Here is a 57009-nt window from a genome sequence, read left to right as displayed (position 1 = left end):
AGAAGGAGGCGGCGCTCGCGAAGCTGTACTCCTCCGAGATCGCGGTGGACAACGCCCGCGAGGCCACCCAGATCCACGGCGGGTACGGCTTCATGAACGAGTACCCGGTGGCCCGCATGTGGCGGGACGCCAAGATCCTGGAGATCGGCGAGGGCACCAGCGAGGTGCAGCGGATGCTGATCGCGCGGGAGCTGGGGTTCTGAGTTCTGATCCCTTTGGGGGCGGTCGAACAGATCCCGTAGGGGGTGCGAGCGCCCCCTGTGGGCCACAACGGGGTGGGCTCCGGCGGAATTCCGGGGCCCACCTCCGTTGTGGCGCACCTGGCACAGATGGCGCATGTAGCGCACGTAGCGCCCCACACTTCGTGCCGCGCACCGTTACGCGGCGTGCCGCGCACCGTTACGTCCTGGCCCGCACCGTTACGCCATGCCGCGCGCCTTCAACCCGCCGGCCAAGGGACTTCCGGTGAGCGGTAGTAGTGGATGCCCAGCGCGTCCCAGCGGGGGCCCTGGGCGGCCAGCCGGAGCTTGTAGGAGCCCCAGTCGTGGCTCGCGCGCGGGGACCAGCCGAGCTCGGCGATGCCGGGCAGCCGCGGGAAGGCCATGTACTCGATGTGGGCGGAGGTGGAGAGGGTCTCGGACCACAGCGGCGCCTCGACGCCCCGGATCGCCTCGCCGGGCGCGCCCTGGAGGTAGCTCCCCGGGTCCCAGTCGTACGCCCGCCGGACGCCCACGTAGCCGGCCCAGTTCAGGCCGAGCGGGGTGTCCTTGTCGTACTTCATGTCGAGGTAGGCGCGGTCGGCGGGCGAGAGGATCAGCCCGGTGCCGTTCCGGGCCGCGTCGGTGACCTGCTGCCGCTCGGCCGCGCCGGTGGCGTCGTAGCCCCAGTACTGGGCGAGGGCGCCCTTCGCCGGGTGCGCGCCGGTCAGCTGGTGCCAGCCGATCACGGTCTTGCCGTACTTGGCGACCACCGGCTGCACCTTGTCCATGAAGGCGACGTAGTCCGCGTGGCCGGTGGAGTGCGCCTCGTCGCCGCCGATGTGGAGGTACGGGCCCGGGGTGAGCCGGGCGATCTCGCGCACGACGTCGTCGACGAAGTCGTAGGTCACCTTCTTGGGGACGCACAGCGAGCTGAAACCGACGTGGGTGCCGGTGTAGAGGGGCGGCGCGACGCCGTTGCAGTTGAGGTCGGCGTAGGAGGCCAGCGCGGCGTTGGTGTGGCCCGGCATGTCGATCTCGGGGACGACGGTCAGGTAGCGGTCGGCGGCGTAGCTCACGATCTCGCGGTAGTCGTCCTGGCTGTAGTAGCCGCCCTTGCCGCCGCCGACCTGGGTGGAGCCGCCGTAGGTCGCCAGCCGCGGCCAGGAGCGGATGGCGATCCGCCAGCCCTGGTCGTCGGAGAGGTGCAGATGCAGCTTGTTGATCTTGTACATCGCCAGCTGGTCGATGTAGCGCTTCACCTGGTCGACGGTGAAGAAGTGCCGGGACACGTCGAGCATCGCGCCGCGGTAGCCGTAGCGCGGGGTGTCGGCGATGGTGCCGCCGCCGATCCGCCAGCCACCGCCGGGGGGCACGCCGGCCCCGGCCCGCTCGCGGTGCTCCCCGGCGGCCGGCGGCAGCAGCTGGCGGAGCGTCTGGACGCCGTGGAAGAGGCCGGCGGGCCGGCGGGCGCCGATGGTCACCGCGCGGCCGTCCACGCGCAGCCGGTAGCCCTCCGCGCCGAGATCCGCGGTGCCCCGGCCGCCGAGCCGCAGCACGATGCCGTCGCCGCCCTTGGTGGTGACCGGCAGGGCGTAGCCGGTGGAGGGGCGCAGCAGGCCCGCCAGATAGCCGGCGATCCGCCGTGCGTCGCCGGAGCCGCCGGGCACCCGGATGCGGGTGCCGGCGCCGATCGTGTACGGGGTGCCGCCCTCGTGCACCGCCGCCGGGGCGGGCACGACGTGGTCGAGGGGGACGGTGGGGGTGGCGGCCCGGGCGGTGGGCGGCGGTGCGGCGGCGGTCCCCAGTGCCGCCGCCACGGTCAGCAGCAGCGAGCCCAGTAGTCTGCGTCGTCTCATCGACGGTCCCTTCGGCGAGCGTCGGGCATGTCATGGCATGGAGCGACCGAGCGGTGACCATGCGTACCGCGAGCCTGGAACGGGGTCAAGGTGTAGACCACTTTCCCGCACCCAAACCGGGTACCTGCCCGATATCGGGCAGATTTCTTGCGAATCCTGGCGGCTCCCCGCAGTATCTACGGGTGCTCGAACGCCGGAACCGCGCGGATGCGCCACACGAAGACCTGGTGGACCACCTGGTGCGCAGCACACCGCTGCAGCGCGGTGAGGCCACCCGGGTGGTGCTGGACGTGCTGGCGTACTTCGACGAGACGACGGAGGAGTTCGTCCGCCGGCGCCATCGGGAGCTGCAGTCCCAGGGGCTGCGGAACGAGGAGATCTTCGAACGGATCCGCCACGAGATGCCGCACCGCGCCGTGGCCCCGCCCGATCTCTCCGCCCGCCAGCTGCGCCGCCTCGTCTACGGCTGACCGGTCCACGGCCGGCGCCCGGCGGACACCGGGCACACCACAACCGACACACGTCTTTCTCGGAGGGTCACTGTATGTGCGGGATCGTCGGATATATCGGCAAACGTGATGTTGCTCCGCTGCTCCTGGAGGGCCTGGCCCGCCTGGAGTACCGCGGTTACGACTCGGCCGGCATCGCCCTCCACGCGAGCGGCACCGGCAAGTCCGCGGGTCTGAAGACCGCCAAGGCCAAGGGCCGGGTCCGGGACCTGGAGGCCCGGCTGCCGAAGCGGTTCGCCGGCACCACCGGCATCGCGCACACCCGCTGGGCCACCCACGGCGCGCCCACCGACGACAACGCCCACCCGCACCTGGACACCGAGGGCAAGGTCGCCGTCGTCCACAACGGCATCATCGACAACGCCGCCGAGCTGCGCACCCGGCTGACCGCCGACGGCGTCACCTTCGCCTCCGAGACCGACACCGAGGTCCTCGCGCACCTCATCGGCCGCTCCCAGGCCGAGACGCTGGAGGAGAAGGTCCGCGAGGCGCTGCGGCACATCGAGGGCACCTACGGCATCGCCGTGCTGCACTCCGACTTCACCGACCGGATCGTGGTCGCCCGCAACGGCTCCCCGGTCGTGCTCGGCATCGGCGAGCACGAGATGTTCGTCTCGTCCGACGTCGCCGCGCTGGTCTCGCACACCCGCCAGGTCGTCACGCTCGACGACGGCGAGATGGCCACCCTGAAGGCCGACGACTACCGCACGTACACCACCGAGGGCTCACGGACCACCAGCGCCCCGGAGACGGTCGAGTACGCGGCCGAGTCGTACGACATGGGCGCCCACGACACCTACATGCACAAGGAGATCTCCGAGCAGGCGGACGCGGTGGACCGCGCGCTGCGCGGCCGGATCGACGACCGGTTCTCCACCGTGCACCTCGGCGGCCTCAACCTCGACGCCCGGGAGGCCCGCACCATCCGCCGGGTCAAGATCCTCGGCTGCGGCACCTCGTACCACGCCGGCCAGATCGGCGCGCAGATGATCGAGGAGCTGGCCCGCATCCCCTCGGACGCCGAGCCGGCCTCCGAGTTCCGCTACCGCGACCCGGTCGTGGACCCCGACACGCTCTACGTCGCGGTCTCCCAGTCCGGTGAGACCTACGACGTGCTGGCGGCCGTCCAGGAGCTCAAGCGCAAGGGCGCGCGGGTGCTCGGCCTGGTGAACGTGGTCGGCTCGGCGATCGCCCGGGAGACCGACGGCGGCATCTACGTCCACGCCGGCCCGGAGGTCTGCGTGGTGTCCACCAAGTGCTTCACCAACATGGTGGTCTCCTTCGCGCTGCTCGCCCTGCACCTCGGCCGCATCCGCGACCTGTCCGTCGCGGACGGCAAGCGGATCATCGACGGCCTGCGCAAGCTGCCCGGCCAGATCGACGAGATCCTCAAGGGCGAGGACGAGATCAAGAAGCTGGCGGCGCGCTACGCGGACGCCAAGTCGATGATGTTCATCGGCCGGGTCCGCGGCTACCCGGTGGCCCGTGAGGCGTCCCTGAAGCTCAAGGAGGTCTCCTACATCCACGCCGAGGCGTACCCGGCCTCCGAGCTCAAGCACGGCCCGCTGGCCCTCATCGAGCCCGCCATGCCGACCGTCGCGATCGTCCCGGACGACGACCTGCTGGAGAAGAACCGCGCCGCCCTGGAGGAGATCAAGGCCCGCAGCGGCCGCATCCTGGCCGTCGCGCACCAGGACCAGGAGAAGGCCGACGACACCATCATCGTGCCGAAGAACGAGCCCGAGCTGGACCCGATCCTGATGGGTATCCCGCTCCAACTGCTCGCCTACCACACGGCGTTGGCCCTCGGCCGGGACATCGACAAGCCCCGCAACCTCGCCAAGTCCGTCACGGTCGAGTAGTCACCGCCCGTTCCACCGAAGCGACAATTGCACAACCCCCGCGGCGAGCAACCACCTCCGCGGGAGCGGCGCCGACTTGGGCGCACAAAGCGACCGCGTCGCGCGCGTGCCACCATTACGCGCGCGACGCCGCCGCCTCCCCTGTGCCGGCGTCGCCCAAAACGCCGGCGGGATGCCACCGCCTGGGAACCGTCACCTCCCGGCCGGCAGCACGCAGTTGCCGTGCGCGCGGCCGCCGGGCCCGTGTGCGGCGCGCCCACGTGACCGTTTTCTACCCTTCTTTGGCGCACAATCCACCTCTTTCGCTGCACAAGAGATGAGAAGGACGCCGACCGGGGCCGTTCTTGACGCGTCCTCAACTGGGCGCGGGAGAACGGGAGAAGAAGCGATCCGTCAGGGGATCACGATGACCGGGCGCTGCGCCCGGCGGGCCAGCCGTCCCGCGACCGAGCCGAAGATCCGGCCGACGATGCCGTGCGTCGAGCCGACCACGATCGCGTCGGCCTCGTACTCCCGGCCGACCTCCTCCAGCTCGTGGCAGATGTCCCCGCCGCGCTCGACCAGGATCCAGGGCACCTCGGAGAGGTGGTCCGCGCAGGCCAGCTCCAGCCCGAGCACCTCGGTGCGGTGGTCCGGTACGTCGACGAAGACCGGGGGCTCGCAGCCCGCCCAGACCGTCGTCGGGAGCCGGTTGGCGACGTGGACGATGATCAATCCGGCGCTGTGCCGCCGCGCGATACCGATTGCATACGCCAACGCGCGTTCGCTCGACATGGAGCCGTCGAAGCCGACCACGACGCCGTGCCGGAATGCCGGATCGCAGGAGTGGCGCGTCTTTTCCGCCGCTTCCAGGTCCGCCATCGGATCGGCGACCTGCTTGCGGTCCGCGGGTTCGGGGATTTCGTGACCGGCCATTGGTGTCTCGGCGAGGACGTCCTCTTGCGGAGGGGCGAACGGGGAACGGCGATTGACTTGATCCGGCAGTTGACTGAGCTGGCTCGATCGAGGCTCGGGAGCCATAGTTCAAAGAGGAACGATACGACTGGGAATCATCTTCCCAAGCCGATACCCCAAGAGTACGGCGCCACTCCCCCGCTGCCCAGAGCCCGCCGCGGGCACCGGGTGCCCGGACGAGGTGGACGGGGGCCTCGAACGTTCCCCGGAGCATGCCGGAGCGTGGCGCGGATGGCAATGCCCCGTCCTGCCCCCGTACGTACCCCTCGCGGTGACCCAAGATCGTCGGTGACGTTGTAGTAGCAGCCCGCCCGAGGGGAGCACGAGGTGCCGTTGCCGCCCGACAGATCACCCGACCCAGTGAGCGACGTCGTGCGCTGGGGCGCGTTCAGCTGCGCCCTGGTCCCCTTCGTACTGATCATCAGCGGCGCCTCGTGGGCCGGCGCGGCCGGCACCGCCGCCGGTCTGGCCGCGGTGACCTGTGCCTGCCGCGCGCTGCTGCGGCGGTCCGAACGGACCGCGGCCGGACTCCGCAGGCGCGCCGCCGGACGACAACGGGACAGAAGCGGACGTTCTGGGGCGCGGGCGCGCAGGGGCGGGCGGCACGTCGAACGGCGTACGCCGGTCGACTGAGGCGTCCGCAAGTCCGCGCACGACCGTTTTCAGCCAACTTCCGGACGGGGCCCCCGCCTTGCCCCCGGCACCCCCCAACCCCGGTGTGAGCAGGGCGGAAAGGACCGCTGGGCATGGTTGTGTCCTCCTGCGAACGGGCAGAGCCGAGACGCGTACTTCCCTTGCAGGGCCGACGAGTGGAACGCTTCGTGATCGAATGCTTCGCGCCAAGTTGCCATATCGACATACCAGCGGGTGGTGAACTTGGCACTCCATCCTCACGGGACACAGTAGATTCGATCTTGGTAGTGACGGCGGGGGAACTGTGCAGTACCGAGAGGGCGAGACGACCGAGGGGGGCTTAAGTGCCATGAGCCAGGACTCCGCTGCCGTACCAGATGCCGCACGCAAGCTCGCCGCCCGACGGCGCCGCGAAATAGTCGCGGTGCTCCTCTTCAGCGGCGGCCCTATTTTCGAGAGCTCCATTCCGCTCTCGGTCTTCGGCATCGACCGACAGGACGCCGGGGTTCCGAGGTACCGGCTGCTTGTGTGCGCTGGCGAAGATGCGCCTTTGCGCACGACCGGGGGGCTGGAGCTGTCCGCCCCCTACGGGCTGGAGGCGATCTCCCGTGCCGGGACGGTCGTCGTACCGGCCTGGCGTTCCATCACCCAGGCCCCGCCGCCCGCCGCGCTCGACGCGCTGCGCCGGGCGCACGAAGAAGGGGCCAGGATCGTCGGGCTGTGCACGGGGGCGTTCGTCCTCGCCGCGGCCGGACTGCTCGACGGCCGACCGGCCACGACCCACTGGATGTACGCGCCGACGCTCGCCAAGCGTTATCCGTCCGTCCACGTGGACCCGCGGGAGCTGTTCGTCGATGACGGCGACGTGCTGACCTCCGCGGGCACCGCTGCCGGCATCGACCTGTGCCTGCACATCGTGCGCACCGACCACGGCGCGGACGCCGCGAACGCACTGGCCCGCCGGCTGGTGGTGCCGCCCCGGCGCACCGCCTCCGACCTCGGCCACCAGCGCTACCTGGACAGGTCATTACCGGAGGAGATCGGCGCCGACCCGCTCGCCGAGGTCGTCGCCTGGGCGCTGGAGCACCTCCACGAACAGTTCGACGTGGAGACGCTCGCCGCGCGCGCGTACATGAGCCGGCGCACCTTCGACCGGCGGTTCCGTTCCCTCACCGGGAGCGCGCCGCTGCAGTGGCTGATCACCCAGCGGGTGCTGCAGGCCCAGCGGCTGCTGGAGACCTCCGACTATTCGGTGGACGAGGTCGCCGGCCGCTGCGGGTTCCGGTCGCCGGTCGCACTGCGCGGCCACTTCCGGCGCCAGCTGGGGGCCTCGCCGGCCGCCTACCGCGCGGCCTACCGCGCACGCCGGCCGCAGAACGGTGCGCCCGAGCCCGCGCTCAGACCCGAGCGGGCCGAGCGGGCCGAGCGGCCGGAGCGCGAGCGGGCGGCGCTGGGGGCGGGCGCGGGGTTCTCCGCGACCGCGCTGGCCGGTCACGGCCTGGCGGAGGCGGCCGAGGCGGCCAAACCGACCTCGGACGCGTACGCCCCCCGGATGCCGGAGACCGCGGTCGGCCGGGCTGCGGGCCGCCCCGTGCTCCCCGGACAGCGCGAGCGCCCCGTAGGGTGAGATGTATGAACGATCGCATGGTGTGGATCGACTGCGAGATGACCGGTCTCTCGCTGGCGAACGACGCGCTCATCGAGGTGGCCGCACTGGTCACCGACTCGGAGCTGAATGTGCTGGGCGACGGGGTGGATGTGGTGATCCGCCCCCCGGCCGAGGCGCTGCGCACCATGCCGGAGGTGGTGCGCCAGATGCACACCGCCTCCGGGCTGCTGGCGGAGCTGGACGGCGGAACGACGCTGGAGGCGGCCGAGGCGCAGGTGCTGGCGTACATCAGGCAGCACGTGCCGGAGCCGGGGAAGGCGCCGCTGTGCGGCAATTCCGTCGGCACCGACCGTGGCTTCCTGCTGCGCGACATGCCGGCGCTGGAGAGCCATCTCCACTACCGGATCGTCGATGTGTCGTCCGTGAAGGAGCTGGCCCGGCGCTGGTTCCCGCGGGCCTACTTCAACAGTCCGGACAAGAACGGCAACCACCGGGCGCTGGCGGACATCCGTGAATCCATCGCGGAGCTGCGCTACTACCGGGAGGCGGTCTTCGTGCCGCAGCCCGGTCCCGACTCGGACACCGCGAAGGCCATCGCCGCCAAGCACGTGCTGCCGGCCGAGCCGGCACCGGCGTCCGCGCCGCCGGTCACGCCGGAGTCCGCGCCGCCGGTGACGCCGCAGTCCGCGCCGTCGTCGTGACACACCCCGGGCCGTCTTCCGGGTCGTCGCCGCAGCCGCGGTGACCCGGAAGACACGCCCACGCTCCCCCGGCCGGAAACCTGGGCGCGAGCACCCCTCCGGACCCTGTACACTTTTTCTCAGCCGGTGGGGAAAAAGAACCACACAGCACCGGTCATGGTGGGTATAGCTCAGCTGGTAGAGCACCTGGTTGTGGTCCAGGATGTCGCGGGTTCAAGTCCCGTTACTCACCCCACTGAAAGGCCCCCGACCTCTGGTCGGGGGCCTTCGTGTTGCCCGGGGCCGAAGCGGCGGGCCGCTCAGTAGCCGACGGTGAAGCGCTCGCCGATGTGCCGGGGCCGCTCGATCTCGTCGACGAGGGCGACCGCGTAGTCCTCGGCGGAGATCCGGCTGTCACCCCCGGCGTCGGTGATCAGGTCGTCGGTGGCGGTGCGGTAGGTGCCGGTGCGCTCGCCGGGCGCGATGGTGGCGGCCGGGCTGAGGTTGGTCCAGCGCACGTCGGAGACCGAGCGGTAGAGGTCCAGCGCGTCGCCGTGCGCGTGCATGATCTGGAGCAGGAACTCCGGCAGGCCCTCGGCGTCCCAGACCTGCTTGCCGTCCGGCGTGCGGAGCGAGCCGGCGCCGCCGACCGCGATCAACCGGGGCGCCGCCGCGCCGAGGGTGCGCAGGCCGGCGACGAGGGACTCGGCGGCGGGTTCGATCGTGGCGAGGTGGCCCGGGCCGTCGCCGCCGCCGACCGCGCTGACCACGACGTCCTTGCCCTCGGCGACCGCGGCGACGGAGGCCGGGTCGAGGACGTCCCCGGTGGTCACTGTCAGGGCCGGGTGGCTCGTGGTGAGCTTCGCCGGATCGCGGACGACCGCGGTGACCTGGTGGCCGCGGCGCAGCGCCTCGTCGAGGACGCGGCTGCCGATCGTGCCGGTGGCGCCGTAGAGAGCGATCGTGGACATGGTGGATCTCCCAGCTGTGCGGTGGACCGGGGGTGGGCCGGTCGTACGGGGGCCGGTGCGGCCGGTGGGTCCGCGGTACGGACTTGACGTTTTCCGTCAGCGTCTCGCTGACCTCTCCTACGCTAGGGCCATCAGCGGGGGATTCCGGGGTAGCGAAGGGACCGGGCATGGTCAGAAAGCGACAGGGGGGCGGGGAGCCGGTTCCGGAGATCCGGGAGGTGGCGTTCTCCGCGCCGGCCGGGCGGCCGTCGGGCGTGGAGGTGCTGACCCTCGCCGAGCTGCGGGAGCGGGCGGACGCCTGCCGGCTGTCCACCCCGCACCGGCCCGGCTTCCACCACCTGCTGCTGCTCGACCGCGGCCGGCTGGTGCACAGCGTCGACTTCCGCGAGCACGTACTGGCCCCGGGTGATCTGCTGTGGTCCCGCCCCGGGCAGGTGCAGCACTTCGGCGATCTCACGGGCGCGGAGGGGCGGCTGGTGCTCTTCGAGGCGGGCTTCCTGGACCCGGCGACCGCGGCCGCGGCCCGGATCGAGGACTGGTACGGGCCGCCCGTACGGCATCCGCGGGGCGCGGCGGCGCGCAGGGTGACCGAGGCGGTGAGCCAGCTGCACCAGGAGTTCGGGGAGCTGGGCGGGCTGCCGCTGGAGGTCCATCTGGAGGTGCTGCGGCATCTGCTGGCCGTACTGGTGCTGCGGGCCGCGCACCCGGACGGGGCGGCCGGGGACGCGGGGAGCTGCCCGGCGGGCGAGACGTATCTGCGGTTCCGGGACGCGGTGGAGCGGGGGTTCACCCGCAGCCGCCGGGTCGCCGACTACGCCCGGGCGCTGGGGTACGCACCGCGCACCCTGTCCCGGGCCACCGAGGCCACCGCCGGGGTCGGGGCGAAGGAGTTCATCGACCGTCGGGTGGTGCTGGAGGCCAAGCGGCTGCTGGCGCACGGCGACCGGTCCGCGGCCCGGATCGCGGACCGGCTGGGCTTCGCCGACGCCACGAACTTCAGCAAGTTCTTCCAGCGCCGGACGGGCTGCACCCCGATCGCCTTCCGGGACGCGGTACGGGGCGGGGCGCAGCGGGTGGGGGGAGGCCCGCTGCGCCCCGTGTGAGAGGTGTCTCCTCCGTCAGCCCGGCGGGATCAAGGAGACACCCCCGAAGGGCGGCGGTCCGGGTCTGTCGGGGGGGCCGGACCGCCGGTGGGGGTCAGCCGGTGTAGGCGCCGAAGGCCTTGGTGAAGTCCAGCGGGCGCTGTGCGATGGAGCTGCAGGTCGGCTGGGCGGAGTTCGATCCGCCGCCCTCGCAGGCCTTGTCGCGGGTCGCGGACCACATCGACAGCCAGGCCAGGTGCTTGCTCTTGGCGAACGTCACCAGCTGGGTGGCGTCGTCGGTCTTGAAGACCTCGCTCTGGACGTCGTTGACGCCGATCATCGGGGTCACCGCGACGGTCTTCCAGGCGGCCGCGTCGCCGAGGCCGAGGGCCTTCTTGAGCTGGCCCTGGGTGGCGGTGGCGGCCTGGGTGGCGTAGGTGCCCATGTCGCCGTTGTAGGAGGAGCCGTAGTCCATCGCCATGATGTTGACGGCGGAGATCTTCACGCCGTTCTTCTTGGCGTCGGCGACCAGGTTCACGCCGTCCTGGGTCAGGCCCTCGGGCATGACCGGCAGGGTGAAGGAGACGTCCAGGCCCGGGTGGCTCTTCTGGAGGCGGGCGACGGCCTGGGCGCGGCGGGTGTTGGCGGCCGTGTCGGCCAGCGCGCCGCCCTCGATGTCGAAGTCGACCCGGGTGAGCTTGAACCGGTCGATGACCTTGCCGTACGCGGCGGCCAGCTGGTCGGCGGAGGTGCAGGCGACGCCGAGCTCGGAGCCGTTGGCGCCGCCGAAGGAGACCCGGACGTCGCCGCCGGCCTTGCGCAGCGCGGGTATCTGCTTCGCCACCGGGTCGCCGCCGAGGTCCACCGAGCCGCCCCACTTCGGCGTACACCCGCCGCCGGAGGTGATGAAGGCCAGGTTGAAGTTCTTCACGCCGGTCTTCTGCGCGGTGCCGGCCAGGTCGTAGGCGGGCGTCAGGGAGGTGTCGACGTACGGGGCGAAGCCGGCCGCGGCCTTGCTGCCGGTGGGGCGCGGGGCCTTGGCGGCGAGCGCTGCGCCGGCGACGGCGAACGCGCCGCCGGCCGCGACCGCGGCGGCCGTGCCGGTGAGGATCAGCTGGGTGGTGCGGCTCTTGCGCCGGCGGTGTGCGGAGGAACTCATCGGGTCCTGCCTGTCGTCACGTGGGGGGTGTGGCTGGGGGTGCACCGGGGGAAGTCGGTGTGCCCCGCACGCTAGCGACAGCGAAACGGACAAATGCCGGGATCCGTACGGACGTTGGGGGAATTATGGCGGCCTTAAGGAAGCGGAAGGCGGTGGTTAAGACCACCGGCCTATGCCCCGTGACGGGCGCTCAGGAACCGGCGCGGGCGGCACGCCGGCCGCCGGTGCGCAGCGTGCGGCGCAGCCGGTGGCCGCGGCGGGTGCCCTGCGGGCCACGCCGGCCGTCCAGGGCGAGCCAGACGCGCACCTCGGTGCCGCCGAGGACGGAGCGGCCGATGCGGACGTCGCCGCCGGTGGACTCGGCCAGCCGGCGCACGATGTCCAGGCCGAGACCGGTGGAGCCTTCGCCTCCGCCGCCGTGGCCGCGGCGCAGTGCCGCCTCGGGGTCGGCGATGCCCGGTCCGGCGTCGGAGACCAGCACGATCACCGCGTCCTCGGCGTTGTGGACGTCGACGGCGAAGGCAGTGCCCTCGGGGGTGTGCCGGAAGACGTTGCCGAGCATCGCGTCGAGAGCGGCGGCGAGTTCGGGGCGGGCGACCGGGACGCGGACCGGGCGGTCGGCGCCGGCGACGCGGGCGGTGCGTCCCTCGTCCTCGGCGAGCGCGGACCAGAAGGCCATCCGCTCGCGGATCACCTCGGCGGCGTCGCAGCCGGCCGCGGCCGCCGCCTGCTGGGTGTGCGCCTTCTGTTCGCGGGCGGTGCGGATGATCTGGTCGACCTCGCGCTCCAGTTGGGCGACGGCGGAGCGGGTCTGTTCGGCGGCCGGGGTGTCGCCGAGGGAGGCGGCGTTGAGCCGGAGGACGGTGAGCGGGGTGCGCAGCCGGTGCGAGAGGTCGGCGGCCAACTCGCGCTCGTTGGCGAGGAGTTGGACGACCTGGTCGGCCATGGAGTTGAAGGCGGTGGCCGCGGCCCGCAGTTCCTTGGGGCCGTCCTCCTGGACGCGGACGCCGAGCTGGCCGTGGCCGAGGTCGTGGGCGGCGCCGGCGAGGCGTTCGGCGGGGCGCACCATCCGGGTGCCGAGCCGGTCGGCGACCGCGACCGAGCCGATGATCAGCGCCAGTCCGACGCCGGCCAGCACGACCCAGGAGGTGGTGACGCCGTTGGTGAGTGCGTCGTCCGGGACGAACACCTCGACGACGGCGATGCCGGAGGCCACGGCGGTGGGCTGGAGCAGCGAAGTGCCGCCGGGGACCGGGGAGATGGAGGCCCGGCCGAGTTTGGCGGCGGCGGCCACGTCGGCGGGGGCGGCGCGCCGGGTGCCTATTTCGGCGGGGGTGCCGTTCTTGCCGCCGGCCGGGACGTGGACCCCGATGCGGCCGCCGGCACCGGTCTCGGCGCTGGCCACGGCCCGTTCCAGCTGGGTGCGGTCGGTGGTGATGGCGAGCACCGGGCCGATCGTGGCGGCCTGCCGCTCGGCGCTCCCGTAGGCGCGGTCGCTGGCCATCTCCTTGACGACGAGTCCGAGGGGCACGGCGAACGCGACCACGACCATCGTGGTGACCGCCAGCGCCACCTTGACCAGGGCCCACCTCACAGCGCGCGGCCCGTCATCGTGGTGGCTCCAGCTTCACGCCGACACCGCGCAGGGTGTGCAGATAGCGGGGCTTGGCCGCGGTTTCGCCCAGTTTGCGGCGGAGCCAGGAGAGATGGACGTCGATGGTCTGGTCGTCGCCGTAGGACTGCTGCCAGACCTCGGCGAGCAGTTCCTTGCGGGGGACGACGACGCCGGGCCGCCCGGCGAGGAACGCCAGCAGGTCGAACTCCCGGCGGGTGAGGTCCAGTGCGGCGCCGTCGAGTTCGGCCTGGCGGCGCAGCGGGTCGATGGACAGCCCGCCGACCCGGATCACTCGTGAGGGGGGTTCCGCGCCGGCCGAACCCGCACGGGAGCGGCGCAGTACGGCGGCCATCCGCGCCGAGAGGTGCTCGACGGAGAACGGTTTGGTGAGGTAGTCGTCGGCGCCGTCGTTCAACAGCCGCACGATGTCGGCCTCGTCGTCCCGGGCGGTGGCGATGATCACCGGGACGTCGGTGATGCCGCGCAGCATCTTCAGCGCCTCACCGCCGTCCAGGTCGGGCAGGCCCAGGTCGAGGATGACCACGTCGAAACCGACGTGCGCCACCTCGCGCAGCGCCTCCAGGGCGGTGCCGACGCTGCGTACCGTATGGGCCGCCTCGGTCAGATGCCGGATCAGGGCCGAGCGTACGAACTGGTCGTCCTCGACCACGAGCACACGTGCCATGGGCGGCACCGTACGCCATCGGGGGGACGGTTCCTCACCGGAGTTGACGCCGGGGCGGTGGGTTCCGCCCGCTCCCGCGGGCTGCGACGGGGGTGGCCGGTGGTGCAGTATGAGCCGAATGCAACGAGGACTGGTTCACGCGGCGGCCTGGACGCTGGCGACCGGCGCCGCGGTCACGCTGTCGTGGTTCGGCGTGCACACCGTGCTGTCCGGCACCGCGTACGACGCGCCGCGCGCGCTGCCCCTTTCCGACCAGGTGGCCTCCTCGGGGGCGCAGGCCGACGGCGGCGGAACGCCCCGCGCCTCCTCCACGCACCGCCCCAAACCGTCCGCCCCGGCCCCCCGGCCGTCCGCCACCGGCCCCTCGTCGGCTCCCCCGCACACCGGCAACACCCGCGCGCAGCGCCCGCCCACCACGGCGCCGGGCGGCCCGTACGGAGCCTCCGACGGCCGGGTCAAGAGCTACGCCACCTCGGGCGGCCGGGTGGTCTTCGATCTGGGCGGCTCCGCGGCCGAGTTGGTGTCGGCGACGCCGAACTCGGGCTGGGAGATGCAGGTGTGGAAGCAGCAGGGGTGGATCCGGGTGGACTTCACGGGCGGCGGTGGGCACACCTCGGTGATCTGCACCTGGAACGGCCATCCGCCGACCGTGGAGACCAGCAACTACGCGACGTGAGCCGGGCCGGCGGGCACCGCCCGCCGGCCCCGCTCAGGTGAAGGTGCCGGCCGGTGGGGCCGGGGACGCGACGGCCGTGGCGTCGGTGACCGGGGCCGCGCCGCCGGTGAAGTCGGCCAGCGCCCTGCCGTGTTCCACCCGTCCGGTCTGCGGGTCGGTGGCCGCGCGGCGGGTCAGCTCGGCGACCGGGAGGGCGGTGCCGGCGGCCAGCAGGACGGCGTTGCCGAAGCGCTTGCCGCGCAGCACCGCGGGGTCGGCGATCAGGCAGAGCTCGGGGAAGACCGTGTGGACGGTGGCGATCTGGCCGCGCAGGAACGAAAGCGGCGGGCCGTCGGCGAGGTTGGCCGCGTAACGGCCGCCGGGGCCGAGCGCGCGGCGGACGTCGGCGACGAACTCGGTGCTGGTCAGGTGCGCGGGGGTGCGGGCCCCGCGGAAGACGTCGGCGATGACCAGGTCGGCCCAGCCGTCCGGGACCTTCGCCAGGCCCGCGCGGGCGTCGCCGCCGCGGATCCGTATCCGCCAGGTGCGGTCCCACGGCAGGTGCCGGCGGACGAACTCCACCAGCGGGGTGTCGATCTCCACGGCCTGCTGGGTGGAGCGCGGCCGGGTCGCGGCGACGTAGCGGGCGAGGGTCAGCGCGCCGCCGCCCAGGTGGACGACGCGCAGCGGCTGTCCGGGCGGTCCGGCGAGATCGGCGATGTGGCCGAGCCGCCGCTGGTACGAGAAGTCCAGGCGCCGTGGGTCGTCGAGGTCCACGTGGGACTGCGGGGCGCCGTCGAGGAGCAGGGTCCAGCCGCGCGGCCGGTCCCGGTCGGGCCGCAGCTCGGCGAGCCCGCCGTCCACCGTCTCGGTGACGGTCTCCACGCCGCCGCGCCCGCGCCTGCTCTTCGCCATGCGCTCAAGTATCGCCGGTGCCCCCGAGGACTCCGACGCAGGTCGGGCGAGGCGGGGTGGAGAGGAGGGAGTGGCGGACCACCCGAGACCGAAGTCAGGGGAGGTCCGCCGACTGCACCACGACCCGGGCCGGCCCGAGGTCCGTACGGGCCGGCGGACGGGTCACCTGTCAGTTACCAATGTTGGCGCACTTGTTCCCGAACGCGGGGTTCAGCAGCGCGAGGATGTTGACGCTGTTGCCGCAGATGTTGATCGGGATGTTGATCGGAACCTGGACATTGTTACCGCTCAGAATGCCCGGGGAGTGCGCCGCGACGCCATATGCGTTGGCACCACCGTGGTGGCCGTAGACGAAGCCACGGTGTTCGTAACGATCGAAGTGACGACCGTGGTGGTGGCGGTGGTGGCCGTGACGGCCGTTGTGGCCGTTGTGGCCGTCCCCGCTGGCGGATGCGAGCCCTGCGCTGCTGAGCACCAGCGCGCAGCTGGTCGTGGCCATTGCGGCGGTCGTGATAAACCGCTTCATCCCATTCTCCTTTCAGTTCGCGAATGGGGCACCGGTCACAACGAACGAAATACGTCAGAGATGCGGGCGTCCACCCCTACAGGGGTTGGTTAACCCTATTGGCATAAAGATCGTTCCGCCATTTCAGTGCGGCATTCCGCCGTTCGGGATCACCGGCTCAGCACCGGGCGTGCCTGCCGTGGTTTCCAACATGATTTCTGTCAGAGTGCTCTCCTGTTTGACTGATAGACGTCGGAGAGGAAGACATGCGGAAGTCCATGGACCGCACCGGGCGCGGCGTCGTGTGCGCGCCGGCGGCATTGGCATTGCCGGCCGCCCTGTCTTCGGCGGCGGCCGCGCCGGCCTTCCCCCGGGAATCCGCACGCCTTCGATCCGCCGAGCGCTTCCACGTGACCCGGCACGGCGGGATCGCCCGGGCGGCCAACTCCTCGATCACCTGCGCGGCGGGTACCCGCGGCGCGGCCGGGGGGTGCGCGACGGCCCAAAAGGGCGGCGCCGGGGCCAACGTCCGGTACCGGATGGCGTACGTCGACGTCGACTCCGACCGGAACACCTACAACTCCGGCCGCGCCCGGCTGCGGATCCCGGCCGGCTCCCGGATCAGCCACGCCCGGCTGTACCGGGGCGGCAACCTGCGGGCCGGCGAGCGGAAGCCGGCCAAGTCGGTGCAGGCCGGCCGGCACCGGCCGTACGCGGTGCACAATGCCGCCGATCCGGCGAACGACGTGATGAACTCGACCGTCACCGAATTCGGCCGGGAGTCGGCGCGGCAGCCGGCCTGCCGCAACACGCTCGGTCCGGATTCCGATGTATTCGACCTCCGGCCCGCCCTGCGGTCCGGCGGCAGCCGGCTCGCTTTCCGCTTCTCCGCGCACCGGCCGGGATATCTGCTCGGCGCGCTCTTCGTGCAGACCGATACCCGGCGCTGAGCGGCGCGCTGCGGGAATTCCACGGCGAATTCCGCCGGAAAAGAGTTCTGTCGGCCCGGTGATCAGGGGAGCGGTGCGTGGCGGCGCAAGAGCTGAGGTCGGGTGAGCGGCCCACGGTGCTCCACGTTTCCCAGCCCGTCGACGGCGGGGTGGCCCGGGTCGTCGCCGACCTGGTGCGCGCCCAGGTCGCCGCGGGCCTGCGGACCGTGGTGGCCGCACCGCCCGGCGGCACGCTGCTCCACGACGCCGCGGCGGTGGGCGCCGAGACGGCCCCCTGGCCGGCCCGCCGCGCCCCGGGCCCGGCGCTGCCCGGCGAGACCGGTCGGCTGGCCCGGCTGATCCGGCGGCTGGGCCCGGACCTCGTGCACGCGCACAGCGCCAAGGCCGGGCTGGCCGCCCGGCTGGCCGTCCGGGGCCGGATCCCCACGGTCCACCAGCCGCACGCCTGGTCCTTCGAGGCGGTCGGCGGGACGGCGGGGCGGCTGGCGGTCGGCTGGGAGCGGTACGCGGCCCGCTGGACGCACCGGGTGCTGTGCGTGAGCGAGGCGGAGCGGCAGCGGGGCGCGGCGGCCGGCGTGCCCGGCCGGTGGACGGTGGTCCGCAACGGCGTGGACCTGCACCGCTGCTCCCCCGCGTACGACGACGCCGCGGCCCGCCACGCGCTGCGCCGCTCGCTGCCCGCCCTCGCCGGACTCGCGCCGAAGGCCCCGCTGGTGGTGTGCGTGGGGCGGCTGTGCCCGCAGAAGGACCAGCGGACGCTGCTGCGGGCCTGGCCGGCGGTGCGGACCGCGGTCCCGGACGCCGTGCTGGTGCTGGTCGGTGACGGCCCCGACCACGCACGGCTGCGGACCGGGGCACCGCCCGGCGTGCGGTTCGCGGGCGCCGCGCCGGACGCCGTCCCCTGGTACCGGGTGGCCGACCTGGCCGTTCTGCCGTCGCGCTGGGAGGCCATGGCGCTGACCCCGCTGGAGGCGATGGCCTGCGGCCGGCCCGTCGTGGTCACCGACGTCGGCGGCGCCCGCGAGGCCCTGCCGCCGGGCGCCGCGCCGCACTGCCTGGTGCCGCCCGGCGACCCCGCGGCGCTCGCGCAGGCGCTCCGCGGGCTGCTGACCCGGCCTCAGCTGCGCACCGAGCTGGGCCGCCGGGCGCTGGCGCACACCCGGGCGACCGGTGACGTACGGCGCACCGCGGCCGCGGTCGTGGCGCTGTACCGCGAACTGCTCGGGGCAGCCGGCCCGGAGCGCGGGGAGCGGAGCGGACGATGACGACCGAGAGCGCGGACACGCACCCCTCCACCCGGGTCCGGCCGCCCGCGGCGGCCCGCCCGGCGGCACCCATGGTCCGCCCGCCGCGCGGCCCCCAGTGGCAGCCGCTGCCCCCGCCCCGGGCCGGCCGCGGCCGGCGGCGGAGGGTGGCCTGCCTGGTGGCCGTCGACGCGCTCGCCGTCGTCGGCGCGGCACCGCTCGCCCTGGGCCCCGGCATCCGGCCGGCCGCGCTCGGCGCCCTCGTACCGGCGCTGCTGCTGCTCCACGTCCAGGCCGGTCTCTACCGCCCCGGCCCGGCCCCGAGCGTCCTGCAGGACCTGCCCGCGCTGCTGGGCCGGGCCCTGGTGTGCTGGTGCACGGCGGCCGGGCTGCTCGCCGCCGTCACGCCCGGGCAGGCGCTGCCGCTGGCCACGCTCGGGGGCACGGTGGCCGCGCACTCCCTGCTGGTGTGCGGCGGCCGTTCGATGGTCCACCGGGCGCGCCGCAACCTGGCCCGTCGCCGGCCGCGCGCCACGCTGGTCGTCGGCCCCGATCCGGCCGCCCGGCAGCTGGCCGCCGCGCTGCTGGCCCACCCCGAGTACGGCATGCGCCCGGTCGGGCTGGTCCCGCCGGCCCCGGTGGTGCCCGGCCCGGCCGAAGTGCCCACGGGCGGCGCGGCCCGTGCGCTGCCCCGCCTGACGTCCTTCCAGGACATCACCCGGTCCGTCATCGCCAACACCGTCCGGGACGCGGTGTTCACCGTGCCGCCGTACGGCGATCCGCACACCGCCGCGCTGCTGCGCCGCTTCGTCGACCAGGGCTCGGCGATCTGGCTGGCCGGCGCCGCGGCGGGCCGGGAGGGCCGGCCGCCGGAACCGGGCACCGACCACCTGTGGGGATTCGCCTGCCGCCCACTGGACACCACCCCGCCGCGGCCCGGCGGCCGGCGGAAGCGGGCCCTGGACCTGGCCCTCGCCGGACCGGCGCTGCTGGCCGCGGCCCCGCTGCTGCTGGGCTGCGCGCTGGCGGTACGGCTCGCCGACGGGCCCGGCGTGCTCTTCCGGCAGGAACGGATCGGCCGCGGCGGCCGCCCCTTCACCCTGCTGAAGTTCCGCACCCTGCGCCCGGACGACGACCACGACCCCTCCACCAGCTGGACGGTGCCGGACGACGGCCGGACGAGCCGGGTCGGCCGGCTGCTGCGGCGCACCGCCCTGGACGAGCTGCCCCAGCTGTGGAACGTGCTGCGCGGCGACATGAGCCTGGTCGGGCCGCGCCCGGAACGCCCCTTCTTCGTGGAGCGGTTCAGCCGGCAGTACCCCGAGTACGCGGCCCGGCACCGGATGCCGGCCGGGCTGACCGGGCTCGCGCAGGTGCACGGGCTGCGCGGCGACACCTCCATCGAGGACCGGGCCCGCTTCGACAACCTCTACATCGACAGCTGGTCGCTGGGGCAGGACCTGCGGATCCTGCTGCGCACCGCCGGCTCGCTGCTGCGGCGGGAGCGCGGATGAGCGCGGGCGCGGCGGCGTCCGTCCCGGCCGGGCCGTGGTGCGCCGCGGACCGGGCCCGGACGGCGGCCCGGCACGGCGCGCCGCTGCTCCCCGCGCTGGCGACGGTCCTGCTGCTCTGCGCGCCCGCCGATGCCGCCCGGGTCACCCCCCTCGGCACGGTCACCCCGGCCGACGCCGCCTCCGCGGTCCTGGTGGCCGGGTGCGGGCTGCGGCTGCTGCGGCACCGCCCGCGGCCGCTCGGCCGGACCGCCGCGCTGGTCCTGGGCGCGCCGGTCGCCGCGCTCGCGCTGGCCACCGTCACCTCCGCCGACCCGGCCGCGAGCCTGCCCGGTCTCGTCCGCCATCTGCAGGTCTTCGTCCTCGTACCGGCGGCGCTGCTGCTGACGCTGCGGGACGCCCGGGACTTCCGGGTGCTGGCCGGTGCGCTGGTGCTGCTCGCCCTGGTGCAGGGCGCGATCGGCGTGCACCAGTACCTGACCGCGACCGGTGCCTCTTATATGGGGCGCGAGGTGCGGGCGGTCGGCACCTTCGGGCCGCTGGACGTCATGGGGATGGCCACGGCCGTCGGCCACGGCCTGACGGCGGCGCTCGCCCTGGGCCTGGCGCCCGGCCCGCGGGCCCCGCGCTGGCAGCGGCCGGCGGCCCTGGTCTGCGCGGCGGTGCTGACCGTGCCGCTCGCGGTGTCATTCAGCCGGGGCGCCTGGATCGCCACGGCGGCGGCCGGCGCGGCCGTCCTGCTGACGGCCGGCGCCCGGGTCGCCGTACCGGCGCTGGCCGTGCTGACCGCCGCGGCGGTGGTGCTGGTGGGCGGGGCCGGAGCCGGCTCCGATCTGCTCGGCGAACGGGTCGCCAGCATCGGCGCGGTCTCCGACGCCCCGGACCGCTCGGTCACCGACCGCTACGCGCTCTGGGCCGCCGCGGCCGGCATCTGGCGCGACCACCCGCTGACCGGCGCCGGGCTCAAGCAGTTCCCCGCCGAACGGGACGGCCACGCCTCGCTGGGCCTGTCGTCCGGCGGCGACACCGCGGGCGCCGGGGTCGCCTTCCGGCGCGAGCCGCTGCTCTCCCCGCACAGCATCTATCTGCTGGCGCTCGCCGAGCAGGGGTTGGTCGGCGCGACCGCGCTGGTGGGCGGCTGGGCGGTGCTGCTGGTGTGCGGGGTGCGGCGGCTGCGCGCGGCCCGGCGCGCCCGCCGCGCCACGGACTGCGGCGCGGCCGCGACCGGACTGCTGGTCTGGCAGGCCGTCGACTTCCTCTCCGCCGACATCGGCGGCCCGTCGACGGTGCTGACCGCGGTGGCGCTGGGGCTGGTCGGCTGGTGGGCGCTGGCGCCCGGCCGGTGGCCGGTGCCGGGCGGCGGGACGGCGGCGCGGTGACCGGGGCCCCCGCCGCCGTACGCCAGGGCGGCGCGCCGGCCGTGCCCGGTGCGCCCGCGCCGCTCGGCCGCTCCCTGGCGAGGGCCGCCGCGCTCACTGCCGGGCTGACCGCCGCCGGTGCGCTGTGCGGTCTGCTGCGCGACCGGACGCTGGCCCGGCTGTTCGGCGCGGGCAGCGCCACCGACGCGTTCCTGGTCGCCTGGACGGTGCCCGAGATGGCGGCCACGCTGCTGATCGAGGGCGCCATGGCGCTGCTGCTGGTGCCCGCGTTCAGCCGGGCGCTGGCGGCGCGGGCCGCGGCCCCCGGTGCGCCGGACGACGCCGCCGACCCGGTACGGGCCCTGCTCGGCGCCACCCTCCCCCGGCTGTCCGCCGCGCTGGCCGGCGGCTCCGCGCTGCTCGCGGCCGGCGCACCGCTGTTCGTCCGGCTGCTGGCGCCGGGGCTCGCCGACCCGGCCGCGGCGGTCGACTGCACCCGGCTGACCGCGCTGACCGTCCTCACCTTCGGCGTCACCGGCTACCTCAGCGCGGCGCTGCGCGCCCACCGCAGCTTCGCCGCGCCCGCCGCGATCTACGTGGCGTACAACCTCACGATCATCGGCACGATGCTGGCGCTGCACGCCGATTGGGGGGTGCGGGCCGCCGCGGCCGGGGTCGCGCTCGGCGGCGCCCTGATGGTGGCGGTCCAACTCCCATCTTTCGTACGGGTGTTGCCGCCGCTGCGACTCCGCCGGGCGGTCGCGGGCGGGACGGCTCCGCTGCCGGTGGCCGGGCTACCGGTGGCCGGGCTGCTGGCGCCCGTCGTCTGCTTCACCTTCGGCCGGCAGGCGCAGGTCCTCGTCGAGCGGTTCCTCGCCTCCGGTCTCCCGGCCGGGGCCATCTCGCACCTCAACTACGCGCAGAAGGTCGCCCAGTTGCCGATGGTGCTGTCCCTGATGATCTGCACCGTCACCTTCCCGGTGGTGGCCCGGGCGGTCGCCGACGGGGAGGCCGCGCGGGCCGGCCGCCGGATCGCCCGGGACCTGACGCTGGCGGGGCTGGTGGTGCTGCTGGGCGCCGCGTACGTGGCCGCCTGCGCCCCGCAGATCACCGGCGTCCTCTTCGAACGCGGCGCGTTCACCGCCGCCGACACCGCCGCCACCGCGGCCGTGATGCGGGTGTACGCGCTCGGGCTGCTCGGCCACAGCCTGGCCGGGGCGCTGATCCGGCCGTTCTGCGCGGCCGGACGGCCCACCTGGTACCCGGCCGGCGCGATGGCCGCCGGGCTGCTGGTCACCGCCGGGGCCGGGCCGGCCGCGGTCCGCTGGTGGGGGGCGCCCGGCCTCGCCGCCGCCAATGCCGCGGGCATCACCACCACCGCCGTGCTCCTGCTGCACAAACTCGGCACCCGGTTCGTCGCCGTCCGGGTGCGCCGGATCGCCGCCGGGCTGGGCCGGCTGGCCGTCGCCGCCGCCGCGGCGGTCGCGGTGGGCGGCCCGCTCGCCGCGCTGCCCGCCGACCCGCTGCTCGGCGCGGCGGCCGGTGCCCTGCTGGTGCCGGCCGTGTTCGCCGGCACCGCCCTCGCCGTTCGGGCCCCCGAGGTCCGGCACCTGCTCGTCGTCGTCAAAGGAAAGCTCGCCGATGCCCGTTGAACCGCCGCCGCAGCGCGCCCCCGCCCCGCCGGCCCCCGGCCGCACCGCCGTCCGCCGCCGCCCCGGCCGCGGCGGCCCGCCCTGGATCCTGATGTACCACTCGGTGACCGACACCGCCGGGCGCGCGGACGATCCGTACCGGATCACCGTCTCCCCCGGCCTGCTGGACCGTCAGCTGCGCTGGCTGCGCGACCGCGGGCTGCGCGGGGTGGCGGTCGGCGAGCTGCTGCGCGCCCGGGCCGCCGGGCGCGCCACCGGACTGGTCGGGCTGACGTTCGACGACGGCTACGCCGATTTTCTCACCGGCGCGCTTCCGTTGCTGCGCCGCCACGACTGCACCGCCACGGTGTTCGTGCTGCCCGGCCGGGCCGGCGGGCTCAACTCCTGGGACCCCAGGGGCCCGCGCAAACCGCTGCTGACCGAGGACGGCATCCGCGCGGTCGCCGCCGCCGGCATGGAGGTCGGCTCGCACGGGCTGCTGCACCAGGACCTCACCACCGCCGACCCGGTCACCCGGGAGCGGGAGACGGCGGTCGGCCGGGCCCGGCTCGCCGAGCTCACCGGCCGGGCCCCGGACGGCTTCTGCTATCCGTACGGCGCGGTCGACGCCCGGGCCGTCGCGGCGGTGCGCGCGGCCGGCTACGGCTACGCCTGCGCCCTCGACCCCGGCCCGCTCACCGGCCGGCACGCCCTGCCGCGGGTGCACATCGGCGCCGCCGACACCCCCTGGCGGCTCTCCCTCAAACGGGCCCTGCACCCGCTGCGCCGCCGCGCCCTGCCCCCCGACGAGACCCCCCTGCCCCGGCCCGCGACACCGTCCGGGCCGGGCCGCAACAACAACCCGCAATCCCCGGCCGCTACCGCTACCCCTGGAGGCCCCCGGTGAAAGTCCTGCACGTCATCACCGGCCTCGACGTGGGCGGCGCCGAGCAGCAGCTGCGGCTGATGCTGCGCCGGCTGCCCGCCACGTGCGAGGTCGTCACCCTGACCGACCCCGGCCCGGTCGCCGCGGGCATCGAGGCCGACGGCATCCCCGTCACCCACCTCGGCATGACCGGCAACCGCGACCTGACCGCCCTGCCCCGGCTGGCCCGGCTGATCCGCGCCGGCGGCCACGACCTCGTCCACACCCATCTCTACCGGGCCTGCGTCTACGGCCGGATCGCCGCCCGGCTGGCCGGGGTCCGGGCGGTGGTCGCCACCGAGCACTCCCTCGGTGACGCGGTCATCGAGGGCCGCCGGCTCACCCGGGGCGTGCGCGCGCTGTACCGGGCCACCGAGCGGCTGGGCTCGGCGACCGTCGCGGTCTCGGACACCGTCGCCGCCCGGCTGCGCCGCTGGGGCGTGCCCGGGGAGCGCATCCACGTCGTCCCCAACGGCATCGAGGCGCACCGTTTCGCCTTCGACCCGGCCGCCCGGGCGCTGGTCCGCACCCGCCTCGGGCTGCCGGTGGACGCATTCGTGGTCGGCGGGGTGGGCCGGCTGGTGCCCGGCAAACGGTTCGACGTCCTGGTCCGCGCGGTGACCCAACTGCCCGGAGTGCACCTGCTGCTGGCCGGCGAGGGGCCGGAGCGGGACATGCTGCGGCGGATGGCCGAGCAGTTCGGTTCGGGCGACCGGATCCACCTCCTGGGCGCGCGGGACGGGGCGTTCGACGCACTGGCCTCGGGCCGGGCCGACGCCTGGGCCCGCACCGGCGGGACGGACGCCGCACCGCCCGGCGCGCGGCCGGACATCCCCGGGCTGCTCTCCGCCATCGACGTCTTCGTCTCCCCCTCCCCCGAGGAGGCGTTCGGCCTGGCCGTCCTGGAGGCGCTGGCGTCCGGGCTGCACGTGCTGTACGGCAGCTGCCCGGCGGTCGACGAACTGCCCGAGGACCAGGCCCCCGGCGCCCGCCGCTTCAGCCCCGGCGTACACGAACTCGCCACTTCCCTACGGGAGTTGAGGCGGCAGGGGCCGGGCCGGCTGCCGGTCCCGCCGGTGGTGCGCCGCTACGACATCGCCCGCAGCGCCGAGGCCATGATGGCCGTCTACGAGGAGGCCCTGGCCACCGCCGCGGCACGGTGGCGCGCCGCCGCGCCCGCACCGGGCCACCCCTCCGGGGTGGTCTCGCTGCCGGACCCGTCCCCGGCGGCCGCCCCGTCCACGCTCACCAACCGGTAGGCGGCGCCGTGCACGGAACCGTGAACCACGCCCCCACCGGCCGGCCGCGGGCCGCGCCCGGCCGGCTGCGGGACCGGGTCGGCCTGCTGCCCCGCTGGTGGCCGGTGCCGCTCGCCGTCCTGCTCGGCGCGGCCGGCGGGGCGGTGTACCAGGCGGTCGAACCGCCGCGCTACGCCGCGACCGGCTATGTCGTCGTGGTGCCCGGCAAGGGCGCCGACCCGGCCGCCGCGCTCGGCTTCGCCCAGGCGTACGGCCGGATCGCCACCAGCGGCGCGGTGCTGGCCGACGCGCACCGGAACTCCGGACTGCCGCTCGGCACGCTGCGCGGCGGCATCCGGGCGGCGACGTCACCGGACGCCCCGATGATCGAGGTCACCGGCACCGCGCGCACCCCGGCCGCCTCCGCCGGCCTCGCCAACGCGGTGACCCGCGCGCTGGCCGCCACCGGCAACCGCACCGCCGCCCGCACCGGCGCCCACCTGCTGGTCTTCGCCCGCGCCTCGGCCCCGGACCAGCCGGTCTCGCCGTCCGCACCGCTGGCCACCGCGGTCGGCGGCGCGGCGGGCGGCCTGCTGGGCGGGCTGGTGCTGCTGGTCCGGCCGCGCGACCGGCGCCCCGCGGTACGCGCCGGCGGATCGGTCCCGGCCCCGGCGCACGCCGCGGTCGAGGCGGGCGCCGTACCGGCCGCCGAGGGCGCGGTGCGATGACCACGACGGTCTGCCGCGACCCGGCCGCGTTCGCCGCGCTGGCCGCCGACTGGCGGGCGCTGCACCGCCGCTGCCGGGCGGCCACCCCGTTCCAGAGCCACTCCTGGCTGCACTCGTGGTGGCTGTCGTACGGGACGCCGGGGCGGCTGCGGATCGTGCTGGTGCGCCGCGGCGGGCGGCTGGTGGCGGCGGCGCCGCTGATGCTGACGTACCGTCCGCTGCCCGTCCTGGTGCCGCTCGGCGGCGCCATCTCGGACTTCTCGGACGTCCTGCTGGACGACTCCTGCCCCGGCCCGGCGGCCGCGGAGCTCGCCGCCGGGGTGCACCGGGCGGCCCGCGGCGCGCTGGTCGACCTGCGCGAGGTGCGGCCGGGTGCCGCCGCCGAGCACCTCTACGCGGCCTGGCCGGGCCCGCGCCGCCGGCTCGACGACTCGGTCACCCTGGAACTGCCCGGCATGCCGATGGACGACCTGCTGGGCCGGCTGGCCGGCCCCCGGGCCCGCCGGGTCCGTGCCAAGCTCCGCAGGCTCGACGCGCTGGGCATCGAGGAACGCACCGTCCCGGCCGGGGACGTGCCCTCCTCGGTGCGGAACATGCTGCGGCTGCACGGCCTGCAGTGGCAGGGCCGGGGGGTGACACCGGAGCACCTGCGGCCCCGGTTCGCCGCCCATCTGGCGCGCGCCACCCGGGAGATGGTCGGCAGCGGCGACGCGGTGCTGACCGAGTACCGGATGGACGGCCGGGTGATGGCCGCCGACATCCTTCTGATGTCCGCCGACCTGGCCGGCGGCTACCTCTACGGCGCCGACCCCGAACTCCGCGACCGGAAGGTCGACATCACCGCGATGCTGATGCGCCACGACGCACGCCAGGTGGTGGACACCGGCCGCGGCGCGCTGAGCCTGCTGCGCGGCACCGAGCCGTACAAGCTGCACTGGCGGCCGGTGCCGGTGACCAATCAGCGGCTGCTGCTGGCCCGCCGCGCGCAGGCGCCCACCCTCGGGCTGTACGCGGCGCGGATCACCGGCCGGGCGCTGGCCGCCCGCCTGGCCCGCGAGCGGCTGGCCTCGCCGCGCGGCCCGCGGGCCCGGCGGGGCACCGTACGCGCGAGGGGTGCCGGCCGGCCATGACCTGCCCGAACCACCGCTTACCCGACGGGCCGCGCCGGCACGGGCGGCGGCGTCCCGGTGGGCCCGGCCGCGTCCGGCACGCCGTAGAGCACCCGCCGGTACGCCTGTGCGGCGCGCGGGTTGGCCCGGCACTGCCACACGCCGTGCGGGCAGTAGTCGGTGATCGTCTGGTAGAGCGGCGGGTGCCGCGCCATCCAGTCGAGTATGCGGGTCACGAAGACGGGGTTGTCGCCGTTGCGGAACAGGCCCCACTCCGGGTACGAGATCTCCTTGCGGTGCGCGGCCGCGAAGTCCACCTGGGCCTGGAGCCCGTACGGTTCGCGGACCATCGCGTCGAAGGTCTCCCCGGCCGGCTGGTCGTAGGAGTCCATGCCGAGGACGTCCACGACGTCGTCGCCCGGGTAGCAGAGGGTCCAGCCGATCGCGTCCCGCCCCCGGCTCGGCGCGAAGTCGAACCGGAACCGCTGCCCCGGCACCGACCGCATCACGGCGACGATCCGCCGCCAGTACGCCTTCCAGGCCCCGGGGTCGGGCGCGCAGCGATGGGTGTAGGTGATGCCGTTCATCTCCCACCCGAGGGTGAGCACGGTGTCCGGCAGGCCCGCCCCGACCAGGCGCCGGGCGAGGGTGCGGAAGTGCCCGTCGAAGCCGCCCGCCGCTGCCGTGCCGAGCAGCCGGCGCACCTCGGCGTCCGGCAGCCGCGCCTCGTCCGGCGCCATCATCGGCACGTTCAGCACGAACAGCCGGCCGGGCGCCCCGTGCCGCCAGACCGCCCACGGCCACAGGAACACCGGATCGCCCTCGATGTCCGACCAGTTGTTGCCGGGCAGGTAGGTGTGGCCCACCCGGACGTCGGTGCCGCCGAGCCACCGCTGGAGCGCCGTCATCCGCCGCACCCCCCGGGCGTCCGACCCGAGGAACGCCCCCAGCGGCACCGGGGGCGGCGGGCCGGCCGCGGACACCACCGGGGCGGCGGCCAGCAGGCACGTCAGCAGCGCGCCGGCCGCGGTGGCTGCCGCCCTCCGCCGGTTGCGCTGGGACATGGTGCCTCCGGTGGCTCCTCCGCGGCCCCCCGCGGGCCGGTGCGCTGACACATGACGGCCGTTCAGGACGCGTCCCGGGACGGCACCAAGGAAATAGCCCGGACGCCGCGCCGGAACGCATTCCGGTAGCCCATTGGCGACCTCCGGTCCCCCGCACGGTCCATCGGGGGCCCCTTCCACCACGTGCCGGCCCCGCCCCTGAGCCACCGCACGCTTCGCACGTCTCCGCACTGCACCGCACTGCACGACCAGCAACCGACGACCAGCAACCAGAAAGCGCAGGAAGACACCCATGTACGACCTCGTGGTGGTGGGCGCCGGCCCCTACGGACTCTCGATCGCCGCACACGCGGCGGCGGCCGGACTGCGGCTGCGGGTCCTGGGCCGGCCGATGGCCTCGTGGCGCGACCACATGCCCGCCGGCATGCTCCTCACATCCGAGCCCTGGGCCTCCAGCCTCTCCTCCCCCGCCGGCGGCCACACCCTGGCCGACTACTGCGCCGCCCACGACCTGACCGCCGAACACGGCGTCCCGCTGCCCCTCGACACCTTCACCGCGTACGGCAGCTGGTTCGCCGAACGGGCCGTCCCGCAGGTCGACGAGACCACCGTCACCGCGGTCCGCCCGGACGGCGACGACGGCTTCCAGGTGGCGACGGACACCGGCGAACTGATCGCCGCCCGCACCGTCGTCCTCGCCGTCGGCCTGCCGCCGTTCGCCCACCGCCCCTGGCCGCTGCTCGACCTCCCCGCCGCACTCGCCTCACACAGCAGCGACCACCGCGACCTGTCCCGCTTCACCGGCCGGCACGTCACCGTCATCGGCTCCGGCCAGGGCGCCCTGGAGACCGCGACCCTGCTCGCCGAACGGGGCGCCCGGGCCCATGTCGTCGCCCGCGCCGACCGGCTGCGCTGGAACGCCCCGCCGCAGCCCCTCGACCGCGGCCGGCTGCGCGCCCTGCGCGGCCCGCACAGCGCCCTCGGCACCGGCTGGCCGAACTGGGCCTGGTCCCAACTCCCCGGCGCGGTACGCCGGTTGCCGGCGCCCACCCGGGTACGGCTCACCGAGACCGCGCCGGGCCCGGCCGGCGCCTGGTGGCTGCGCGAACGCTTCGAGGCCGCCGTACCGCTCCTGCTCCACCACCGGCTCCGGGCCGCGGTCCCGCACGGCGACGGCGTGCGGCTCCATCTCACCCATACGGAGGGGAGTACCGAAACCCTCGACACCCACCATGTGGTGGCCGCCACCGGCTTCACCCCTGACGTGGGACGGCTGCGGCTGCTGCATCCCCGGGTGCGCACCACCCTGCGGACGGTCGGCGGCAGCCGGGCCCCCGAGCTGAGCGCCGGATTCGAGTCCTCCTGGCCCGGCCTGTTCTTCGCCGGCCTGCTGACCGCTCCGTCCTTCGGCCCGTCGATGCGCTTCGTCCACGGCGCGGCCTTCACCGCGGCACGGGTGGTGCGCGGCGTCCGGCGCAGGCTCGGCGACCGGCCCGGCACCGCCACCATCCCCCGCCCGGCCGGGGCCCCCACCCCGGCCCCCGCGGGCGGCCCGGCCCCGGACGCCCCGGCCGGCGAGCCCGCCGTCTAGGCAGGCCCGCACCCGGGGCACCGGAACGGCACGCCGAAGGGGCCGCCCGGCACCTACCGGGCGGCCCCCGCACGTCGTTCCCTCGCCTCCGGGCGGGCGGTCACTGGCAGCGGTCGACCGCCGCGATCGTCCGCGCCGCCTCCCCGAGCGCCGCCCGCAGCACGACCGGGTCCGTGGCGGCCGCCCCCGCACCCTCCGGCGACACCAGCCAGCCGCTCCCGGTCACCGGCGGCTCGGCCGGCGCACCGTCACCGCCCACGGCACCCAGCACGATCCCCCGGCCGTGGGTCTGGGTGCAGGCACTGCCCGGCACGTCCCAGCCCGCGGCCGTGCCCGGCGGTACGAGGAAACCGAGGGTGTCGCAGGCCCCGTCGTGCAGCACCGGGCCCACGCCGTCCCGCAGCCGCAGGATGTCCACGGCCTCCAGCCCCTGGCGGGCGGGCACCGTCACGAGGTCGCAGGGCTGCGCCGGAACGGCGGGCGCCCCGCCCGGCACGACCTGCCTCCGCCGGCCGCCGGCCTGGCCCGCGGACCCGTTGCCGCCCCTGCTCACGCCGGTCTCCCACACGGAAAACCCCTCCTCCTGCAGCCGCAGTCCCTTTACACCGAGTTCAACGGTCGGGCGTGTCAACAGCTACGGCGGCGTAACGCTGCAAAGGATGGCAGTTCATGGCAGATCACGCGTGAGATATCCGATTTGTAGCCAAACTGTGCGTATCGGTGCCGTCACAGACGGTACGGTCGTCGCGCCGCACCGCCAGGACGCGGCATCGCCACACAGATGGCACGGAGAGGGCACGGAGAGGGTCCGCCATGGCGTCGCCAGCAGCACGATCAGCGTCGTCCCGTACCGTACCCGCCCGCCCGAACACCGCCTTCCGACAGCTGCGCGGCCGGCTGTCCCCTGGCGAGTTCGCGGCGGCGGTCCGACGGTCCGCCCGTGAGATCGGTGAGCAGGTCTCGTGCGACGCCCGCTATGTGGGGCGCGTCGAGTCCGGGGAGATCCGGTGTCCGAACTACGCCTACGAGCGGGTGTTCCGGCACATGTTCCCCGGGCTGACGCTGCCGGACATGGGCTTCGCGCCGCGCGAGGCGGTACGCGGACGGGGGGCGCGTACGGCGGCGGTCAGCGCCGCGCCCCTGGCAACCGACCCCGACCACCGCGATACCCGTATCCAGATCTGCGAGGAGAGCGACGTGCTGCGTCGCGCGTTCATCACCGGCGGCCCGGCGGCAGCCCTGGGCTTCGCCGCCCTGCACCCCATCGAGGCCGCTGCCGCCGCCGCATCCGACCGGGTGCCCCCGCCCCGCCCACCCGCCGGCGGCCGCGCCGGTGCGGCCGAGGCCACCGCCGTCGAACAGGCCGTCCGGCACATCCGGCTGCTGGACGACCGGCACGGCGCGGAGGGCATCTACCACCGCGCCACCCAGCCGCTGCGCGCCGCCTACGACCTGCTGGAGGCCGACGTCCGGCACCGTTCGGTCGCCGACCGGCTGCACACCGGCGCCGGTGAACTCGCCATCTCCGTCGGCTGGCTGGCCCACGACTCCGGCCGCTTCGACGACGCCCGCTCCCACTACGCCGAGGCGCTGGCCACCGCCCGGGTCTGCGGCGACGCCGCCCTGGAGGCGCACGCGTTCTGCAACACCGCCTTCCTCGCCCGCGACGCCGGCCGCCCGCGCGAGGCGGTGCGCGCCGCCCAGGCCGGGCAGCAGGCCGCCAAGCACCTCGCCTCGCCGCGGCTGCTGTCCCTGCTGGCGCTGCGCGAGGCGGGCGGCTGGGCGGGGCTGGCCGATCGTTCCGGCTGCGAGCAGGCACTGGCCCGCGCCGAGCGGCTGTTCGCCAGCGGGCCACGGGACAGCGACCCGGAGTGGATGACGTTCTACGGCGAGGCCGAGCTGGCGGGGCTTGAGGCGCAGTGCTGGTCGGCCCTCGGCGACGCCGGACGCGCCGCCGAGCACGCGCACCGCGCGGTGGCACTCCAGGACCCGCACTTCACCCGCAACATCGCGCTGTTCACCGCGGAACTGGCCGCCGACCTCGCCGCCGACGGCGCCCCCGAGGAGGCCGCCGCGGCCGGCCTGCGCGTCCTGGCCCTCCTCACCCAGGTCCGCTCCGCCCGCATCCGCACCCTGCTCACCACCACCGCCCACACCCTCCGCCCCCACCACACCCTCCCCCCGGTCGCCGACTTCCTGTCCCGGCACGCGGCGGCGGGAGCGAGGGACGGCGAGGCGGCGGCGCAGGTGGTGGGCGTGGGCTAGGGCCCCCTACGGTCGCGGGGGCCGGCCGTCATGCGGACCGGCGGGCGCGCGCACCGGTGGTCGCGTCGGAGGGCCGGGTCAGCCCAGGTGGCCCGTGTCGTTCCAGCGCTCGATCGCCGGCTCTCCGTAGGCCCAGCCGAGCACCGACAGGGACGTCGGCTCCAGGCGGATGCGGGCGCCGAACGAGATGTCCAGGCCCAGCCAGCGGGCGCCGAGGGCGCGCAGGATGTGCCCGTGCGCGAAGACCAGCACGTCCCGGTCGGCCGACCGCGCCCAGGCGACGACCTCGTCCGCCCGCGCGGAGACCTCGGCCAGCGACTCGCCCTCGGGCACGCCGTCCCGCCAGATCAGCCACCCCGGCCGGCCCGCCGTGATCTGGGCGGGCGTCAGCCCCTCGTACGCGCCGTAGTCGATCTCCATCAGCGCGTCCCACTCCTGCGCCCGGTCGCCGAAACCGGCCAGCTCGCAGGTCTCCTTCGCGCGCACCAGGGGGCTGGTACGGACCTCGACGCCCGGCAGGCCGTCCCAGGGCGCGTGGTGCAGTCGCTCCCCGAGCAGCTTCGCGCCGCGACGGCCCTCGTCCAGCAGCGGGATGTCCGTCCGCCCGGTGTGCCTGCCGGAAACGGACCACTCGGTCTTCCCGTGCCGGGCCAGGATTATGCGCGCTGCCATGGGTCGCACCTTTCGCCGATCACTCGGCCACTTACTCATCATCGTTCGGCGCGGGCGGCATTGACCGCGGGCTTTCCATCATCGCCCATGGGGGCGTTTTGTCCGAACCCACCCCCCACTGCCGCGGGCGCCTCCGCCGCTTCCCGCCCCGCGCCCGATGCCGGTGCCGGATGCCCGTGCCGGATGCCGGTACTGGATGTCGGTGCTGGATGTCGGTGCCGGATGCGAGACTTCGGCAGGTGAACGTTTTCCGCGACAGTCGAGCCGTGGCGACCGGTCCTGAGGCGGGGCAGGCGCTGCCGTCATCGAGCCTGCGCCAGCGGCTCAGCGAGTTGCGCGGCCCCGGCGTACGCCCCCGGTCGCTCGACGCCCGGGCGCTCGCCGCGCTGGCCGCCAATCCCGGCTGCCGGCGCCGGGCGCTGCTGGACGGTGCGGGTGTGGACAAGGGCGCGCTGGCCGGGGCCCTCGGTTCACCGGCGGCGTACGGGCAGTCGCAGTTCGCGTTCGTGCGGGGCAACGCGTTCGAGGCCCGGGTGAAGGCGGACGGCGGCGCGGAGCTGCTGCGGCTGGTGCGGGAGCGGCTCGACCCGGAGAGCCCGCCGCCCGAGCCGGAAGGGCCCGGGGCGGCGGCCGCGCCGGACCTGTCCGCGGCGGGGCCGGAGGGCCGCGCGGCGCGTACGGCGCTGGCGCTGCGCGAGGCGACCGCGGCCGGCGGGTGGACGCTGCTCGACCATCCGATGCTGGCGGTCGACGTGGCCGGCTCGCCCGCCTATGTGGAGCCGGATGCGGTGGTGGTGCATCCGGACGGCAGCTGGACGGTCGTGGAGATCAAGTCCTTCCCGATGATCGACGGTTCGGCGGACGCCGCCAAGGTGGGCGCCGCGGCCCGCCAGGCGGCGGTGTACGTGCTCGCCCTGGAACCTGTCGCCGCGCACGCCGCCGCGCACACGGGCCGCACGGTGCGGGTCCGCGACCGGGTGCTGCTGGTGTGCCCGAAGGACTTCTCCAACCTCCCCACGGCCGCGGCCGTCGACGTCCGCAAGCAACTGTCCACGACCCGGCGGCAGTTGGGCCGGCTCACCCGGGTCGAGGAGATCGCCGCGGCCCTCCCGGAGGGCACCACCTTCGATCTGCGGATGGCGGACGACGGGAAGACCCCGACCCGCCCGGCACAGGAGCTGGCCGCGGCCGTGGAGGCGGTCGGCGCGGCCTACGCCCCCGAGTGCCTGGCCGCCTGCGAGCTGGCCTTCCACTGCCGGAAGCAGGCCCGCCGGGAGGGCGCGGTGGAGGCACTGGGCCGCGGCGTCCGGGGCGAGCTGGGCGGACTGCACACCATCGAGGAGGTGCTGGCGGCGGCCCGCCCCGGGGGCCGGGCCGGCGACGGGGGCGGCGACCCGACCGGCCCCGACGATCCGGCCGTCCTCGCCCTGCGCCGGGCCGCCGCGCTGCGCGCCGAAGCACTGGCGGCCGCCGCCGTACCGCAGGCGCCGGCGGAAGAGCCCCCCGTACCGCGGGCGACGGCGGAAGAGCCCGGTGTGCCCCACCCGCGTGCGGAGGAGGCGTAGATGTCGCTGATCGAGACGCTGGCCCGGATGGAGGCGGTGGCCGCCGGGCGCGCCCGCCCGCGCTGTACGGTCCGGCACCGTCATCTCTCCGAAAGCCCGCTGGTCCTCGTGCCGTTGACGACCGCGGGCGAGGCCGGTGCCCCGCTGGGCGCGCTGGTCGGCACGGACCGCGAGAAGCCCGCCCTGCTGGCCGTCCCCCAGCCGCGCAACCGCGATCTGCGGTTCGCGTTCCTGGCCGAGCTGGCCGAGACCGTGCTCCCGTACGTGGACGGCTTCGCCGACGCCGTGGAGTGGGAGGAGCGGAAGGAGACCGACCCCGAGACCGGCAAGAAGGTCCCGGTGCAGGTCGAACTGTGCGCGGACGCCCCGCAGCTGATCGTCCCCAGCGCGGCCGGCGTGGAGTATGTCCGGTTGCTGGGCCGCTCGATGCGGTTCCGGCGGACGGCCGAGCAGGATCCGGAGGCTCCCCATCCGGCGCCGCCGCACGTCCCGCTGCTGGGCCGCTGGCTGACGCATTTCGGTGAGCGCGCGCGGGTCCCCGGCGCCAGTCTGCTGCTGCCCATGACGGGTCTACTGGCCCGCCATTGGGCGACCGGCCAGAGCGTGCTGGAGGACCAGCACCTGGGGGCACTGCTCGCCTGGATCGACCCGCCGCCGGGGAGGTCCGGCCAGGAGGCCGCCGAGTTCGCCGAGTCGGCGCGTGACGCGGACGGCCAGCTGCGGTGCCCGCCCGCCGGGCCGGCCACGGACCCGGCGTTCGACAACCGCCTGCTCGCGCCCGCGACGGCCCGTTACGACGCCGGTCTGCCGGGCGCCGAGGAGGAGCTGCGCGCCCTGCTCGAGGGCCAGTTGCGGCCGACCTGGGACGCCGTCTGGCGCGGCATCGACCTGCTGCGGGCGCTGCCGGAGGGTGCCCGGGTCGCCGACCGCTGGAAGCGCGACCGCTGGTCGTACACCGCGCACCGCGACCGGGTGCGCGCCGGTGAACCCCCGCAGCCCCGGCGGGACGACGCGGTCACCGCCGCGCAGAAGCTGGCCGCCCGGGAGACCGCGCAGGCGCAGCTGGACGCCCAGGAGGCGCTGGACGACCCGCTGGTGATGGCGGGCCGCCGGCTGGCCGGGGAGGCGTTCGAGGGCACGGTGACCGCCGTGGAGATGGCGATGTCCGAGGGCAAGCGCCCGATGCCGCGCCCCCTGGTGACGCTGCGCACCGCCGACGGCCCCCTGCTGTCCGGTGGCGTCAAGCTCTACCGCCCGCTGGCGGACGGCCGGACCCAGCCCGCCGAGTTCGTGGCGTACGCGCCGGACGAGCCGGACGTGCTGGTGGTGCGGCTGACCGGCGGGATGGGCCGGGGCCGGACCCCGGAGCCCGGCTCCGTGCCCGAGCCCGCGGACCCGGTCTGCTGGACGCTGTTCGAGCACGCCCCGCGCGGCGGCCCGGAGCTCCCGGACTCGGAGGACATCCCGTGGACCCACGGCGGCCCGCCCTCCGCCACCTCGGACACCCCGCCCGAGACCGCCGACCCGGTGACCGCGGAGGATTTCCTGTGACCCGCACCCACCCCCGCCCCCGCACCGCCCCGCCCGCCACGCCTTGGGAGGTCACCGCGGAATGACGGCCCTTCAGGACCCGCCCCCCACCGCCGCCGGCGCCCGGGACGCCGATCCTTCCGTGGCGGCCGCGGCGGCCACCGACGCGATCCTGCGCGACACGCTGCACGGCTCCCGTCGCGGCGTCGTCGTCGACTCCCCGCCGGGTGCCGGCAAGTCCACCCTGGTGGTCCGCGCGGCGCGCGAACTGGCCGCTGCCGGGCGCCCGTTGATGATCGTTGCGCAGACCAACGCGCAGGTCGACGACCTGGTGCTGCGGCTCGCCGAGAAGGATCCCGAGCTGCCGGTCGGCCGGCTGCACAGCAGCGAGCCCGGCGCGTTCGACCCGGCGCTGGCCGAGCTGCCGGCGGTCCGTACGTCCGCGAAGATCGCCGATCTGGCCGGGCTGGACGTCGTGGTGTCGACGGCCGCGAAGTGGGCCTACACCAAGGTCGAGGAGCCGTGGCGGCACGCCATCGTGGACGAGGCGTACCAGATGCGGTCGGACGCGCTGCTGAGCGTGGCCGGGCTCTTCGAGCGGGCGCTGTTCGTGGGCGACCCCGGCCAGCTGGACCCGTTCAGCGTGGTCGGCGCCGAGCAGTGGGCCGGGCTGACGTACGACCCGTCGGCCAGCGCCGTCTCCACCCTCCTCGCCCACAACCCCGACCTGCCGCAGCACCGCCTGCCGGTCTCCTGGCGGCTGCCCGCCTCGGCCGCTCCCCTGGTCTCCGCCGCGTTCTACCCCTACACGCCGTTCCGCAGCGGCACCGGGCCCGGTGAGCGCCGGCTGGCGTTCGGGGTGCCGGGCGACGGCTCGGGCGTGGACCGGGTCCTGGACGAGGCCGCCGAGTCCGGATGGGGCCTGCTGGAGCTGCCCGCCCGCCGGACGCCGCGGACGGACCCGGAGGCGGTGCGGGCGGTGGCCCTGGTGGTGCGGCGGCTGCTGGACCGCGGTGGCGCGGCGAGCGGTGAGCACGCGCCGGAGCCGACGCCGCTGACCGCAGCCCGGATCGCGGTCGGCACGGCACACCGCGACCAGGCCGCCGCGGTCCGCGCCGCCCTCGCCGAGCTCGGCGTGTCCGACGTCACGGTGGACACCGCCAACCGCCTCCAGGGCCGCGAGTTCGACGTCACCGTCGTCCTGCACCCGCTCTCCGGGCGCCCCGACGCCACCGCGTTCCATCTGGAGACCGGCCGGCTGTGCGTGCTCGCCTCCCGGCACCGCCACGCCTGCATCGTGGTCTGCCGGGCCGGCGTCGCGGACCTCCTCGACGAGCACCCCTCGACCGAGCCGGTCAGCCTGGGCGTCACGGTGAAGTTCCCGGACGGCTGGGAGGCCAACCACGCCGTCCTCGCGCACCTGCAGGAGCACCGGGTGGGCTGGCGGCCTTGACACCCGGCTTCCCCTCCGTACACCTCACGCCCCAGGGCGCACTTGCGCGAGGCGGGACAATGGAATGCGGCACACGATCTGGAGGTACGTACATGTCCGAGCCGCGACCGGCTCCCGACCCCCGTGGTACGGCACCGAGGCCACGGCGCATGAAGCCCGCGCAGCTGCTCTTCGAACCACCCGAGGCCGTTGCCGACCCCGAGCACTTCTTCGACCTGGAGTCGATAGAGGACCCGCGCGAGCTGCTCAGCCGCGCGACGGAGCTGACCCTGGCCTTCCGCGCCGCGGCCGACCGCGCCACGGAGTTCCAGGCGCTGGCCGCCGCCCAGCTGGCCGACCCGAGCCGGTTCGACCGGCTGCCGCTGGCCGTGCTCGCGGAGCAGGCCGAGTGGACCGAGGACTACGCGCAGAAGATGATCGAGTTCGGCCGCAGCCTGATGCGGAGCGGCAGCACGCTGCTCGGCGACATGGACTGACCCTGTCCCTGCCCTGACCCCGCCCGTCGACCGACCTCCGCCCGACCGACCCGGCCGACCCGTCCGCTCGTTCACATCCGCCACGGACGCCCCACGACGGCTCATGGTCACCAACCATGAGCCGCTGGCATATGCGAAGGGGCAAGGTAGCGGGTCCCGTGCCGCGCTGTCCCGATTTCCGGCAATCAGCCGAGCCGGTACGGGCCGTATCGGTAGACCTGTCCCCATGAGTGACCGGCTGCCCGACCTCCCGCGCACCCCCACCCACCCCGCCACGTCCTACGTCACCCTCGCCGGCGCCGACTGGCTCGCCTCGGCCAGCCCCCACCCGGACGACATGCACGCGCTGTGGGCGCTGCACCCGGACGCGCCGAGCGTGCTGCCGTGCGGGACGGCCTTCGACGTGATCAACGCCCCGGCGCTGTTCGGGCGGCGGATGGTGGACCGGCTGTGGTCCGCCGGCCCCGGCTCCGGGCCGGTGGCCGCGCACCGCGGGCGGATCCTGCTGTTCGCCGCGCCGGGCACCGCCCAGCGGCTGCCGGCGCTGCTGGTCTGGGAGGAGTGGGCGGCGGCCGTCCCGCCGCTGCTGTGCCACGGCAGCGGGGACGCGGTGACCATCCCGCCGCTGCACCCGCACCCCGCCCCCGCCGCCCGGACGCGCCCGCGTACCGCCGCGCACCCGATCACCGCGCCGGCCGACGACGACTTTGCCGCGGGCTCCCGGTGGCTGGTGGCGCCGGACGTCCGCCGGCCCTGGCTGCCGGGTCCGGACGTGCTGCTGTGGGCCTGTGTCCGCGCGGCCCGCCCGGCGCCCGGGGAGGCCGGGGAGGCAGGGGAAACCGCAGGTCAGACCCGCGTTTCGGCGCCGGCCCAGGCCCGTGGGAAACCGATTTTTGTCCTCCCCGATCAGGATGCTAATGTTTTCCCCGTCAGCAGGCGCCGCTAGCTCAGTTGGTTAGAGCAGCTGACTCTTAATCAGCGGGTCCGGGGTTCGAGTCCCTGGCGGCGCACAGACGGTCGAAGGCCCTCACCTCAGGTGGGGGCCTTCGTCATGGGCCCGGGCCGATGCGCCCCGGCCGTCAGCCGTGGCCGATCTTGACCGCCCAGTCGCCGTCGCCGGTCCGCCCGGCCACCTGGATCCGTACGCCGTCCCGGGCGTCGTCCATGCTCTCCCCCACGCCCAGGGGCGCGTCCGCGAGCGGCGGGTAGACGGAGGTGCCCCAGCAGGCCGAAGTGGCGGGGTGGCCGTCGAGGACGTGGACCGGGCCCGAGCCGGAGGCGGTCGCGCTGTCGACGCGGTAGGCGAGGACGCCCTCGCTGCACAGGGCGCGGTCGTTGCCCTGGGCGCTGCGTGCCTCGATGGCCAGCGCGCTGTCGGGGCCGGTACGGAGCACCAGCAGCCGCGGGCGGCGCTGGCCGCGGGGTTCGAGGGGGGCGGTCAGGGTGCGGAGCGAGTACAGGCCGGGGCGTGCGAGGTCGACGCAGTCAACCTGGTTGTCGGCGATCCAGCCGAGCTTCCACTTGTGCCAGGCGAAGGGGTCGGGCGCCAGCCCGAACTGGCTGCCCATGAGGTCCCAGTCCCCCACATAGGTGTCCCAGTCACCCTTGCCGCCCTGCGGCCGGTGATACAGATCGGGCAGGTCGAAGACGTGACCGGTCTCGTGCGCGAGGACGTTACGGTCCGGCGGGCTCTGCTCGAAGACGGTGACGAACCGGCGCAGCTCGTGATCGTCGGCATGCATCGGCTGATCGAGGTTGACCACTTTGGTGGCGTCCGCATCGACGCCGGGCGCCTCCGGATCGGCGACGAAATAGACCACGTCGTAGCGGCCGAAGTCCACCGAGGGGTCGGCGGCGGCGACCGCATCGCGCAGGTAGGCCGCGCGCCGTCCGGCGTCCCAGTCGCGCCGTATGCCGTACGCCACGGACGAGCGCGGCATCCGCACCCAGGGGCGGTGGACGTGCGGACGCAGCCGGAAGCGGCCGTAGGAGGCGCGCTCGAAGAAGGTGGAGGTGGCGGGGAAGTAGTCGCGGGCCAGCGCCTGTGGGGTGGCGGCCGGCCGGGAGTCCGGGAAGGAGAGGTAGATCAGCACCGCGTCGAGCGGGCGGTCCGGGCGGGTGTAGGAGCCGTTCCAGTTGTCCAGGCCCTCGGAGTGATGGGCCTCGCTGCGGCCCAGCGCACAGGGGAGCGCGGCCTCGGAGGCGGTGGCGGGCCCGGCGACGATGGACGTGGCGATCAGCGCGCTCAGCGAGGTGAGGATCGCCGCCAGGCGCCGCAGGCGACGGTGATCACCCCCGTCGGGCGTCTGGGCGCGCGGCACACGTACCTCCAGGGACGGATTCGGGGACCTCATCTACCCTGTGGCGATTTAATGCTATTCGTCCTGTTTCCGGGGCCCAGACGAGTGACCGGCGCGTCTCCGCCGTGCCGTAACGGACAGTCACAATCGACCAAGAGCGCAATCGCAGCGAACAGAGCCGGGCAGAAATGGCTGAAGTTCCGTCATGTGGGCCGGGGAGCACGGCTGCGTCGCTGGATCGGCCCTCGTGCCAGCCTCTATGATCGCCACACTTTCCAGCGCGGGATCCCCCCTCCATCACGAGACAAGCGCCAAGCGGGAGCGAGCAGTGAGCGGACACCCCGACGGCCCGGGCCGCACGCCCGGAGCGACGCTGCCCTCGGTGACGGAACGTAACGACACCCCCAAAGAATCCGGCGACGCCCGGCACACCCCGGCCGGCCGCCACGACGACTCCGCCGCCTCCCTCGGCGACTACCGCGCCGCCTTCCACGCGGGGCGCCTGGCGATGGCCGTGCTCAACCGCGACGGACTGGTCCTGGCCGCCAACCCCGCCTTCGGCGAGCTGGTCGGCGCCGACCCCGCCGACCTGGTGGCGGCGACCGCGGCGGACCTCACCGACCTGGGCGCCGACCCCCGGGTGTGGACCGCCTACCGCGAGGTGCTGTGCGGCCGTAGCGACCGGCTGCGCTGCACCCGTCGCCTCAAACACCCCGAGGGGCACTCCTTCTGGGTGGAAGTGACGGTCGAGCCGCTGACGCCGGAACCGCTCAGCGGAGAAGAGCGGATGCTGCTGTCGGTGGCCGACATCAGCGACCGCCACGACCTGCTCGCCCGGCTGCGGCACCTGCAGATGCACGACCCGGTGACCCGGCTGCCCAACCGGGCACTGTTCTTCGAGCGGCTCGCCGCCGCCCTGGAGACGGCCGCCTTCGACGCGACCGGCACCGGCCGGATCGGGCTCTGCTACCTGGACCTGGACGGCTTCAAGGCCGTCAACGACACCCTCGGGCACCGGGTCGGCGACCGGCTGCTCAGCGCGGTGGCGCAGCGGCTGATGCGCTGCGCGGAGACCGACGACGACCGCGCCGCGGGCCGCCCCGGGCATCTGGTGGCGCGGCTCGGCGGCGACGAATTCGCCCTGTTGGTGGAGGACTCCACCGGCACCGACCAGCTGGCCGAGCTGGCCCAGTGCGTGCTGGACGCGCTGCAGCGCCCGTTCGACCTGGCCGGGCAGCGGCTGTCGGTGTCGGCCAGCATCGGCGTGGTGGAACGGGCCGCCGGCGGCACCACCGCGACCGGCCTGATGCAGGCCGCGGACACCACGCTGTACTGGGCCAAGGAGGACGGCAAGGCCCGCTGGACCCTCTTCGACCCCGAGCGCAACGCCCACCGGATGACCCGGCAGGCCCTCTCCAGCACCCTGCGCCCGGCTGTCGACCGCGGCGAATTCACCCTGGAGTACCAACCGCTGGTCGGACTGGGGGACGGCCGGGCGCAGGGCGTCGAGGCACTGGTGCGGTGGCGGCACCCGCAGTTCGGGACGCTGTCGCCGAATCGGTTCATCGCGCTGGCGGAGGAGAACGGCGCGATCGTCGAGCTGGGCCGCTGGGTGCTGGAACGCGCCTGCCACCAGGCCCGCGCCTGGCAACTGGCGCACCCCGAGGGCCGGCCGCTGTTCGTCAGCGTCAATGTGGCCGTACGTCAGGTCTGGGACTCCGACCTGGTCGCCGACGTGGCCGGGATCCTCGCCGAGACCGGGCTGCCGCCGCACCTGCTCCAGCTGGAACTGACCGAGTCGGCGGTGATGGGCTCCGCCGGCCGCCCGCTCCAGGCCCTCCAGGCGCTGAGCGACATGGGCGTACGGATCGCCATCGACGACTTCGGCACCGGCTACTCCAACCTCGCCTACCTCAGCCGCCTCCCGGTTTCCGTATTGAAGCTCGACGGGTCGTTCGTCCGCGGGTTCCGCTCCCAGGAACACCCCAATCCGGCCGACGAGATGATCGTCGAGGCGCTGGTGGCACTGGCCCACCGCCTCGGGCTCACGGTCACCGCCGAATGCGTCGAAAGCGCCGAACAGGCGGAGCGGCTTCGCCGCATCGGCTGCGACACGGGGCAGGGGTGGCTCTACTCCCGGCCCGTCGCGCCGGACCGGGTCGCGGCGCTCTTTATTTAGCGCCGCACGTTTTCGGCCGGCCCGCCGTGGTGGTTGCTGTCTTTTCCGCCTTCGGCGGGGTGGGGTTCAGAGCCGGGGGCGCCCGGTCCAAAACCCCCACGCCCGCCGAAGGCGGAAGAAACAGCAACCCCCACGGCGGGAAAGCCGACAACGTGGGAGGCGGGCCCAAGCGGCCTCAGCCCGCGAAGCCGTACGCGTCGGCGATCAGCTCGTACGAGCGGACCCGCGCCGTGCCCCCGTGCGCGTTGGACGTGATCATCAACTCGTCCGCGCCCGTGCGCTTGGCGAGGTCGTCGAGGCCCTGGCGAACCGCGTCGGGGGTGCCGTGGACGACGTTGGACAGCCAGCTGTCGACGAAGCCGCGCTCCAGCTCGTTGAAGGAGTACGCCTCGGCCTCCTCGGGGCTGGGGACGAGGCCGGGGCGGCCGGTGCGCAGCCGGACCATCGCCAGCGCGCCGGTCATGACCTGGCGGCGGGCCTCCCGCTCGTCCTCGGCGGCCAGCGCGGAGACGCCGATCAGCGCGTACGGCTCGGCGAGGACCTCGGAGGGGCGGAACGAGGCGCGGTAGAGGTCGAGCGCGGGAAGGGTGTTGGCCGCGGAGAAGTGGTGCGCGAAGGCGAACGGCAGGCCGAGCGAGCCGGCGAGCCGGGCGCTGAAGCCGGACGAGCCCAGCAGCCAGAGCGGCGGCCGGTGCGGGGACTGGACGCCGCCGGGCGAGGTGGCCTGCACCGGCCCCGGCACCGCGTGGATCCTCGCGTACGGATGGCCGTCGGGGAAGGTGTCGTCCAAAAAGCGGGTCAACTCGGCCAGCTGCTGCGGGAAATCATCAGCAGCCTCGTTCAGCCGCTCGGTGCGCCGCAGGGCCGCGGCGGTGGCGCCGTCCGTGCCCGGCGCGCGGCCCAGGCCCAGGTCGATCCGGCCGGGGGCCATCGCCTCCAGGGTGCCGAACTGCTCGGCGATGACCAGCGGGGCGTGGTTGGGCAGCATGACGCCGCCGGAGCCGAGCCGGATGCGTTCGGTGTGGGCGGCGACGTGGGCGAGCAGCACCGCGGGTGAGGAGGAGGCCACACCGGGCATGGAGTGGTGCTCGGCGACCCAGTAGCGGTGGAAGCCGCGGCGCTCGGCCGTACGGGCGAGGTCGACGGCGGTGCGGACGGCGCCGGCGGCGGTGTGCCCGGCGCCGACCGTCACCAGGTCGAGGACGGACAGCGGCACGGGGGCGCTGCCGCGGGCCGTGCCGCGTATTCCGTCGCCGTCGTCGTGCTGCGTCGGGCCGCCGGTCCGGTTGTCGTCTTCGCCGCTCACGGTGCGGGTCCTCTCCTCGTGTCGCCGGGTCTGCCGCAGCGACAACCGGAGAGCAACTCCAGTTATTCCGCCGGTCGGGCGAACAGTGTCCCCAGGGCCGGGCGGCACAGTTGCCGGTCCAGCAGGCGCAGGCCCTCCCAGGCCGTCACCTGATTGGCGGTGAGCACCGGTTTGCGCAGCTCCGCTTCGAGGGCGGGCAGATGGGCGGCGGTGTGCAGGGCGGTGTCGGGGAGCAGTACGGCCTCGGCGTCGGGGTGGTCGCCGGCGCGGGCGAGCGCGAGGACCTCCTCGCGGCCCCAGGTGCCGACCTCGGCGGCGGTGATGATGCCGCTGCCGCGGGTCGAGACCACCTCCGCACCGGCGGACTTCAAGAACGCCCGGAAGTACTCGGCGACGTCGTCCGGGTACGTCGCGGCGATCGCCACCCGGCGGGCGCCGAGCGCCGTCAGGGCGTGCGCGAAGGCGAAGGACGTACTGGAGGCGGGCAGGCCGGCGGTGGCGGACAGTGCGCGGACCTGGTCGTGGGCGCCCTCCCAGCCGTAGATGAAGCTGGCGCTGGTGCAGGCCCAGACGACGGCCTGGGCGCCGCGCTCCTTCAGCTCGTCGACGCCGGCCGCCAGCCGGGTCGCGCAGCCCATCTCCAGCAGCGCGTCGGCCCGGTGGGCGTCCTCGCCGATGTCGGTGTGCACGAGCGGCAGGCGGACCGCGCCGCCCAGGAGCTCTTCGAGCCGGGGGTAGTCGTCCTCCGCGGAGTGGCCGGGGTAGAGGAAGCCGACCGATGCCATGCGGGTCTCCCTTGGGTGTGCGGCTGCGGGTGCCGGGTGGTGCGCGTGGTCGGGGCGGGCGGTGAGCCGGGGCAGGAGCGCGGCCGGCGCCACGGGGGTCGCCGGCGGCATCCTCGGTACGGTTTTGGGCCGGGTTCGGACCGACCTCAAACCGGGGGCAGCAGGCCCGGGTCGTCCGGCGGCAGATGGGGCGGCTCGACGCCGTCCGGTTCGCCGTCGGGGGGAGCGGGCGGTCCGGCGAACGCGGCCTCCGGGGTCGCCCGCGGCCCACCGTCCGGCGACAGCGCCCCGCCGCCCGGCGACAGCAACCCGCCGCCCGGCGGCTCCCAGCCGGTCATCGCGGCCGGTCCGCGCCGCGCCACCGGATCGAGCAGCGCCTGGTACGGTCCCACCGCCCGCACCCCGATGGCGCGCAGCGCCGCCCACATCGTCACCTGGTTGGCGGACAGCACCGGCATCCGCAACTCCGCCTCCAGCTGCGGGATGACGTCGTACGTCGGCAGGTTCGTGCAGCTGATGAAGAGGGCGTCGGCGGAACCGACGACGGCCGCCCGGGCCATGTCGACGACGTCGCGGTAGGGCACCTTCCAGATGTGCCGGGTCAGGCCGAGGTAGGCGCGGCCGGTGACCGTGATGCCGCCCTCGCCGAGGTAGTCCTCCAGGGAGTCGGTGACCGATTTCGTGTACGGGGTGACCACGGCGATCCGCCGTGCGCCGATCTCCCGCAGCGCCTCCAGCAGTGCGCCGGAGGTGGTGAGCGAGGGCACGTCCCCCGCCTGTGCCATGGCGGCGCACATCGCCCGCTCGCCCGCCAGTCCGCCGACGAAGCTGCCGGAGGTGCAGGCGTAGCAGATGACCTGCGGGGACACCGCGCACAGCGCCTGGACGGCAGCGTCCAGCGTCTCGTGCTCGCTGACCAGCCGGGCCAGATCGAGGCTCACCTCGACGGGCACGAAGGGGGTTCGGGTGAGGTGGAGGGACACGTCGTCGGGCACCCAGCGCCACAGCTCGCGGTCGAGCGCGAAGTCAAAAGGGGCGACAACGCCCACACCGAGCTGAGGCTGGGGGCCACCCAGAAAAGAGACGTCCATTGAAGGCCCCTAGAAGAAACGAAGGGCTGGAATGACCAGGGCCGGTGGCCGTGGTGGAAGTGCAGCCGGAGCAAGCCGGGACGTCGGGACAGAGCCGTTGTTGACACGGTAGATACGACTTCTTAGCGTGGTCAATCCTCGCATCTCAGGCATCTGTCGGCGCCCTGTTCCAGTGAAGCGGGCACACCTTTCGAAACGGTTTCTGGCCATGTCCCAAAGCACCGTCCTCGTCCTCGGATCCGACCCGCCGCCCGCGCTCGACCGGCTGACCGGCCGGGCCCGGGTGATCTTCACCGACGAGGCCGGGCTGGCCGGCCGACTCCCCACCGCCGACGTGCTGTTGGCCTGGGACTTCACCTCCGAAGCGATCCGCGAGGCATGGCCGGAGCGGGGCCCGAAACCGCGCTGGGTGCACACCGCGAGCGCCGGCGTGGACCAGCTGCTGTGCCCGGCGCTGGTCGCCGACGACACGGTGGTGACCAACGCCCGGGGCGTCTTCGAGCAGCCGATCGCCGAGTACGTCGCCGGCCTGGTGATCGCCATGGCCAAGGACTTCTACGGAAGTTGGGAGCTCCAGCGGCAGCGGCGCTGGCAGCACCGCGAGACGCTGCGGCTGGCCGGCACCCGGGCCGTGGTCGTCGGCTCCGGGCCGATCGGCCGGGCCATCGGCAGCACCCTGCTGGCACTGGGTGTCAAGGTCGAGCTGGTCGGCCGCCGGGAGCGTCCGGACGATCCGCACTTCGGGCTGGTGCACGCCGCTGACGCGCTCAACGGGCTACTGCCGCACGCGGATTGGGTGATCTGTGCGGCGCCGCTGACCGACGCCACCCGGGGCCTGTTCGGCAAGGAGGCGTTCGGCCTGATGCCGCCGCGGGCCCGGTTCGTCAACGTCGGGCGCGGGCCCCTGGTCGTCGAGCCGGACCTGATCGCGGCGCTGCGCGAGTGGCGGATCGCGGCGGCCGCGCTGGACGTCTTCGAGAGCGAGCCGCTGCCCGCGGACAGCCCGCTGTGGGACGTGCCGCACCTGATCGTCTCGCCCCACATGAGCGGCGACACACTGGGCTGGCGGGACGCGCTGGCCGAGCAGTTCCAGGACAACTTCGACCGCTGGGCGGCCGGCGAGCCGCTCGCCAACGTGGTCGACAAACGGCTCGGGTACGTGCCGGTGCAGTGACGGCGCGGGCCGCCCGCCGCCGGCGCGGCCGCCCCGCCCCCGCCCGCCGTCCCGCCCGGGGCGGCCGACGCTCGGAGGACGGATGACCACCGAACCGACCCACCTCGCCGACCTCACCGCCACCCGTCTGACGGCCGGCTACGCCGCCGGCGAGTTCACCCCCGTCGAGGCCGCCCGGGCCGCCCTGGAACGCGCCGAGGCCGCCCACGCCGCCACGAACTGCTTCACCCGGATCGACGCGGAACCGGCGCTGACGGCGGCCACGGAGTCGGCGGAGCGCTGGCGCCGCGGGGCGCCGGCCGGGCCGCTGGACGGGGTGCCGGTCACCGTCAAGGACCTGATCCTGACCCGGGGCACCCCGACGCTGCGCGGTTCGCGGACGGTGCGGGCCGAGGGGCCGTGGGAGGAGGACGCGCCGTCGGTGGCCCGGCTGCGGGAGTCCGGTGCGGTGTTCCTCGGCAAGACCACCACCCCGGAGTTCGGCTGGAAGGGCGTCACCGACTCGCCGCGGCACGGGGTGACCGGCAATCCGTACGATCCGCGGCGCACCTCGGGCGGGTCCAGCGGCGGCAGCGCGGCGGCGGTGGCGCTGGGCGCCGGGCCGCTGAGCCTGGGCACCGACGGCGGCGGATCGGTGCGCATCCCGGCGTCGTTCTGCGGGATCTTCGCGCTGAAGGCGACCTACGGGCGGGTGCCGCTGTATCCGGCGAGCCCGTTCGGGACGCTGGCGCACGTCGGGCCGATGACCCGCGACGCGGCCGACGCGGCGCTGATGCTGGACGTGATCAGCGGCGCGGACTGGCGGGACTGGTCCCAGCTCGGGCCCGCCACGGGCTCGTTCCGGGCGGCGCTGGACGGCCCGGTCGCCGGACTGCGGGTGGCCTACAGCCCGACAATGGGCTGGGACGTGCCGGTGGCCCCCGAAGTGGCGGCCGCGGTCCGGTCGGCCGTCGAGGTGCTCGCCGGGCTCGGCGCGCACGTCGAGGAGACCGCCCCGGGCATCGCGGACCCGGTGGAGGCCTTCCACGTCCTGTGGTTCAGCGGAGCGGCCCGGGTCGTCGAGCACGTCGACGAGGCGGACCGGGCGCTGCTCGACCCGGGGCTCGCCGAGATCGTCGCGCAGGGCGCCCGCTACCGCGCGCTGGACTATCTGGCGGCGGTCGACACCCGGATGGCGCTGGGCCAGGCGATGGGCCGCTTCCACGACACCTACGACCTGCTGGTGACCCCGACCGAACCGATCACCGCCTTCGAGGCGGGCGTCGAGGTGCCCGCCGGGTCCGGCCACACCCGCTGGACCGGCTGGACGCCGTTCACCTACCCGTTCAACATGACCCAGCAGCCCGCGGCGACCGTGCCGTGCGGGGTGGACGGGGACGGGCTGCCGATCGGCGTGCAGCTGGTCGGCGCACGGCATGCGGACGCGCTCGTGCTGCGCGCCGCGCACGCCCTCTACGAGGCGGGGGCCGCGGCGATCCCCGCACCCCCGGCCCCGTAGGAGCACCGGCCGGAGACGGTCCCTCAGGCGCGCCGGAAGGAGAGGGTCTCCCCCAGGGCGCCGGCCCGCCACAGGTCCTGGCAGGCGTCCGCCATCCGGTCCAGGCCGTCGACGACGCTGCCCCACACGATGCCCGGCACCCAGCCCGCGTCACCGTTGATCAGCAGGTTGTTGCGCTCGTAGAACAGCGCCAGGTCGACGACGGTGGCGCGGCCGCGGTGCTTGGCCCCGCGCTCGTACCCGTAGGAGGCGGTGGCCAACTGGGTGTCGCTGAAGGTGAAGTAGCACAGGTCGCCGGGGATCGGGGTGATCGTCGGATTCTCCAGCGGCGGCTCCTCCGGCGCGAACGGCTCGACGAGGGCGTAGATCTCATTGCGGGCGTACTTGGCGTGGTAGACGTCGCCGCCGAGCGGGAGGGCGTCCCACACGGCGTCACAGGTGATCGGAGCGCGGTCGTCGAGCATCTTGGCCGTGCAGCTGACGCCGCGCTTGTCCAACGAGACTTCGATGAAGCGATCGGTCATGCTCAGATCGTAGGGGGGCAATACCGGCGTACGGAACACTTGGGACCAGTAGGGAACATGAACGGAACACGCCCCGGACGGGCTTGCATCAAGGGCCGGAAACGATCGGCATATCTGCCGGGTGTTCGGGTAGCCGCGCGCCCATGGCTCCACCACCATGGAACACCTCAAAAATGACCGGCACATTGCCACGCGGCATCGGCCGCCGATCGCTGCTCGCGGGGGTGGCGGCGCTCGGCGCGGGTGCCCTCGGAGCGACCACGGGCTGCTCCCGGGTCGACATCAGCGGCGCGACCGACGGCGGACACCTCCTCGACGACCTGCGCAGCAAGGGCACCGTCCGGATGGGTATCGCCAGTGAGCCGCCCTACGCCTCCATCAACAGCGAGGGCCAGCTGACCGGTGAGGCCCCCGCCGTCGCCAAGACCATCTTCCAGCGCCTCGGCGTCCGGCATTTCGAGCCGGTGCCCGTCGAATTCGGCGCCCTGGTGCCCGGACTGCACTCCTTCCAGTACGACGTGATCGTCGCGGGCATGTTCATCAACAAGGCCCGCTGCGCGGCCGTGCTGTTCTCCGACCCGGATTACGAGTCGAAGGACGCCTTCCTCGTCGCCAAGGGAAATCCGCACAAGATCAAGGACTATCCGGACGTCGCCAGGCACGGGCTCCGCATGGGCACCGGAATCGGCTACGCGGAGATCGACTACGCGGTCGGCAACGGCGTACGGAAAGGCGACATCCAGACCTACGGCGACCAGATCGCCGGCATGGAAGCGCTGGAGGCCGGCCGCATCGACTGCTTCGCCGGCACCGCCCTGACCATGATCGAAGCGCTCAAGACCGGCCAGCACCCCAAGGTCGAGATGACCCCGCCCTTCACCCCGAAGGTCGACGGCAAACTCCAGCGCGACGGCGGCGGCTACGGCTTCCGCATCGGCGAGACGAAACTCCGCGACGCCTTCAACCGCGAACTTCACAAGATGAAGAAGAGCGGCGAACTCCTGCGCATCGCCAAACCCTACGGATTCACCGAGGAGTTCATGACCGACCTCACGGCGAAGGAGCTCTGCAAAAAGTGACCTCTGCGCTGTGGGAACTCTTCCTGAAAGGGCTGTGGATCACCGTCCAGCTGATGGTCTACAGCGCCGCCCTCGCCGCCGCCGTCGCCTTCGGCATCGGCCTCGCCCGCACCTCCCGCTTCTGGATCGTGCGCTTCCTGTCCGGCGTCTACGTCGAATTCTTCCGCGGCACCTCGGCGCTGGTGCTGATGTTCTGGCTGTTCTTCGCGCTGCCCCTGCTCGGCTGGCAGCTCGTCGGCATCTGGGCGGGCACCCTGGCGCTCGGCCTGTCGTACGGCGCGTACGGCTCCGAGATCGTCCGCGGCGCCGTCCAGGCCGTGGCACCCGCCCAGCGCGAGGCGGCCATCGCGCTGAGCTTCTCGCCCTGGCAGCGGCTGCGGAAGGTGATATTGCCGCAGGCCGTGCCCGAGATGATGCCGCCGTTCAACAACCTGCTGATCGAGCTGCTCAAGGGCACCGCGCTGGCCTCGCTGCTGTCCATCGGTGAGCTGACGTTCCAGGCCAAGCTGGCCCGGCTGTCGACCGGCCAGAGCGCCCAGGTCTACGGCATCATCCTCGTCCTGTACTTCGTGGTCGCGTTCGTGGTGACCCGGATCATGCGGCTGCTGGAACGCCGCGCCAAGGCCTCGGTCGGCCGGGCGGTGCCCCGCGGCGAGGGCTGGTTCTCCCGCAAACTGCCCGTCGAACAGCAGGGTCCCGAGGCGCTGGCCACCGGAGGAAAGCCGTGAACAACTGGTCATGGAGCTACGTCGGCGACATCATGCCCGACCTCCTGGCGGGCCTGTGGATCACCGTCCAGGCGACGATCTACGGCTCGCTCGTCTCGTTCGCCCTCGGGCTGGTGTGGGCGCTGCTGCTGCGCTCCCCGAGCCGCTGGGTGACCTGGCCGGTCAGCATCGTCGTCGAGTTCATCCGCAACACCCCGCTGCTGGTGCAGCTGTTCTTCCTGTTCTTCGTGCTGCCGAGCTGGGGCCTGACGTTCGCGCCGCTCACCACCGGCGTGATCGGCCTGGGCCTGCACTACTCGACGTACACCTCCGAGGTCTACCGCGCCGGCATCGACGGCGTCCCGCCCGGCCAGTGGGAGGCGGCCACGGCCCTGAACCTGCCGCGCCGGCGCACCTGGATCGCGGTGATCCTGCCGCAGGCCTTCCGCCGGGTCGTCCCCGCGCTCGGCAACTACGTCATCGCGATGTTCAAGGACACGCCGATGCTGGCCGGCATCACCGTCGCCGACATGCTCTTCCAGGCGAACAGCATCAGCGCCACCACCTTCGACTACCTGGAGCCGATCACCGTCGTCGGCATCCTCTTCGTGGTCATCTCCTACCCCACCTCCCTCCTCCTGCGAGCCCTGGAGCGTCGTCTTGTCCGCTGACCACACACCGCCGAACGACCAGGCCGGCCCCGCGGACGGGGGCCCTTCCCGCACGGAGACCGGGACGGAGGCCGAACTGATCCGCTTCGACAGCGTCACCAAGCGGTTCGGCACCCACACCGTGCTCGACTCGCTGGACATGACCGTCTACTCCGGCAAGCACGTCACCCTCATCGGCCCGTCCGGATCCGGCAAGACCACGATCCTGCGGCTGCTGATGACGCTGCTGAAGCCGGACGAGGGCACCATCAAGGTCGGCCCGCACTTCCTGACCCACGAGGAGAAGGCCGGCAAGCTCGTCCCCGCCGGGGAGAAGCACATCCGCGAGGTACGCAAGAACATCGGGATGGTCTTCCAGCAGTTCAACCTCTTCCCCAACATGAAGGTGCTGCGGAACATCACCGAGGCACCGGTGCACGTCCTCGGCCTCGACAAGGACGCCGCCGAGGAGCGCGCCCGCGAACTGCTCGACCTCGTCGGCCTGACCGAGCACCTCGACAAGTACCCCACCCAGCTCTCCGGCGGCCAGCAGCAGCGGGTCGCGATCGCCCGCGCCCTGGCGATGCGCCCCCAGGTGCTGCTGCTGGACGAGGTCACCTCGGCCCTCGACCCGGAACTGGTGGCCGGCGTCCTGGACGTGCTGCGCGACATCGCCCACACCACGGACATCACCATGCTGTGCGTCACCCACGAGATGAACTTCGCCCGGGACATCTCCGACTGCGTGATGATGTTCGACTCCGGCCGGGTCATCGAATTCGGCCCGCCGGAGCAGATCTTCAGCGAGCCGGAACACGAACGCACCCGGGAATTCCTGAGCGCCGTGCTGTGACCGCGCCGCGCACGCACCGGGAGGTTTTGTGAAAACCCGATGACCGGTGCCGATTTCAGGTGGTGTGCCCCGATTCTCCGGGGCACACCACCTTTCCCATTTCCGCCCACCGACACCCTTGCCCGCCGAATCCCGCAATATCGCCCGGGCCGGCCCGGCGCGCTCGGCCCAACAGTTCCTCAAGTCCCCGGTCTATGGCCGAAAACACGTCTCACGTCTACCGTTCCAGCACTGCCTGCGGACGCATCCGACGCCACCCCATGACCAGGGTGGACGAACGGAGTCGGTCCGTCCCAGGTGTCTGTCCGCAGGAATTCTTCCTGTGGTACGTCAGCACATGGAAGGGCAACAAGATCAAGTGGACCAGCGACGAGAAGATGCTCAGGACCTCCTGAGCACCTCGCCGGCCCCGCCGGTCCGACGGGCCGGCGGGGCCGGCTGACGCCCCGGCGGACACCTCCGTTCGCACCGTTGACGGCCCCGCCGGCCCGCTCCGTCCCGCCCTTGGCCTGCAACGGACCGTCTACCGGCCATGAGTTGGCCGAATCCCATCGCTCTCCCCGCGCTCCCGGGGCGCTCCCCCGCCGGTCCCGGGGGTGGCCGGGTGCCACCGGCGTGCTCCTGCCCCAGGGCCTCGGCTTCGTGACCTTGGCATATGCCAGAGTCTCAAGCCGCAGTACAGAAAACCGAAGCCCGACTCTTTTCGGTCAAGACCCCCTCCATCGAGGGCGGTTGACCGCTATCGTGATAGCAGCCCCGTTGTCCGGGATCGGCCGTCCACGACGTCATCCGGCCTGCCGACGGCGGTGACGACGCAAGCGGTACCAACCTGCTAGGGGGACACCGTGGCGCTGAAGCCCGAGCCGACCGCGCCGTTCCATTCGGTGCAGTACGCCCTTCGCGTGCTCGAAACGATCTCCAGGCACGCCGACGGCGTGACCGATGTGCAGATCGCCCGGGAAACCGGCCTGTCCCCGGGCCAGCTGGCCCACCTTCTGTCGATGCTGCGGCGCGAGGGCTATGTCGAGCAGGTCGCCGACGGCGCGTACGTCGTCGGCGAATCGCTCCTGCTGCTGGGGTCCGGCGGCAACCGCGAGCAGGCACTGCGCGACAAGCTGCAGCTCACCCTCGACCAGCTGCGGGACTCGGTCGGTGCGGCGGTCTACATCAGCCGGTACATCGACGGCGAGGTCAAGATCCTGCACTACGCCGACGGGCCGCTGGCGCCGAAGGTCAACGAGTGGGCCGAGTTCCGCCGTACGGCACACGCCAGCGCGGTCGGCAAATGCCTGCTCGCGCAGCTCGACCACGACGGCCGCAAGGACCACCTCTCACGCCACAAGACCGCCCGGCTCACCTCCCGGACGATCACCAACGAGAAGGTGCTCTTCCACAAGCTCGACAGCCAGCCGCCCACGGTCCCCGTCCTGGACCTCCAGGAGTACGCCGTCGGCACGGTCTGCGCCGCCGTACCGATCACGGCCGGTTCGACGGTGGGCTGCCTCGCCCTGTCGATGCCCCTGGAACACGCCCACCGCCTCCGCCAGGCCGCCGACACCCTCAACCGCAAGGCCGCGCCGGTCCTGCTGTCGTTGGCGATCTGATCGGGGTGGGGGGAGGGGTAGGGGTAGGGGGAGGAAGGGTCGGAGCGTTTAGCGTTTGACGTTGGGCGTTGCGTGAGACGTTTGGCGCGGGGCGTTAGGCGCGTCAGGCGTCAGGCGTTACGGATGGGCGGCTTGCTGCCGGAAGGGCGGCGGGGCTCGGGGGGCCCAGCGGGCCGGTGCTCTCGGCAGGTGGTCATGAGCACCCCTCTCGACCAGGTAGTATTTCTTTCGTCAGCGCGCGCCGCTAGCTCAGTTGGTTAGAGCAGCTGACTCTTAATCAGCGGGTCCGGGGTTCGAGTCCCTGGCGGCGCACGTAGGAAGTGGGCGCCCTCGGTTTCCGAGGGCGCCCACTTCGTTATGCCTACGCGTGGCGGGTGACGGGCCACGGACGGCGGACGGCACGTCGACCCGGGGGCCGGAAGCAAGACGGCGAGACGGTAAGCGCGCGACCGAGGGCGACCGACGACCATGTGAGCCGAGTCACGCGTACGGGTGACGGCCGATGGGCCCGGCACACAGCCCCCCGTCACCGCCCCGTGCGGCCGAAAAGGGCGTCCCGTCCGGCCACCATCCCGCCCGGTCACCGCTCCAGCAACGCCAGCCGGTCGTGCTCGCGGTAGACGTCCAGTAGCGCGTCCCGGTCCTCCGCCGTGAACCTCCGGTATTTCAGGTGGCCCAGGTCCCCCACCAGCCCCGCCGTGCCCTCCTCTCTTGCGCTCCGCGCCATCGGCCTCCACCACACCGGGTCCGGGCAGCGGAAGCCGGCGCGGCGCAGCGCGACCCGGTGCACCTTGTTGGTGGCGGTGACCGGCAGCGCCGCCACCGTCCGTACGAACCGGGGCGCCATCTTCGTCCCGAGGTCGGGTTGCGCGGCGAGGAAGGCCGCGAAGTCCTCCCCGTCGAATCCGGTCCCGTCGCGTAACGAGAGGGCCGCCATCACCTGGTCGCCGGCCACCGGGTCGGGCACGGCGTACACCGCGACACCGGTGGCCGGGGCGTAGCGGGCGAGGATGTTCTCGATCATCGCGGCGGCCAGGTTCTCGCTGTCGACCCGCAGCCGGTCATCGGTCCGCCCGGCGAAGTGGAAGAAGCCCTCGGTGTCCCGGAAGAAGAGGTCACCGGTCCAGTACCAGCCCGCCCCGACCCGCCCTCCCGTCGACCGGCCCCGTATGCGGTCCGCGGTCGCCTCGGGATTGCGCCAGTACCCCTCGAAGGAGCTGCGGCCCCGGTTGACCAGCTCGCCGATCGCCTCCTCCCCGTTGAGCAGCCGGCCGGCCGCGTCGAGCCGGGCGGGTGGGAGTTCCGCGCCGGTCTCCGGGTCGACGACGGCGAGATCGCCGCCGGGGGCGGGCCGGCCGATGGCGCCGGGCGGAGTGTCCGGGGTGCGCTGGATCGCCGCGCCGCCCTCGGACGAGCCGTACCCCTCTATCAGGCGCACGCCGAACCTCTCCGCGAACCGGGCGACGTCGACGGCACCCGCCTCGGTGCCGAACCCGGTACGCAGCGGGTGATCACGGTCGTCGGGGGCGGGCGGGGTGGCGAGCAGATACTGCACGGCGCGTCCCACGTAGGTGAAGTACGTGGCGCGGTAGCGGCGTACGTCGGGGAGGAACGCGGAGGCCGAGAAGCGGCGGCGCAGCGCGATGCCCGCGCCGCCGGCCAGCGCGGGGGCCCAGCCGGCGATCACGGCGTTGCCGTGGAACATCGGCATGCAGAGGTAGTGCACATCGTCCCGCCGCACCCCGAGGAAACCGACGAGCGAACGGCCGGCGGCGGCCAGCCGGCCCTGGGTGCAGAGGGCGGCCTTGGGTGCGCCGGTGGAACCGGACGTGAAGTAGAGCAGCATCCGCGTCCCGGGCTCCACGCCCCTCCGCCCCGCAACCGCGAGGGTTTCCATGGGTGAGGCGCCTCCGTACGGGCGCAGCAGCTCCTCATAGGCGGGGTCATCGACGACCAGAACCCGCTCGGAGAACGGAATGCCGAGATCCAGTCCGGCGAGCATCGGCACGTAGGCACGTTCGGTGATCAGCAAAGCGCAGTCGGTGTGCCGGATGTCGCGCCTGAGCTCCGGGCCGCGTCGCGTGGGGTTGATCCCGGCCACGGCGACTCCGGCGAGGGCCGCCGCGCTCAGCCACAGCGGATACTCGAGGACGTTGTCGAGCAGCACACCGATATGTGGTTCCGCCCCGCGCGGCAACAGCTCCCCCAGCAGCGCGGCCCGCGCCGCGGCACCCCCCGCCAGCTCGTGGTGCGTCAGCGTCCGCTCCCCGCACCGCGCCCCGACCCGATGATCCCCCCACTGCCCCTGCACCAACTCGGCAACGGTCCCCGCACCGCGACCGCCCTCCGCACGGCCCCTCCTGCCGCTCGCCCCCTCGCCCTCGACCGTGCCCTTGCCCTTGGCCTTGCCTTTGGCCGCCGTCATGCCGCCGAACTGTAACTGACGAGTCGTCAGCTTCCCACCCCTACCGCCCGGCGCGATCCACACAAGCGGTCTACTCCCCCCTTCCCCCGGGCCCGGTCCCGGCCCGGCCCGGCCTCAACCCGTGGTACCAACCCGCACCCCTCACAACCAACCCGTGGTACCAACCCACCCGCCCGCCACAACCAACCCGTGGCGTGACGCCACCAACCCCTTGCCTCCGTAACGTAATTAACGCCTCCCCGGGAGAAGCCGGGGAGGCGTCAAGGGCGCGAACGCCCAAAGCGAGAGCGGGGGGAGGAGGAGGTCAGAGATGGCAGCCGGTCGGGAGGAGAGGCAGCTCAGGACAGGTCGACGTCCGAGCAGGCGTAGAAGGCATTGCCGGTGTCGGCGATGTTCCAGACCCCCAGGATGATGTGGCGGCCCGACTTCTGCGTGGGGATCGTCCCCTGATGCTGGACGGTCTCCCCGGGTCGCGTACCGCCCATGGGGACCGTCATGAATGGCTCGGGTTCGAGATCCGCGCGGGTGAGGGGCTTGGTGGGATCGTAGCTGTCCTTGGTGATGAAGTACTCGAAGTCCGTGGTGGCGTGCCGCGCGGTGAGCCGCCAGGTAAAGGTGTAGCCCTGCCCCGGAGTGAGCTTGGTGCCGGGCCACTTGCCGCCACGGGGGTCGTCGAGCTGTGCGAAGTTGTCGTGACCCGCTGAGCAGATCTTGCCGTCCGCGGGGCCTGCGGCAGGGAAGCCCTTGGGCCCCTCGACACTCTGCGGCTCGTACTGAATCGCGCCGCAGTCCTTGACGGTGCCGTTGGCACAGAGCGCCTGCCGGCTCGGGGGTGCATCGCTGTAGCCGTGGCTGAACGCGCTGCCCGTCGAGAACAACGAGACACCGACGACCCCGAGCCCGATGACGGCAGCGCTGATCTTTTTACGCATGCTTCGCTCCTGAAGAACGTGGGGGGGAGTTCCATGAGCTGAGTGAAGTGCTGTGCGGTCTAGACCAAGCGGCAGACTAGTAAGGGGGGTTGGACATGTCCAGACCAATGCCATGACTGGATCCAGGCGGTTTCACCGGATCGAGCGCTGATGGATGGCGACCCGTCGTTGGGTCGGAGCGCTGATCGGATGGCGACCGGTCATCGGGGCACGGTCGCCATCGGATGGAGACCGCTCGCTGAGTCGAAATGGGTAACCGGATCGGGGCGGGTGACCGGATCGGGGCGGGTGGCGGGGTCGGGGCGGCGACTGCAGCGATGCGGGTGACGGGTCGATCCGGGCGTCGGAGACGGCGCGGGCGGCGGGCCGATGCGGGCGTTGGAGGCGGAGCGGGCGGCAGATCGGCGCGGGTGCCGGGCATGCGGGCGTCAGAGAAAGCGCAGGGTGCCGGGCCGATGCGGGCATTGGAATCAGCGTGGGCGACGGATCGACTCAGGCAGCGGATCGGCGCGGGTGCCGACGACGCGGCTGTCCGATCGGCGCCGCTGTCCAACCGACGCGGCGACTGGCTCAACGCGTCACCAGATCGACGGCGTGACCAGACCAATGTCCCGACCGAGGTCCAGACGAATGTCCAGATCGAGGGGGTGGGGAGCTGTCTCTTATACACATCTGACGCTGCCGACGAAGAGGATAGTGTAG

The 57009-nt window shown here is 73.8% G+C and carries 50 protein-coding genes, 3 tRNA genes and 1 pseudogene (1 of these 54 only partly in view); 36 read left to right on the top strand and 18 right to left on the bottom strand.

Going from position 1 to position 57009, the window contains the following annotated elements; all coding sequences use genetic code 11:
• A protein-coding gene (locus IG62_RS0123360) for an acyl-CoA dehydrogenase family protein (protein ID WP_030806544.1) crosses the window boundary here: on the top strand, positions 1-203 show its 3' end. The gene continues 952 nt to the left of window position 1, outside the view; 203 of the gene's 1155 nt are visible here — the last part of the coding sequence; its start codon lies off the left edge, out of view; its stop codon occupies positions 201-203.
• Between the two features lie 236 nt (positions 204-439).
• Here IG62_RS0123360 and IG62_RS0123355 read toward each other — a convergent pair whose 3' ends face one another.
• Positions 440-2056, bottom strand: a complete 1617-nt coding sequence (locus IG62_RS0123355; RefSeq protein ID WP_030806542.1) for a beta-N-acetylhexosaminidase — start codon at positions 2054-2056, stop codon at positions 440-442.
• Positions 2057-2238: 182 nt separating this feature from the next.
• On the opposite strand from IG62_RS0123355, the gene IG62_RS0123350 reads away from it, so the two are divergent.
• Positions 2239-2526, top strand: coding sequence for a hypothetical protein (locus IG62_RS0123350; RefSeq protein WP_030806539.1), 288 nt, complete (start codon positions 2239-2241; stop codon positions 2524-2526).
• Between the two features lie 74 nt (positions 2527-2600).
• Entirely contained in the window at positions 2601-4427 is a 1827-nt protein-coding gene (gene glmS / locus IG62_RS0123345; protein WP_030806537.1) for a glutamine--fructose-6-phosphate transaminase (isomerizing), read from the top strand.
• 393 nt (positions 4428-4820) lie between these two features.
• On the opposite strand, the gene IG62_RS0123340 is transcribed toward glmS, so the two are convergent.
• A complete protein-coding gene (locus IG62_RS0123340; protein ID WP_030414048.1) occupies positions 4821-5342 on the bottom strand; it encodes a universal stress protein in 522 nt (173 codons plus the stop codon).
• Positions 5343-5741: 399 nt separating this feature from the next.
• Between IG62_RS0123340 and IG62_RS0123335 the strand changes: the two genes are divergently transcribed.
• The 4 genes from IG62_RS0123335 (at position 5742) to IG62_RS0123320 (ending at position 8559) form a co-directional block, all read left to right on the top strand.
• On the top strand, positions 5742-6014 hold the full coding sequence (locus IG62_RS0123335; RefSeq protein WP_078872181.1) for a hypothetical protein: 273 nt from the start codon (positions 5742-5744) through the stop codon (positions 6012-6014).
• Between the two features lie 349 nt (positions 6015-6363).
• Positions 6364-7641, top strand: coding sequence for a helix-turn-helix domain-containing protein (locus IG62_RS0123330; protein WP_030806532.1), 1278 nt, complete (start codon positions 6364-6366; stop codon positions 7639-7641).
• Between the two features lie 5 nt (positions 7642-7646).
• Positions 7647-8324 (top strand): oligoribonuclease, encoded by a 678-nt coding sequence (orn, locus tag IG62_RS0123325; protein WP_051798459.1) that lies wholly within the window; start codon positions 7647-7649, stop codon positions 8322-8324.
• A 159-nt stretch (positions 8325-8483) separates the two neighbouring features.
• Positions 8484-8559, top strand: a tRNA-His gene (locus IG62_RS0123320).
• A gap of 64 nt (positions 8560-8623) precedes the next feature.
• Here the strand turns inward: IG62_RS0123320 and IG62_RS0123315 are convergent.
• Positions 8624-9274: an NAD(P)-dependent oxidoreductase gene (locus IG62_RS0123315; protein WP_030806526.1), complete on the bottom strand. Its 651-nt coding sequence runs from the start codon at positions 9272-9274 to the stop codon at positions 8624-8626.
• A gap of 167 nt (positions 9275-9441) precedes the next feature.
• Between IG62_RS0123315 and IG62_RS0123310 the strand changes: the two genes are divergently transcribed.
• A complete protein-coding gene (locus tag IG62_RS0123310) occupies positions 9442-10377 on the top strand; it encodes a helix-turn-helix domain-containing protein (RefSeq protein ID WP_037839083.1) in 936 nt (311 codons plus the stop codon).
• A 94-nt stretch (positions 10378-10471) separates the two neighbouring features.
• Here IG62_RS0123310 and IG62_RS0123305 read toward each other — a convergent pair.
• From IG62_RS0123305 to IG62_RS0123295, 3 genes and pseudogenes are all read right to left on the bottom strand, one after another.
• Positions 10472-11365: pseudogene (locus IG62_RS0123305) on the bottom strand (chitinase); the annotation flags it as partial.
• 340 nt (positions 11366-11705) lie between these two features.
• Positions 11706-13109, bottom strand: a complete 1404-nt coding sequence (locus IG62_RS0123300; protein ID WP_030806518.1) for a sensor histidine kinase — start codon at positions 13107-13109, stop codon at positions 11706-11708.
• A gap of 13 nt (positions 13110-13122) precedes the next feature.
• The gene (locus tag IG62_RS0123295) at positions 13123-13815 is read right to left on the bottom strand and encodes a response regulator transcription factor (RefSeq protein ID WP_030806503.1); all 693 of its coding nucleotides are present in this window, start codon (positions 13813-13815) and stop codon (positions 13123-13125) included.
• A 109-nt stretch (positions 13816-13924) separates the two neighbouring features.
• Between IG62_RS0123295 and IG62_RS0123290 the strand changes: the two genes are divergently transcribed.
• Positions 13925-14491: a hypothetical protein gene (locus IG62_RS0123290; protein WP_030806501.1), complete on the top strand. Its 567-nt coding sequence runs from the start codon at positions 13925-13927 to the stop codon at positions 14489-14491.
• A gap of 33 nt (positions 14492-14524) precedes the next feature.
• Here the strand turns inward: IG62_RS0123290 and IG62_RS0123285 are convergent, their stop codons facing one another.
• Together IG62_RS0123285 and IG62_RS49900 are read right to left on the bottom strand one after the other, a co-directional pair.
• Complete coding sequence (locus IG62_RS0123285; RefSeq protein ID WP_030806499.1) at positions 14525-15385, bottom strand: spermidine synthase; 861 nt, start codon at positions 15383-15385, stop codon at positions 14525-14527.
• A 169-nt stretch (positions 15386-15554) separates the two neighbouring features.
• Positions 15555-15911 (bottom strand): chaplin, encoded by a 357-nt coding sequence (locus tag IG62_RS49900; protein ID WP_030806495.1) that lies wholly within the window; start codon positions 15909-15911, stop codon positions 15555-15557.
• A gap of 245 nt (positions 15912-16156) precedes the next feature.
• Here IG62_RS49900 and IG62_RS0123275 point away from each other — a divergent pair, with 245 nt between their 5' ends.
• The 9 genes from IG62_RS0123275 (at position 16157) to IG62_RS0123235 (ending at position 26605) form a co-directional block, all read left to right on the top strand.
• Entirely contained in the window at positions 16157-16840 is a 684-nt protein-coding gene (locus tag IG62_RS0123275) for a hypothetical protein (RefSeq protein WP_030806492.1), read from the top strand.
• A 77-nt stretch (positions 16841-16917) separates the two neighbouring features.
• Entirely contained in the window at positions 16918-18105 is a 1188-nt protein-coding gene (locus IG62_RS0123270) for a glycosyltransferase family 4 protein (RefSeq protein ID WP_107053044.1), read from the top strand.
• Positions 18102-19598, top strand: coding sequence for an exopolysaccharide biosynthesis polyprenyl glycosylphosphotransferase (locus tag IG62_RS0123265; protein ID WP_030806486.1), 1497 nt, complete (start codon positions 18102-18104; stop codon positions 19596-19598). Before IG62_RS0123270 ends, IG62_RS0123265 begins: the two co-directional genes overlap by 4 nt.
• Positions 19595-20974: an O-antigen ligase family protein gene (locus IG62_RS0123260; protein ID WP_051798458.1), complete on the top strand. Its 1380-nt coding sequence runs from the start codon at positions 19595-19597 to the stop codon at positions 20972-20974. Before IG62_RS0123265 ends, IG62_RS0123260 begins: the two co-directional genes overlap by 4 nt.
• Complete coding sequence (locus IG62_RS0123255) at positions 20914-22605, top strand: lipid II flippase MurJ (protein ID WP_078872184.1); 1692 nt, start codon at positions 20914-20916, stop codon at positions 22603-22605. The genes IG62_RS0123260 and IG62_RS0123255 overlap by 61 nt, the downstream gene beginning before the upstream one ends.
• On the top strand, positions 22595-23491 hold the full coding sequence (locus IG62_RS0123250) for a polysaccharide deacetylase family protein (protein WP_078872180.1): 897 nt from the start codon (positions 22595-22597) through the stop codon (positions 23489-23491). Before IG62_RS0123255 ends, IG62_RS0123250 begins: the two co-directional genes overlap by 11 nt.
• The gene (locus IG62_RS0123245) at positions 23488-24768 is read left to right on the top strand and encodes a glycosyltransferase (protein WP_030806474.1); all 1281 of its coding nucleotides are present in this window, start codon (positions 23488-23490) and stop codon (positions 24766-24768) included. Before IG62_RS0123250 ends, IG62_RS0123245 begins: the two co-directional genes overlap by 4 nt.
• Positions 24769-24788: 20 nt before the next feature.
• A complete protein-coding gene (locus IG62_RS0123240; protein WP_030806471.1) occupies positions 24789-25475 on the top strand; it encodes a hypothetical protein in 687 nt (228 codons plus the stop codon).
• Positions 25472-26605, top strand: a complete 1134-nt coding sequence (locus IG62_RS0123235; RefSeq protein ID WP_030806468.1) for a GNAT family N-acetyltransferase — start codon at positions 25472-25474, stop codon at positions 26603-26605. Before IG62_RS0123240 ends, IG62_RS0123235 begins: the two co-directional genes overlap by 4 nt.
• A gap of 17 nt (positions 26606-26622) precedes the next feature.
• Here the strand turns inward: IG62_RS0123235 and IG62_RS0123230 are convergent, their stop codons facing one another.
• Entirely contained in the window at positions 26623-27648 is a 1026-nt protein-coding gene (locus tag IG62_RS0123230; RefSeq protein WP_051798454.1) for a glycoside hydrolase family 26 protein, read from the bottom strand.
• Positions 27649-27940: 292 nt separating this feature from the next.
• Here IG62_RS0123230 and IG62_RS0123225 point away from each other — a divergent pair, with 292 nt between their 5' ends.
• Positions 27941-29239 carry an NAD(P)-binding domain-containing protein gene (locus tag IG62_RS0123225; RefSeq protein WP_051798453.1) on the top strand — a complete coding sequence of 433 codons (1299 nt, stop codon included), beginning with the start codon at positions 27941-27943 and terminating at the stop codon, positions 29237-29239.
• 100 nt (positions 29240-29339) lie between these two features.
• Here the strand turns inward: IG62_RS0123225 and IG62_RS0123220 are convergent, their stop codons facing one another.
• Positions 29340-29807, bottom strand: a complete 468-nt coding sequence (locus IG62_RS0123220; RefSeq protein ID WP_030806459.1) for a hypothetical protein — start codon at positions 29805-29807, stop codon at positions 29340-29342.
• 245 nt (positions 29808-30052) lie between these two features.
• On the opposite strand from IG62_RS0123220, the gene IG62_RS0123215 reads away from it, so the two are divergent.
• Positions 30053-31504 carry a hypothetical protein gene (locus tag IG62_RS0123215; RefSeq protein WP_037839076.1) on the top strand — a complete coding sequence of 484 codons (1452 nt, stop codon included), beginning with the start codon at positions 30053-30055 and terminating at the stop codon, positions 31502-31504.
• 78 nt (positions 31505-31582) lie between these two features.
• On the opposite strand, the gene IG62_RS0123210 is transcribed toward IG62_RS0123215, so the two are convergent.
• Entirely contained in the window at positions 31583-32176 is a 594-nt protein-coding gene (locus IG62_RS0123210; protein WP_030806453.1) for a histidine phosphatase family protein, read from the bottom strand.
• Positions 32177-32415: 239 nt separating this feature from the next.
• Here IG62_RS0123210 and IG62_RS0123205 point away from each other — a divergent pair, with 239 nt between their 5' ends.
• The 6 genes from IG62_RS0123205 to IG62_RS0123180 all read left to right on the top strand — a co-directional run bounded on the left by IG62_RS0123205 (position 32416) and on the right by IG62_RS0123180 (position 38210).
• Positions 32416-33741, top strand: coding sequence for a hypothetical protein (locus IG62_RS0123205; protein WP_420711094.1), 1326 nt, complete (start codon positions 32416-32418; stop codon positions 33739-33741).
• Positions 33742-35292 (top strand): hypothetical protein, encoded by a 1551-nt coding sequence (locus IG62_RS0123200; RefSeq protein WP_030806446.1) that lies wholly within the window; start codon positions 33742-33744, stop codon positions 35290-35292.
• Between the two features lie 61 nt (positions 35293-35353).
• Entirely contained in the window at positions 35354-36724 is a 1371-nt protein-coding gene (locus IG62_RS0123195; protein ID WP_030806443.1) for an AAA domain-containing protein, read from the top strand.
• A gap of 92 nt (positions 36725-36816) precedes the next feature.
• Complete coding sequence (locus tag IG62_RS0123190; protein ID WP_030414020.1) at positions 36817-37200, top strand: hypothetical protein; 384 nt, start codon at positions 36817-36819, stop codon at positions 37198-37200.
• A 226-nt stretch (positions 37201-37426) separates the two neighbouring features.
• On the top strand, positions 37427-38146 hold the full coding sequence (locus tag IG62_RS43335; protein ID WP_078872178.1) for a bifunctional DNA primase/polymerase: 720 nt from the start codon (positions 37427-37429) through the stop codon (positions 38144-38146).
• Positions 38137-38210: transfer RNA gene (locus tag IG62_RS0123180), tRNA-Lys, on the top strand. The genes IG62_RS43335 and IG62_RS0123180 overlap by 10 nt, the downstream gene beginning before the upstream one ends.
• 69 nt (positions 38211-38279) lie before the next feature.
• On the opposite strand, the gene IG62_RS0123175 is transcribed toward IG62_RS0123180, so the two are convergent.
• Positions 38280-39521: a M6 family metalloprotease domain-containing protein gene (locus IG62_RS0123175; RefSeq protein ID WP_030806437.1), complete on the bottom strand. Its 1242-nt coding sequence runs from the start codon at positions 39519-39521 to the stop codon at positions 38280-38282.
• Between the two features lie 361 nt (positions 39522-39882).
• Here IG62_RS0123175 and IG62_RS0123170 point away from each other — a divergent pair, with 361 nt between their 5' ends.
• The gene (locus IG62_RS0123170) at positions 39883-41679 is read left to right on the top strand and encodes a putative bifunctional diguanylate cyclase/phosphodiesterase (protein ID WP_030806434.1); all 1797 of its coding nucleotides are present in this window, start codon (positions 39883-39885) and stop codon (positions 41677-41679) included.
• Between the two features lie 175 nt (positions 41680-41854).
• Here IG62_RS0123170 and IG62_RS0123165 read toward each other — a convergent pair whose 3' ends face one another.
• From IG62_RS0123165 to IG62_RS0123155, 3 genes are all read right to left on the bottom strand, one after another.
• On the bottom strand, positions 41855-42985 hold the full coding sequence (locus IG62_RS0123165) for an LLM class flavin-dependent oxidoreductase (RefSeq protein WP_030806431.1): 1131 nt from the start codon (positions 42983-42985) through the stop codon (positions 41855-41857).
• Between the two features lie 62 nt (positions 42986-43047).
• Positions 43048-43770 carry an aspartate/glutamate racemase family protein gene (locus IG62_RS0123160; RefSeq protein WP_030806427.1) on the bottom strand — a complete coding sequence of 241 codons (723 nt, stop codon included), beginning with the start codon at positions 43768-43770 and terminating at the stop codon, positions 43048-43050.
• 146 nt (positions 43771-43916) lie between these two features.
• Positions 43917-44861 (bottom strand): decarboxylase, encoded by a 945-nt coding sequence (locus IG62_RS0123155; protein ID WP_030806424.1) that lies wholly within the window; start codon positions 44859-44861, stop codon positions 43917-43919.
• A 208-nt stretch (positions 44862-45069) separates the two neighbouring features.
• On the opposite strand from IG62_RS0123155, the gene IG62_RS0123150 reads away from it, so the two are divergent.
• Together IG62_RS0123150 and IG62_RS0123145 are read left to right on the top strand one after the other, a co-directional pair.
• The gene (locus IG62_RS0123150; RefSeq protein ID WP_030806421.1) at positions 45070-46035 is read left to right on the top strand and encodes a D-2-hydroxyacid dehydrogenase; all 966 of its coding nucleotides are present in this window, start codon (positions 45070-45072) and stop codon (positions 46033-46035) included.
• Positions 46036-46117: 82 nt separating this feature from the next.
• Positions 46118-47533 (top strand): amidase, encoded by a 1416-nt coding sequence (locus IG62_RS0123145; RefSeq protein ID WP_030806417.1) that lies wholly within the window; start codon positions 46118-46120, stop codon positions 47531-47533.
• A 23-nt stretch (positions 47534-47556) separates the two neighbouring features.
• Here the strand turns inward: IG62_RS0123145 and IG62_RS0123140 are convergent, their stop codons facing one another.
• Positions 47557-48057, bottom strand: a complete 501-nt coding sequence (locus IG62_RS0123140; RefSeq protein WP_030806414.1) for a DUF3830 family protein — start codon at positions 48055-48057, stop codon at positions 47557-47559.
• A gap of 173 nt (positions 48058-48230) precedes the next feature.
• On the opposite strand from IG62_RS0123140, the gene ehuB reads away from it, so the two are divergent.
• The 7 genes from ehuB (at position 48231) to IG62_RS0123105 (ending at position 53262) form a co-directional block, all read left to right on the top strand.
• A complete protein-coding gene (gene ehuB / locus IG62_RS0123135; protein ID WP_107053043.1) occupies positions 48231-49136 on the top strand; it encodes an ectoine/hydroxyectoine ABC transporter substrate-binding protein EhuB in 906 nt (301 codons plus the stop codon).
• On the top strand, positions 49133-49864 hold the full coding sequence (gene ehuC, locus IG62_RS0123130; RefSeq protein ID WP_030806409.1) for an ectoine/hydroxyectoine ABC transporter permease subunit EhuC: 732 nt from the start codon (positions 49133-49135) through the stop codon (positions 49862-49864). The genes ehuB and ehuC overlap by 4 nt, the downstream gene beginning before the upstream one ends.
• Before the next feature lie 32 nt (positions 49865-49896).
• The gene (gene ehuD / locus IG62_RS0123125) at positions 49897-50514 is read left to right on the top strand and encodes an ectoine/hydroxyectoine ABC transporter permease subunit EhuD (RefSeq protein ID WP_030806406.1); all 618 of its coding nucleotides are present in this window, start codon (positions 49897-49899) and stop codon (positions 50512-50514) included.
• Positions 50504-51346 (top strand): ectoine/hydroxyectoine ABC transporter ATP-binding protein EhuA, encoded by an 843-nt coding sequence (ehuA, locus tag IG62_RS0123120; RefSeq protein WP_030806403.1) that lies wholly within the window; start codon positions 50504-50506, stop codon positions 51344-51346. The genes ehuD and ehuA overlap by 11 nt, the downstream gene beginning before the upstream one ends.
• Before the next feature lie 269 nt (positions 51347-51615).
• Entirely contained in the window at positions 51616-51741 is a 126-nt protein-coding gene (locus IG62_RS49615; RefSeq protein WP_267887908.1) for a hypothetical protein, read from the top strand.
• A 450-nt stretch (positions 51742-52191) separates the two neighbouring features.
• Complete coding sequence (locus IG62_RS0123110; RefSeq protein WP_030806401.1) at positions 52192-52950, top strand: IclR family transcriptional regulator; 759 nt, start codon at positions 52192-52194, stop codon at positions 52948-52950.
• 238 nt (positions 52951-53188) lie between these two features.
• Positions 53189-53262: transfer RNA gene (locus tag IG62_RS0123105), tRNA-Lys, on the top strand.
• 268 nt (positions 53263-53530) lie between these two features.
• On the opposite strand, the gene IG62_RS0123100 is transcribed toward IG62_RS0123105, so the two are convergent.
• Together IG62_RS0123100 and IG62_RS0123095 are read right to left on the bottom strand one after the other, a co-directional pair.
• Positions 53531-55375, bottom strand: coding sequence for an AMP-binding protein (locus tag IG62_RS0123100; RefSeq protein WP_078872175.1), 1845 nt, complete (start codon positions 55373-55375; stop codon positions 53531-53533).
• Between the two features lie 338 nt (positions 55376-55713).
• On the bottom strand, positions 55714-56307 hold the full coding sequence (locus tag IG62_RS0123095) for a lytic polysaccharide monooxygenase auxiliary activity family 9 protein (protein ID WP_030806397.1): 594 nt from the start codon (positions 56305-56307) through the stop codon (positions 55714-55716).
• Between the last annotated feature and the right edge of the window lie 702 nt (positions 56308-57009).

This window comes from Streptomyces sp. NRRL S-337, assembly GCF_000720175.1.
GTDB lineage: Bacteria > Actinomycetota > Actinomycetes > Streptomycetales > Streptomycetaceae > Streptomyces > Streptomyces siderophoricus.
The sequence above is the reverse complement of the archived record's forward strand: the minus strand, read 5'-3'. Positions and strand labels throughout refer to the sequence as shown.

Bases quoted from the DNA above. Each gene is read 5' to 3' on its own strand.
- IG62_RS0123355 (WP_030806542.1), bottom strand. From the start codon at position 2,056: ATGAGACGACGCAGACTACTGGGCTCGCTGCTGCTGACCGTGGCGGCG.
- glmS (WP_030806537.1), top strand. From the start codon at position 2,601: ATGTGCGGGATCGTCGGATATATCGGCAAACGTGATGTTGCTCCGCTG.
- IG62_RS0123340 (WP_030414048.1), bottom strand. From the start codon at position 5,342: ATGGCCGGTCACGAAATCCCCGAACCCGCGGACCGCAAGCAGGTCGCC.
- IG62_RS0123330 (WP_030806532.1), top strand. From the start codon at position 6,364: ATGAGCCAGGACTCCGCTGCCGTACCAGATGCCGCACGCAAGCTCGCC.
- orn (WP_051798459.1), top strand. From the start codon at position 7,647: ATGAACGATCGCATGGTGTGGATCGACTGCGAGATGACCGGTCTCTCG.
- IG62_RS0123315 (WP_030806526.1), bottom strand. From the start codon at position 9,274: ATGTCCACGATCGCTCTCTACGGCGCCACCGGCACGATCGGCAGCCGC.
- IG62_RS0123310 (WP_037839083.1), top strand. From the start codon at position 9,442: ATGGTCAGAAAGCGACAGGGGGGCGGGGAGCCGGTTCCGGAGATCCGG.
- IG62_RS0123295 (WP_030806503.1), bottom strand. From the start codon at position 13,815: ATGGCACGTGTGCTCGTGGTCGAGGACGACCAGTTCGTACGCTCGGCC.
- IG62_RS0123290 (WP_030806501.1), top strand. From the start codon at position 13,925: ATGAGCCGAATGCAACGAGGACTGGTTCACGCGGCGGCCTGGACGCTG.
- IG62_RS0123285 (WP_030806499.1), bottom strand. From the start codon at position 15,385: ATGGCGAAGAGCAGGCGCGGGCGCGGCGGCGTGGAGACCGTCACCGAG.
- IG62_RS49900 (WP_030806495.1), bottom strand. From the start codon at position 15,911: ATGAAGCGGTTTATCACGACCGCCGCAATGGCCACGACCAGCTGCGCG.
- IG62_RS0123275 (WP_030806492.1), top strand. From the start codon at position 16,157: ATGCGGAAGTCCATGGACCGCACCGGGCGCGGCGTCGTGTGCGCGCCG.
- IG62_RS0123265 (WP_030806486.1), top strand. From the start codon at position 18,102: ATGACGACCGAGAGCGCGGACACGCACCCCTCCACCCGGGTCCGGCCG.
- IG62_RS0123260 (WP_051798458.1), top strand. From the start codon at position 19,595: ATGAGCGCGGGCGCGGCGGCGTCCGTCCCGGCCGGGCCGTGGTGCGCC.
- IG62_RS0123250 (WP_078872180.1), top strand. From the start codon at position 22,595: ATGCCCGTTGAACCGCCGCCGCAGCGCGCCCCCGCCCCGCCGGCCCCC.
- IG62_RS0123235 (WP_030806468.1), top strand. From the start codon at position 25,472: ATGACCACGACGGTCTGCCGCGACCCGGCCGCGTTCGCCGCGCTGGCC.
- IG62_RS0123230 (WP_051798454.1), bottom strand. From the start codon at position 27,648: ATGTCCCAGCGCAACCGGCGGAGGGCGGCAGCCACCGCGGCCGGCGCG.
- IG62_RS0123225 (WP_051798453.1), top strand. From the start codon at position 27,941: ATGTACGACCTCGTGGTGGTGGGCGCCGGCCCCTACGGACTCTCGATC.
- IG62_RS0123215 (WP_037839076.1), top strand. From the start codon at position 30,053: ATGGCGTCGCCAGCAGCACGATCAGCGTCGTCCCGTACCGTACCCGCC.
- IG62_RS0123210 (WP_030806453.1), bottom strand. From the start codon at position 32,176: ATGGCAGCGCGCATAATCCTGGCCCGGCACGGGAAGACCGAGTGGTCC.
- IG62_RS0123200 (WP_030806446.1), top strand. From the start codon at position 33,742: ATGTCGCTGATCGAGACGCTGGCCCGGATGGAGGCGGTGGCCGCCGGG.
- IG62_RS0123195 (WP_030806443.1), top strand. From the start codon at position 35,354: ATGACGGCCCTTCAGGACCCGCCCCCCACCGCCGCCGGCGCCCGGGAC.
- IG62_RS0123190 (WP_030414020.1), top strand. From the start codon at position 36,817: ATGTCCGAGCCGCGACCGGCTCCCGACCCCCGTGGTACGGCACCGAGG.
- IG62_RS43335 (WP_078872178.1), top strand. From the start codon at position 37,427: ATGAGTGACCGGCTGCCCGACCTCCCGCGCACCCCCACCCACCCCGCC.
- IG62_RS0123160 (WP_030806427.1), bottom strand. From the start codon at position 43,770: ATGGCATCGGTCGGCTTCCTCTACCCCGGCCACTCCGCGGAGGACGAC.
- IG62_RS0123155 (WP_030806424.1), bottom strand. From the start codon at position 44,861: ATGGACGTCTCTTTTCTGGGTGGCCCCCAGCCTCAGCTCGGTGTGGGC.
- IG62_RS0123150 (WP_030806421.1), top strand. From the start codon at position 45,070: ATGTCCCAAAGCACCGTCCTCGTCCTCGGATCCGACCCGCCGCCCGCG.
- IG62_RS0123145 (WP_030806417.1), top strand. From the start codon at position 46,118: ATGACCACCGAACCGACCCACCTCGCCGACCTCACCGCCACCCGTCTG.
- IG62_RS0123140 (WP_030806414.1), bottom strand. From the start codon at position 48,057: ATGACCGATCGCTTCATCGAAGTCTCGTTGGACAAGCGCGGCGTCAGC.
- ehuB (WP_107053043.1), top strand. From the start codon at position 48,231: ATGACCGGCACATTGCCACGCGGCATCGGCCGCCGATCGCTGCTCGCG.
- ehuD (WP_030806406.1), top strand. From the start codon at position 49,897: ATGCCCGACCTCCTGGCGGGCCTGTGGATCACCGTCCAGGCGACGATC.
- IG62_RS0123100 (WP_078872175.1), bottom strand. From the start codon at position 55,375: ATGACGGCGGCCAAAGGCAAGGCCAAGGGCAAGGGCACGGTCGAGGGC.
- IG62_RS0123095 (WP_030806397.1), bottom strand. From the start codon at position 56,307: ATGCGTAAAAAGATCAGCGCTGCCGTCATCGGGCTCGGGGTCGTCGGT.